The 57,671-nt window shown below is 41.9% G+C and carries 49 protein-coding genes and 2 tRNA genes (1 of these 51 running past the window's edge); 26 read left to right on the forward strand and 25 right to left on the reverse strand.

The window, feature by feature from the left end:
• Nucleotides 1-1,273 carry the 3' portion of a tetratricopeptide repeat protein gene (locus tag KJK34_RS08975; RefSeq protein ID WP_223053521.1) on the forward strand. 302 nt of this gene lie to the left of the window's left edge, so 1,273 of the gene's 1,575 nt are visible here — the last part of the coding sequence; the start codon falls outside the window, past its left edge; the stop codon is at nt 1,271-1,273.
• 41 nt (nt 1,274-1,314) lie between these two features.
• On the opposite strand, the gene KJK34_RS08980 is transcribed toward KJK34_RS08975, so the two are convergent.
• The 3 genes from KJK34_RS08980 to mutS form a co-directional block, all read right to left on the reverse strand.
• A tRNA-Leu gene (locus KJK34_RS08980) sits at nt 1,315-1,400 on the reverse strand.
• Between the two features lie 17 nt (nt 1,401-1,417).
• A tRNA-Gly gene (locus tag KJK34_RS08985) sits at nt 1,418-1,490 on the reverse strand.
• Between the two features lie 161 nt (nt 1,491-1,651).
• Nucleotides 1,652-4,258 (reverse strand): DNA mismatch repair protein MutS, encoded by a 2,607-nt coding sequence (gene mutS / locus KJK34_RS08990; protein ID WP_223053522.1) that lies wholly within the window; start codon nt 4,256-4,258, stop codon nt 1,652-1,654.
• A gap of 129 nt (nt 4,259-4,387) precedes the next feature.
• Between mutS and KJK34_RS08995 the strand changes: the two genes are divergently transcribed.
• Together KJK34_RS08995 and KJK34_RS09000 are read left to right on the forward strand one after the other, a co-directional pair.
• Nucleotides 4,388-4,936, forward strand: a complete 549-nt coding sequence (locus tag KJK34_RS08995) for an RNA methyltransferase (protein ID WP_223053523.1) — start codon at nt 4,388-4,390, stop codon at nt 4,934-4,936.
• Between the two features lie 17 nt (nt 4,937-4,953).
• The gene (locus KJK34_RS09000) at nt 4,954-7,818 is read left to right on the forward strand and encodes an Ig-like domain-containing protein (protein WP_223053524.1); all 2,865 of its coding nucleotides are present in this window, start codon (nt 4,954-4,956) and stop codon (nt 7,816-7,818) included.
• 3 nt (nt 7,819-7,821) lie between these two features.
• Here KJK34_RS09000 and KJK34_RS09005 read toward each other — a convergent pair whose 3' ends face one another.
• Nucleotides 7,822-8,445 (reverse strand): HAD hydrolase-like protein, encoded by a 624-nt coding sequence (locus tag KJK34_RS09005; RefSeq protein ID WP_223053525.1) that lies wholly within the window; start codon nt 8,443-8,445, stop codon nt 7,822-7,824.
• Nucleotides 8,446-8,447: 2 nt separating this feature from the next.
• Nucleotides 8,448-9,581, reverse strand: a complete 1,134-nt coding sequence (gene folK, locus KJK34_RS09010; protein WP_223053526.1) for a 2-amino-4-hydroxy-6-hydroxymethyldihydropteridine diphosphokinase — start codon at nt 9,579-9,581, stop codon at nt 8,448-8,450.
• Nucleotides 9,582-9,736: 155 nt separating this feature from the next.
• Here folK and sppA point away from each other — a divergent pair, with 155 nt between their 5' ends.
• Both sppA and KJK34_RS09020 read left to right on the forward strand, forming a co-directional pair.
• Entirely contained in the window at nt 9,737-11,509 is a 1,773-nt protein-coding gene (gene sppA, locus KJK34_RS09015; protein ID WP_223053527.1) for a signal peptide peptidase SppA, read from the forward strand.
• 56 nt (nt 11,510-11,565) lie between these two features.
• Nucleotides 11,566-14,232: an AsmA-like C-terminal region-containing protein gene (locus KJK34_RS09020; protein ID WP_223053528.1), complete on the forward strand. Its 2,667-nt coding sequence runs from the start codon at nt 11,566-11,568 to the stop codon at nt 14,230-14,232.
• Nucleotides 14,233-14,502: 270 nt separating this feature from the next.
• Here the strand turns inward: KJK34_RS09020 and KJK34_RS09025 are convergent, their stop codons facing one another.
• From KJK34_RS09025 to KJK34_RS09040, 4 genes are all read right to left on the reverse strand, one after another.
• Nucleotides 14,503-15,519, reverse strand: coding sequence for a T9SS type A sorting domain-containing protein (locus KJK34_RS09025; protein ID WP_223053529.1), 1,017 nt, complete (start codon nt 15,517-15,519; stop codon nt 14,503-14,505).
• A 133-nt stretch (nt 15,520-15,652) separates the two neighbouring features.
• On the reverse strand, nt 15,653-15,994 hold the full coding sequence (locus KJK34_RS09030; protein WP_223053530.1) for a T9SS type A sorting domain-containing protein: 342 nt from the start codon (nt 15,992-15,994) through the stop codon (nt 15,653-15,655).
• A gap of 110 nt (nt 15,995-16,104) precedes the next feature.
• Nucleotides 16,105-17,268, reverse strand: coding sequence for a beta-helix domain-containing protein (locus KJK34_RS09035; RefSeq protein ID WP_223053531.1), 1,164 nt, complete (start codon nt 17,266-17,268; stop codon nt 16,105-16,107).
• A gap of 86 nt (nt 17,269-17,354) precedes the next feature.
• The gene (locus KJK34_RS09040) at nt 17,355-20,078 is read right to left on the reverse strand and encodes a TonB-dependent receptor (protein WP_223053532.1); all 2,724 of its coding nucleotides are present in this window, start codon (nt 20,076-20,078) and stop codon (nt 17,355-17,357) included.
• Between the two features lie 184 nt (nt 20,079-20,262).
• On the opposite strand from KJK34_RS09040, the gene KJK34_RS09045 reads away from it, so the two are divergent.
• Together KJK34_RS09045 and KJK34_RS09050 are read left to right on the forward strand one after the other, a co-directional pair.
• Nucleotides 20,263-20,946 carry a response regulator transcription factor gene (locus tag KJK34_RS09045; protein ID WP_223053533.1) on the forward strand — a complete coding sequence of 228 codons (684 nt, stop codon included), beginning with the start codon at nt 20,263-20,265 and terminating at the stop codon, nt 20,944-20,946.
• Nucleotides 20,947-21,990, forward strand: a complete 1,044-nt coding sequence (locus KJK34_RS09050; RefSeq protein WP_223053534.1) for a sensor histidine kinase — start codon at nt 20,947-20,949, stop codon at nt 21,988-21,990.
• On the opposite strand, the gene KJK34_RS09055 is transcribed toward KJK34_RS09050, so the two are convergent.
• A complete protein-coding gene (locus KJK34_RS09055; RefSeq protein WP_223053535.1) occupies nt 21,964-23,031 on the reverse strand; it encodes a glycosyltransferase in 1,068 nt (355 codons plus the stop codon). The two genes, KJK34_RS09050 and KJK34_RS09055, sit on opposite strands and share 27 nt — an antisense overlap.
• 89 nt (nt 23,032-23,120) lie before the next feature.
• On the opposite strand from KJK34_RS09055, the gene trmB reads away from it, so the two are divergent.
• The 7 genes from trmB to KJK34_RS09090 all read left to right on the forward strand — a co-directional run bounded on the left by trmB (nt 23,121) and on the right by KJK34_RS09090 (nt 27,730).
• Nucleotides 23,121-23,795, forward strand: coding sequence for a tRNA (guanosine(46)-N7)-methyltransferase TrmB (gene trmB, locus KJK34_RS09060; protein WP_223053536.1), 675 nt, complete (start codon nt 23,121-23,123; stop codon nt 23,793-23,795).
• Nucleotides 23,796-23,801: 6 nt separating this feature from the next.
• Nucleotides 23,802-24,434 carry a LysE family transporter gene (locus KJK34_RS09065; protein ID WP_223053537.1) on the forward strand — a complete coding sequence of 211 codons (633 nt, stop codon included), beginning with the start codon at nt 23,802-23,804 and terminating at the stop codon, nt 24,432-24,434.
• A gap of 10 nt (nt 24,435-24,444) precedes the next feature.
• Complete coding sequence (locus KJK34_RS09070) at nt 24,445-24,780, forward strand: MGMT family protein (RefSeq protein ID WP_223053538.1); 336 nt, start codon at nt 24,445-24,447, stop codon at nt 24,778-24,780.
• Between the two features lie 105 nt (nt 24,781-24,885).
• On the forward strand, nt 24,886-26,016 hold the full coding sequence (locus KJK34_RS09075; RefSeq protein WP_223053539.1) for an Mrp/NBP35 family ATP-binding protein: 1,131 nt from the start codon (nt 24,886-24,888) through the stop codon (nt 26,014-26,016).
• Between the two features lies 1 nt (nt 26,017).
• Nucleotides 26,018-26,257, forward strand: coding sequence for a NifU family protein (locus KJK34_RS09080; RefSeq protein WP_223053540.1), 240 nt, complete (start codon nt 26,018-26,020; stop codon nt 26,255-26,257).
• Nucleotides 26,258-26,343: 86 nt separating this feature from the next.
• Nucleotides 26,344-27,396 carry an NAD(P)/FAD-dependent oxidoreductase gene (locus tag KJK34_RS09085; protein ID WP_223053541.1) on the forward strand — a complete coding sequence of 351 codons (1,053 nt, stop codon included), beginning with the start codon at nt 26,344-26,346 and terminating at the stop codon, nt 27,394-27,396.
• 1 nt (nt 27,397) lies between these two features.
• A complete protein-coding gene (locus tag KJK34_RS09090) occupies nt 27,398-27,730 on the forward strand; it encodes a 2Fe-2S iron-sulfur cluster-binding family protein (protein WP_223053542.1) in 333 nt (110 codons plus the stop codon).
• A 62-nt stretch (nt 27,731-27,792) separates the two neighbouring features.
• Here KJK34_RS09090 and KJK34_RS09095 read toward each other — a convergent pair whose 3' ends face one another.
• The 4 genes from KJK34_RS09095 to KJK34_RS09110 all read right to left on the reverse strand — a co-directional run bounded on the left by KJK34_RS09095 (nt 27,793) and on the right by KJK34_RS09110 (nt 33,678).
• Nucleotides 27,793-29,169, reverse strand: coding sequence for a T9SS type A sorting domain-containing protein (locus KJK34_RS09095; RefSeq protein WP_223053543.1), 1,377 nt, complete (start codon nt 29,167-29,169; stop codon nt 27,793-27,795).
• A gap of 141 nt (nt 29,170-29,310) precedes the next feature.
• The gene (locus KJK34_RS09100; protein WP_223053544.1) at nt 29,311-31,371 is read right to left on the reverse strand and encodes a M43 family zinc metalloprotease; all 2,061 of its coding nucleotides are present in this window, start codon (nt 31,369-31,371) and stop codon (nt 29,311-29,313) included.
• Nucleotides 31,372-31,501: 130 nt separating this feature from the next.
• Nucleotides 31,502-32,287, reverse strand: coding sequence for a DUF3050 domain-containing protein (locus KJK34_RS09105; protein WP_223053545.1), 786 nt, complete (start codon nt 32,285-32,287; stop codon nt 31,502-31,504).
• Between the two features lie 212 nt (nt 32,288-32,499).
• Nucleotides 32,500-33,678, reverse strand: a complete 1,179-nt coding sequence (locus KJK34_RS09110) for an acyl-CoA dehydrogenase family protein (RefSeq protein WP_223053546.1) — start codon at nt 33,676-33,678, stop codon at nt 32,500-32,502.
• 146 nt (nt 33,679-33,824) lie between these two features.
• On the opposite strand from KJK34_RS09110, the gene KJK34_RS09115 reads away from it, so the two are divergent.
• Nucleotides 33,825-34,748 carry a hypothetical protein gene (locus KJK34_RS09115; RefSeq protein WP_223053547.1) on the forward strand — a complete coding sequence of 308 codons (924 nt, stop codon included), beginning with the start codon at nt 33,825-33,827 and terminating at the stop codon, nt 34,746-34,748.
• A gap of 2 nt (nt 34,749-34,750) precedes the next feature.
• On the opposite strand, the gene KJK34_RS09120 is transcribed toward KJK34_RS09115, so the two are convergent.
• The 3 genes from KJK34_RS09120 to KJK34_RS09130 all read right to left on the reverse strand — a co-directional run bounded on the left by KJK34_RS09120 (nt 34,751) and on the right by KJK34_RS09130 (nt 36,639).
• Nucleotides 34,751-35,467, reverse strand: a complete 717-nt coding sequence (locus KJK34_RS09120; protein ID WP_223053548.1) for a tRNA1(Val) (adenine(37)-N6)-methyltransferase — start codon at nt 35,465-35,467, stop codon at nt 34,751-34,753.
• Between the two features lie 77 nt (nt 35,468-35,544).
• Nucleotides 35,545-36,072, reverse strand: a complete 528-nt coding sequence (gene rimM, locus KJK34_RS09125) for a ribosome maturation factor RimM (RefSeq protein ID WP_223053549.1) — start codon at nt 36,070-36,072, stop codon at nt 35,545-35,547.
• Between the two features lie 18 nt (nt 36,073-36,090).
• Nucleotides 36,091-36,639, reverse strand: coding sequence for a 30S ribosomal protein S16 (locus KJK34_RS09130; RefSeq protein WP_223053550.1), 549 nt, complete (start codon nt 36,637-36,639; stop codon nt 36,091-36,093).
• Nucleotides 36,640-36,871: 232 nt separating this feature from the next.
• Here KJK34_RS09130 and KJK34_RS09135 point away from each other — a divergent pair, with 232 nt between their 5' ends.
• The 6 genes from KJK34_RS09135 (at nt 36,872) to KJK34_RS09160 (ending at nt 45,083) form a co-directional block, all read left to right on the forward strand.
• Nucleotides 36,872-37,348 carry a DUF6252 domain-containing protein gene (locus tag KJK34_RS09135; protein WP_223053551.1) on the forward strand — a complete coding sequence of 159 codons (477 nt, stop codon included), beginning with the start codon at nt 36,872-36,874 and terminating at the stop codon, nt 37,346-37,348.
• 157 nt (nt 37,349-37,505) lie between these two features.
• Nucleotides 37,506-37,877 (forward strand): RNA-binding regulator, encoded by a 372-nt coding sequence (rbp, locus tag KJK34_RS09140; protein ID WP_223053552.1) that lies wholly within the window; start codon nt 37,506-37,508, stop codon nt 37,875-37,877.
• 152 nt (nt 37,878-38,029) lie between these two features.
• Nucleotides 38,030-42,526, forward strand: coding sequence for a DNA polymerase III subunit alpha (dnaE, locus tag KJK34_RS09145; protein WP_223053553.1), 4,497 nt, complete (start codon nt 38,030-38,032; stop codon nt 42,524-42,526).
• Nucleotides 42,527-42,641: 115 nt separating this feature from the next.
• Nucleotides 42,642-42,959: a thioredoxin gene (gene trxA / locus KJK34_RS09150; protein ID WP_223053554.1), complete on the forward strand. Its 318-nt coding sequence runs from the start codon at nt 42,642-42,644 to the stop codon at nt 42,957-42,959.
• Between the two features lie 135 nt (nt 42,960-43,094).
• Complete coding sequence (locus KJK34_RS09155; RefSeq protein ID WP_223053555.1) at nt 43,095-44,033, forward strand: T9SS type A sorting domain-containing protein; 939 nt, start codon at nt 43,095-43,097, stop codon at nt 44,031-44,033.
• A gap of 69 nt (nt 44,034-44,102) precedes the next feature.
• Nucleotides 44,103-45,083, forward strand: a complete 981-nt coding sequence (locus KJK34_RS09160; RefSeq protein WP_223053556.1) for a LuxE/PaaK family acyltransferase — start codon at nt 44,103-44,105, stop codon at nt 45,081-45,083.
• A gap of 43 nt (nt 45,084-45,126) precedes the next feature.
• Here the strand turns inward: KJK34_RS09160 and tyrS are convergent, their stop codons facing one another.
• Entirely contained in the window at nt 45,127-46,431 is a 1,305-nt protein-coding gene (gene tyrS / locus KJK34_RS09165; protein ID WP_223053557.1) for a tyrosine--tRNA ligase, read from the reverse strand.
• A 101-nt stretch (nt 46,432-46,532) separates the two neighbouring features.
• On the opposite strand from tyrS, the gene KJK34_RS09170 reads away from it, so the two are divergent.
• A complete protein-coding gene (locus KJK34_RS09170) occupies nt 46,533-47,549 on the forward strand; it encodes an NAD-dependent epimerase/dehydratase family protein (RefSeq protein WP_223053558.1) in 1,017 nt (338 codons plus the stop codon).
• Nucleotides 47,550-47,558: 9 nt separating this feature from the next.
• Here the strand turns inward: KJK34_RS09170 and KJK34_RS09175 are convergent, their stop codons facing one another.
• From KJK34_RS09175 to KJK34_RS09185, 3 genes are read right to left on the reverse strand one after another with little or no spacing between them, the layout of a single operon-like run.
• A complete protein-coding gene (locus KJK34_RS09175) occupies nt 47,559-47,993 on the reverse strand; it encodes a DUF4296 domain-containing protein (RefSeq protein ID WP_223053559.1) in 435 nt (144 codons plus the stop codon).
• A 4-nt stretch (nt 47,994-47,997) separates the two neighbouring features.
• Nucleotides 47,998-49,338, reverse strand: a complete 1,341-nt coding sequence (locus tag KJK34_RS09180) for a dihydroorotase (protein WP_223053560.1) — start codon at nt 49,336-49,338, stop codon at nt 47,998-48,000.
• Nucleotides 49,339-49,344: 6 nt separating this feature from the next.
• Nucleotides 49,345-50,067 carry a polyprenol monophosphomannose synthase gene (locus KJK34_RS09185; protein WP_223053561.1) on the reverse strand — a complete coding sequence of 241 codons (723 nt, stop codon included), beginning with the start codon at nt 50,065-50,067 and terminating at the stop codon, nt 49,345-49,347.
• Between the two features lie 104 nt (nt 50,068-50,171).
• Between KJK34_RS09185 and KJK34_RS09190 the strand changes: the two genes are divergently transcribed.
• Nucleotides 50,172-50,837 carry a DUF4271 domain-containing protein gene (locus KJK34_RS09190; protein ID WP_223053562.1) on the forward strand — a complete coding sequence of 222 codons (666 nt, stop codon included), beginning with the start codon at nt 50,172-50,174 and terminating at the stop codon, nt 50,835-50,837.
• A gap of 19 nt (nt 50,838-50,856) precedes the next feature.
• Nucleotides 50,857-51,606 carry a uroporphyrinogen-III synthase gene (locus tag KJK34_RS09195; protein ID WP_223053563.1) on the forward strand — a complete coding sequence of 250 codons (750 nt, stop codon included), beginning with the start codon at nt 50,857-50,859 and terminating at the stop codon, nt 51,604-51,606.
• A gap of 160 nt (nt 51,607-51,766) precedes the next feature.
• Here the strand turns inward: KJK34_RS09195 and pckA are convergent, their stop codons facing one another.
• Together pckA and KJK34_RS09205 are read right to left on the reverse strand one after the other, a co-directional pair.
• A complete protein-coding gene (gene pckA / locus KJK34_RS09200; protein ID WP_223053600.1) occupies nt 51,767-53,368 on the reverse strand; it encodes a phosphoenolpyruvate carboxykinase (ATP) in 1,602 nt (533 codons plus the stop codon).
• Nucleotides 53,369-53,447: 79 nt separating this feature from the next.
• Complete coding sequence (locus KJK34_RS09205) at nt 53,448-53,834, reverse strand: DUF423 domain-containing protein (protein WP_223053564.1); 387 nt, start codon at nt 53,832-53,834, stop codon at nt 53,448-53,450.
• Nucleotides 53,835-53,931: 97 nt separating this feature from the next.
• Here KJK34_RS09205 and KJK34_RS09210 point away from each other — a divergent pair, with 97 nt between their 5' ends.
• Together KJK34_RS09210 and KJK34_RS09215 are read left to right on the forward strand one after the other, a co-directional pair.
• Complete coding sequence (locus KJK34_RS09210) at nt 53,932-55,302, forward strand: saccharopine dehydrogenase family protein (protein ID WP_223053565.1); 1,371 nt, start codon at nt 53,932-53,934, stop codon at nt 55,300-55,302.
• Nucleotides 55,303-55,572: 270 nt separating this feature from the next.
• Nucleotides 55,573-56,043: an Lrp/AsnC family transcriptional regulator gene (locus KJK34_RS09215; RefSeq protein WP_223053566.1), complete on the forward strand. Its 471-nt coding sequence runs from the start codon at nt 55,573-55,575 to the stop codon at nt 56,041-56,043.
• 103 nt (nt 56,044-56,146) lie between these two features.
• Here the strand turns inward: KJK34_RS09215 and KJK34_RS09220 are convergent, their stop codons facing one another.
• Nucleotides 56,147-56,845 carry a zinc metallopeptidase gene (locus KJK34_RS09220; RefSeq protein WP_223053567.1) on the reverse strand — a complete coding sequence of 233 codons (699 nt, stop codon included), beginning with the start codon at nt 56,843-56,845 and terminating at the stop codon, nt 56,147-56,149.
• Between the two features lie 94 nt (nt 56,846-56,939).
• Nucleotides 56,940-57,620, reverse strand: coding sequence for a hypothetical protein (locus KJK34_RS09225; protein WP_223053568.1), 681 nt, complete (start codon nt 57,618-57,620; stop codon nt 56,940-56,942).
• Nucleotides 57,621-57,671 lie beyond the last annotated feature (51 nt).

The raw sequence follows: 57,671 nt of genomic DNA on the forward strand, positions 1-57,671 counted from the left end.
TCCTAAATATGAAGACGCTTATTATAATAGAGGAGTTGTTTGGGATGAATTAGGGGAACTGGATAAGACCATAGAAGATTACACCAAAGCTATTGGGATAAATCCTAAACATGCATACGCTTATTATAATAGAGGAAATGCTTGGTATAAAAAAGGGGAACTGGATAAAGCCATAGAAGATTACACCAAAATTATTGAAATTGATTCTAAATATGCGACGGCTTATTATAATAGAGGAATTGCTTTTAGCGATAAAGGAGAACTCAATGAAGCTATTAAAAATTATCAAATATATTTAGACTTAACCCTTGAAGAAAACGATTACTGGACAAAACAGGCAAAAGCAAACATTCAAGAACTGGAGCGAAAAATTAAAAGTCCTGATTATGATGACATAACCAATATTGTTGATAAAATAAAAGAAGCCTTAATTTTTGAAGAAGATTGCATAACTCACTACACTTCCCTATCCACCGCAAAAATATTAATTCTTAAAACAGGCAGTACATTTAGGATTTCGGAAGGCGCATTTTTAAATGATACATCGGAAGGAAGGGCGTTATTTGATTTTTTAACCGACTTCCACATTACTGAAACAACAAACGACAAGACAATAGCAGAACCTTTTACCGAAAAACCTTTTATTGGGAGTTTTGTACCTAAAACCAAACATGATGACCTTACCCTATGGCGTATGTATGGAAAGGAAAGCGGCACAGAAGCAAAGGGTTGCGCACTTACTATAGACAGGGAGAAGTTTGTTGACGCAATAAAAAAATCTATAAAAGCCAATAACACAGCGGAAAACTCATTAACAAATGATGACTTCACTTTTTACAGGGTAGCATATTTGGAGAAGAAAAACAAAAAAACTCATTTTTTGATACCGGGCGTTAGCACTAAAACTGCAAAACAATTAAACGAACTGATGTCAGAATTATCAGAAGAAATAAAAAAGGTTAAGCCCGAAGACAAAATAATCATTACAGAAAAACTTAATGAAATAGCCTATTTATTTAAAAGTGCCGATTATTTGTTTGAACATGAAGTACGCCTGATAATTGATGGTGTTGGCTTTGCAAAAGGCATTGATGATGAAACACCCAAAGTATTTATTGAATTGGTTGACATACGCCCGGCATTACACCAGATAACATTAGGGCCTAAAATAGAAAAAGCCGAAGAATGGGCCTCTACATTTAATTACTACCTTAAGCAAAACTACGAAAACTTGAACACCAAAATAGTCATTTCACATTTGCCTTTTAAGTAAAACAAAAAAACCCTGACATTGCTGTCAGGGACTATAGTTTGTACTCAAGGCGGGACTTGAACCCGCACGGGCATTACTGCCCACTGGATTTTAAGTCCAGCGTGTCTACCAATTCCACCACTCGAGCTTAATTAGGTAGTGTTGAGCGAAAAACGGGATTCGAACCCGCGACCTCCACCTTGGCAAGGTGGCGCTCTACCAACTGAGCTATTTTCGCATTATATCAATTACCGCTGTTTGGTTCAGTATTGCGAGTGCAAATGTAGCACATAATTTTATTTTTGCAAGTGTTTTTCGAAAAAAAATTCATCAAAAAACATAACCAATTGATAACGTTATCCTTAAAAATAAACTTTTTTTTCGCCCGTATAACCCTGCCTACCGCGCCAGCATCCGCTTAATCTCGTTAAGCTTCATTAAAGCCTCTACAGGGGTAAGGGTGTTAATGTCAATATTGATTATTTCTTCTTTAATTTCTTCCAGTAGCGGGTCGTCAAGATTAAAAAAGCTAAGCTGCATTTCTTCTTTAGCCGATGCCTTTATATTGGCAAGCGCTTCGCCGCTGTGGTCTTTTTCCAGCTTTTTAAGCATTTTTTGGGCTTTCTGAACAACGGTTTGCGGCATACCCGCCATCTTGGCCACATGAATACCAAAGCTGTGCGCAGAGCCGCCTTTTACAAGCTTGCGTATAAACAGCACCGTATCTTTTAATTCTTTTACAGAAACATTATAATTCTGTATGCGGGCAAATATATCCTGCATATCGTTGAGCTCGTGGTAATGCGTGGCAAAAAGCGTTTTGGGCTGTGCCGGGTGCTCGTGCAGGAATTCGGCAATGGCCCAGGCTATAGATATACCGTCATAAGTGCTGGTACCGCGCCCAATCTCGTCAAGCAATATCAGGCTGCGGTCGGATATATTGTTAAGGATGCTGGCTGTTTCGTTCATCTCTACCATAAAAGTAGATTCGCCCATAGAAATATTGTCGCTTGCCCCTACCCTGGTAAAGATTTTATCTACCACGCCCATGCGAACGCTACCGGCAGGCACAAAGCTGCCCATCTGCGCCAGCAGTACAATAAGCGCCGTTTGCCTTAATATTGCCGACTTACCCGACATGTTGGGCCCGGTTATCATAATAATTTGCTGCTGCTCTCTGTCAAGGTATACATCGTTGGTAATGTATGGCGTGCCAACGGGCAGTTGCTTTTCTATCACGGGGTGTCGCCCATCTTTAATTTCCAGCTCAAAACTGTCATCAATTTCCGGGCAGATGTATTTATTATCCAGTGCCAGTTGTGCAAAAGATGCCAGGCAGTCTACCTGCGCAATTAGCCCCGCATTAAGCTGAACCGGCTTGATATAGGTGCCTATCCATACCACAAGCTGTTCAAACAGGCGCGTTTCTATCTGCTGTATCTTTTCTTCGGCACCCAGTATTTTTGTTTCATACTCTTTCAGCTCTTCCGTAATGTAACGTTCTGCGTTCACAAGAGTCTGTTTACGAATCCACTCTGCAGGCACTTTATCTTTATGCGTGTTGCGTACTTCTATATAATAACCAAAAACATTATTAAATGCTATTTTAAGCGATGTAATACCTGTGCGCTCTGCTTCCCGTTTTTCTATACCATCAAGAAATTCTTTCCCGCTATAAGCTATACGGCGCAGTTCGTCAAGCTCATCGCTTATACCTTTGGCAATGGCATTACCTTTTGCTATGCTTACGGGCGCATCGGGGTTAAGCGTTTCCTTAATTTTTTCACGAAGCAGGTCGCAGCCGTGCAGGCTGTCGCCGATAGCTTTTAATGCATCGTTCTTACTCTCAAGTGCCAGGTGCTTAACTGGCACAATGGCATCAAGGGAGTCTTTAAGGTAAATTACCTCACGCGGACTAACCTTGCCCGTGGCGATTTTAGAGATAAGCCGCTCAAGGTCGCTTATCTGCTTTACCTGCTGCTGTATTTTTTGCAGCACATTTTTATTTTCTGTCAAATACGATACTACCTGGTGGCGTGAACGTATTTTGTGGGCATCCTTAAGCGGAAGTGCCAGCCAGCGCTTTAAGAGCCTGCCGCCCATAGGCGAAAGCGTACGGTCTATAACATCAAGCAGGGTTACGGCATTAGGGTTATTGCTTTGGTACAGCTCCAGGTTGCGGATGGTAAAACGGTCCATCCAAACATAGGCATCTTCCGCTATGCGCTGAATGGCGGTTATGTGCTGCACTTTGTTGTGCTGGGTTTCGCCAAGATAATAGAGTACGGCTCCCGAAGCTATTACACCTTCCGGCAGTTCATCTACACCAAAGCCTTTGAGCGAATTGGTCCCGAAATGGGTGGTAAGGCTTTCAAAAGCATAATCTTCTTTATATACCCAGTCCTCAAGGTAAAAAACGTGGTAATCGTCGCCAAAGGTGTCACGGAAGTTGTTCTTTTCGGCTTTTGGCACGAGTAATTCGCTTGGGCTGAAGTTTTGCAGGAGTTTATCTATATACTCCTCATTGCCCTGTGCGGTTAAAAACTCGCCGGTAGAAACATCCAGGAAAGAAATCCCTAAAGTTTTACGCCCGAAATATACCGATGCTAAAAAATTATTTGATTTGGATTGCAGCACCTCATCATTAAGCGATACACCGGGCGTTACCAGTTCGGTTACCCCGCGCTTAACAATGGTCTTGGTCATTTTAGGGTCTTCAAGCTGGTCGCAGATAGCAACACGTAGCCCCGCCTTTACCAGCTTTGGCAAATAGGTATTAAGCGAGTGGTGCGGAAACCCCGCAAGCGCTGTTTCGGTTTCGCTGCCGTTGCCGCGTTTGGTAAGCACTATGCCCAGTATGCCCGCCGCCCTTATAGCATCTTCACCAAAAGTTTCATAAAAATCGCCCACGCGAAACAGCAGGCAGGCATCAGGATATTTAGCCTTAATGCTGTTGTACTGCTTCATTAAAGGAGTTTCTTTTGCGCTTTTATCTTTAGTTGCCAAGGGTATCTGCTTTTTAATTAACCAAAAGGCGAATTTAATCAAAATACCAAAAACTAAACAGCTATGTTGGTAAGTGGTGGATAAGTAAACAGCAATAATGCTTACATTTGCTTTTTATGCAATTTATAAATGAGAAAACTGGAAAACAGCGAACTGGGAAGAAAAAGCATTGAAGATTTTAAGCAGGCCGAAAAAACACCGCTCATCATTATACTGGATGACATACGCAGCCTGCATAACATCGGCTCTGTGTTCCGTACCGCCGATGCCTTTCTGGTAGAAAAGGTTTACCTGTGCGGCATAAGCGCCACACCGCCAAACAAAGAAATAAACAAAACAGCGCTTGGCGCTACCGAAACTGTTGCCTGGGAATACCGCAACGATGTGGTGGAACTGATAAAAGAACTCCGCGATAACGGCACCGAGGTATGGGCTATAGAGCAGGTGGATACCGCGGTTTACCTTAATGGATTTGTACCGAAAAGCAACAGGAAATATGCTGTTATATTCGGCAACGAAGTTAAAGGAGTACGGCAGGAAGCTATACAGCTTTGCAACGGAGCGATAGAAATACCCCAGCTTGGAACTAAACATTCCCTCAACATTTCAGTTAGTGCAGGCATAGTTGTATGGGATATCTTTCAAAAAAACTATACACAGGCTGATATGCAGCCTTAACTTGCTATTTTTATAAAATGAACTTTATTTACCCTGATAATACCACTTTTTGTTTTAAGCTGCTTTTTGCCGGATTACTTGTTGCCCTGCTTTTACCATTTACGGCAATGGCACAAAACAACCAGCCTCCTGTGCTTACAGCTACAGGCAACCAGGTGTACTGCCCCGGAAGCACTAATTTTATAACCACCGCATTTAATATTACCGATCCTGACGATACAGGGCTTGAGGCTATTTATATCCAGATCTCTTCGGGCTACCAGAATACTGAAGACGTGCTTTCACTAAACGGGACACTGCCCGGGCTTACCGCATCATGGAGCGCAGCTGAAGGTAAGCTCACCATATCGGCAACCAACGGGCAGGATGTTTTGTATGCCAATCTTATAAACGCGGTTCAGAATGTTATTTACACCAATACCGCGACTAACCCCACCACAGGAACGCGAACTTTTTCGATAACTGTGGGCCAGGCTAATTACCTTGAATCTACCGGGCATTATTACTTATATGTACCCAGCCAGGGCATTAACTGGAATGCCGCAAGGGATGCAGCCGAAGCAAGCACGTATTATGGCTGGCAGGGCTATCTTGCAACAATACTTTCGGCAGACGAAGCACAGCTTATTGGCGAACAGGCTCTTGGCACAGGCTGGATAGGCGGCACCGATTCTCAAACGGAGGGAGTATGGCGTTGGGTTACAGGCCCAGAAGCGGGAACTGTATTCTGGAATGGGGGCATTAACGGCAGTACGCCTAATTATGCCTTTTGGAATACAGGCGAACCCAACAATGCAGGCGATGAAGATTATGCGCACATAACAGCACCCGGCGTAGGCATACCCGGCTCTTGGAACGACCTGCCGGTAAACGGCAGTGGCGGGCCTTATGTGCCACAGGGCTATATCGTAGAGTATGGCGGCATGCCCGGCGACCAGCCGCTGCAAATTTCGGCAACAACAACCATGCAGGTAGTAGCCATTACAGGCACAACACCGGGGCAGGCCTGCGGCAGCGGCCCTGTTACATTACAGGCAACCGTTTCGGGCGGGATTGTGCGCTGGTACACGAGTGCTACAGGCGGAACCCCTGTTTCTACAGGCTCAAGCTTTACAACACCTGCCATAACAAGCAGCACTACTTACTACGCCTCTGCTTATGGTGCCGACTGCGCTACAGGGCCTCGCACCCCTGTGATAGCTACCATAAACCCATTACCGACACTAACAGCAAACAACCCACAGACTATCTGCGGAAGCGGTACTGCACAATTGCAGGCTACACCATCTGCAGGTACTGTAAGCTGGTATAATACCGCTACAGGCGGCACTGCTATTGGCACGGGCAACAGTATTACAAGCCCAACTATAAGCGCTACAACAACATTTTATGCCGAAGCCGTTACAACAAACGGCTGCGTCTCGGCACAGCGCACTCCTGTAACGGTAACTGTAAGCCCGTTGCCATCGGTAACATCAAACAACAGTCCCGTATTGTGCGGGCCGGGCACGGCAAGCCTTACTGCTACCGCCAGCAGCGGAGCAATAAGATGGTTTACCGCAGACTCGGGAGGTACGCTTATTGGTGAAGGCACAACCATCATAAGTCCGCATGTTAACCAGACAACCACTTTTTATGCAGAAGCTGTAACTCCGGAGGGTTGTGTATCACCTACACGCACACCTGTTACCATAACCATTAACCCCGATGTTGTTATCAATGCTACACAACCCGTATTTTATATATGTGAAGAAGGCAGCGCCACACTTGAAGTTACTACTGATAACCCTAATGCTACCGTTAACTGGTATGATTCCGAAACAGGCGGAAGCCCGCTTGCTACAGGAAACAGCTATACTACACTTTTTTTAAATACTGACACTGTTTTTTATGCAGAAGCAGTATCTCCCGAAGGATGTGTGAGCGATACCCGCACACCAGTTTCGGTTGTGGTGGCACAAAGGCCGACGGTATCAGCAGACAGTGATGCTACTGCCTGCATTGGCAGCAGCGCACAGTTAGAAGCTACACCATCTGCGGGTACAATTAACTGGTACACCGAAGCAACAGGCGGAACACCTGTAGGCACAGGTGAATTTTTTACCACACCGCCGCTAACGGAAGATACTGTTTATTATGCTGAAGCAGAAAGCAACGACTGTACTTCATTAACGCGACAGGCAGTAAGTGTAACTGTTGTGCCGCTACCCGAAGCACTACCTGATGAAAATGTTACGTTTTGCGAAAAAAGCAGCTATGAACTTAATGCCGAAATTACAGAACCTGTAACCTACTTATGGTCAACCGGGGAAACTACTTCAAGTATTGATATAACCGAAGCAGGCGTTTATACGGTTACACTAACAAATGCCAATGGATGTACCGACACTCAAACATTTACGGCAACCACATTGACCGCACCGCAAATTACAACCGTACAGGTAAATAATATAGATGATGCCACCATTATAATGCAGGACAACAGCCAGGCTTATGAATATTCTTTAGACGGGATTGACTACCAGGCTTCTCCGGTTTTCAGGGGACTAAGACAGGGCACATACATAGCATTTGCGCGTTCGTTGAATGGTTGTGGTGTTGACACACGCAACTTTACCGTGTTGCTGGTACAGCCGTTCTTTACACCAAATAACGATTCGGTAAATGATGTTTTCAGCATAGCAGGTATGGAAAATTATCCTGATGCCACCGTTACGGTTTTTGATCGCTACGGCAAGCTGATAACAAGGCTGAACCGCAGTAACCGATTTTGGGATGGTACCTTTAACGGAAACAAATTACCCGCAACAGATTACTGGTATGTAATACAACTCGACAGGTTCTCGCCTGAAATAAGGGGGCATGTAAGCCTTTTAAGATAGTTTTCAGATGATTTGCAGTAAATCCTGCGGTGTATTCAGAACATAATCAGGCGGAGTTGCTGTTAATACTTCCGGCGCATCATAGCCCCATGCTGCCCATGCTATAGGTATGCCGCATTTACGGCAGGCTATAATATCGCGTAGTTCATCGCCTACATACAGTACCTCATCGGGCCGGAGCTTTTTTTGCTTCAGGAATTTTTTCATCAGCCGGTGCTTGCCAAAAACCTTACTGCTGGTGTATATTTCAGGACAGGGTACATTTTGTAATTGAAAAAATCCGCTGATGTTTCGCGCTGCGTTAGTTGAGAGTATCGCATAGGGCATTTCTTCTTTAGCCAGATTCCCTAATAAATCTTCAATACCGGGATTAAAGGTAAGGTGGTGAAGCGACTTGCCATACTGCTGTATAACATAGGCAGCAATAAAAGGTATTTTATAAACAGGCACATTTAACTCGCGGCAACGGCTTCTTATGCTGAGGCTTCGCAGCTTTTCTATATTATGCGCTTCTATTTTGGTGTAACTCCTGCGTGCCGCAAGTTCATTATAAACAGAAAACACTACCGATTTACTGTCGGCAACAGTACCGTCAAAATCGAAGAGGATGTATTTAAAGCGTACCATTGCTAACCGAGTTGTTCCTGTATCTTATCGAGTATCCAGATATAATCTCCCTGATCATTTACAAAATCACGATTGGAAACATCTATCAATAAAACATTTAGCCCCGGTTGCGATTTTATATAATCAAGGTAGCCGCGATTTATTTTCTCCAGATACTCCGGCTGGATGTCCTGTTCATAAGCACGTCCTCTTTTTTTAATATGCTGCAACAGCCTTTCGGTATTCTGGTACAGGTAAACATACAGGTCGGGCTTAGGCATTTCTTTATAAATAATATCAAACAGCTTGCGGTACAAGCGGTATTCATCTTCGTTAAGAGTGACTTTAGAAAAAATGAGCGATTTAAAAATATGGTAATCGGCTACAATAAAATCCCTGAAAAGGTCAAACTGCGCCAAATCATCCGATAACTGATGGTAGCGGTCGGCCAGAAAAGCCATTTCCAGTGAAAAGGCATAACGCTGCTGGTCTTTATAAAATTTGGGAAGGAAAGGGTTATCTGCAAAACGTTCTAATACAAGTTTTGCATTAAAGTCTTCTGCTATTTTACCCGAAAGGGTTGTTTTGCCGGCACCTATATTGCCCTCTATAGCCAGGTAGTTCATGGCAGAAAGGCTGTATTTCTTCAGCGGAAGCGCTAAAGAGCCCACTTTATTTATAGGGCTTTCGTCAGTCGATGCGCCTATGAGCTGCGTTATTGTTAAACCCGATACAGGGTGCTCCCACAGCGGCGCAACATCTTTTAGCGGGTAAAGCACAAAACTACGCCCCTGCATACGCGGATGTGGCACCTGCAAGGTATCAGTTTGAAAAACCTCATCATTAAAAGCAATTATATCAATATCAATTGTCCGTGAGGAGTAGCCACTCCCCTCCTGTCGCACACGGCCCGCATTATTTTCTGCTTCAAGTAATGCTGCTAGTAAATCCTCAGCCGTTTTTTGGGTATGGACGACAATGCAGCAGTTGTAAAAGTCGTCTCCGTTAAAGCCCCAGGCAGGAGTTTCATAAACAGCAGAGACACTTACCACAGTAGCGATATGGTGATGTATATACGCTATACAGGCTTCGAGGTTACCCTGCCTGTTGCCTATATTGCTGCCTAATGATAATATTACACGGTTTTGAAATTGCATAAGAATGCAAAATAACTAAAAACAATTGGTAAACCTGCACCGGCAAACCGTAGTGTTGATAAATTTTAAAATCCTGTAATATAGTTATAGTTTAATTGCAATGTAACATAATACTTACTTTTGCTACATATAGTAAAATTATAATTTAAAACAAGATGCAGTTTTTAAAGAATGTACTTTCCACCATAGTGGGGCTATTTATGTTTTGCGTAATAATGTTTTTTGTACTCATTATTATAGGCATTGCAGCCGGTGGCGGCGATAAGGATGTTGTCCAGGTAAAAGAAAATTCGGTAATAGAGCTGGATATAAGCAAAGTAAGCCAGGACTATGCGGGTATCTTTTACAGCGATGAGTTTGCTTTTCTTAACGAGGAGCGAACAGACGGTTTTACCGATGTGCTTAAAGCCATAGACGCCGCTAAAAAAGACGATAAAATAAAGGGCATTACCATAACCAACAGCTACAGCATGCTGGGCATGGCTCAAAACAAGGCACTACGGGACAGGCTGGTTGAGTTTAAGAAGTCAGGGAAATTTATAGTGGCCTATTCTGATACGTACACACAAGCTGACTACTACCTTAGCTCTGTTGCGGATACGATTTATATGAACCCTGTTGCGGAGCTCGAGTTTAAAGGGCTATCCAGTGAGGTGATGTTCTTTAAAGACCTGCAGGAAAAGACGGGCATAAAGATGGAAGTAATCCGTCACGGTAAATTTAAGGCTGCGGTAGAACCGTATTTAAGTAATGAAATGAGTCCGGAAAACCGCGAGCAGCTTACCACATTGCTTAACTCTATGTGGAACAGCGTGGTAACAGATATAGCTGAAAGCCGTAAAATACCGGCTGACAGCCTTAACAGTATAGCCAATAACCTTTCTGCGCGCACGCCTGAAATGGCAAAAGAGCGTGGCCTGGTAGATAAAATTGGTTATATAGACCAATTTCATGACGGGATTCGCAAGGCTTTGAAAATCAAAAAGGACGAAGAAATTAATACTGTTGACATCCTTGATTATGCCGAAGCAAACAAATTCAGCGATTTACTTAGCGGTGCAGATGATGTAATTGCGGTTGTATATGCACAGGGTGAAATTACAGGCGGCGAAGGCGGGATAAACAACATTGGCGAAATAGCCATGCGCGAGGCGCTAAAGACTGCTGCTGACGATGAAAATGTAAAAGCTATCGTACTCCGTGTAGATTCTCCGGGGGGCAGCGCACTGGCCTCTGAACTGATATGGAGGGATATTGAGCTTGCCAAGAAAAAGAAGCCTGTTGTGGTTTCTATGGGTAATCTTGCAGCATCGGGCGGTTATTATATTTCGTGCAATGCCAACAGGATTTTTACTGAACCAACCACCATTACAGGCTCTATTGGTGTGTTTGGGGTTCTGCCAAACTTTACTCAGCTAAGCAAAAACATAGGCATCCATACTGAGCAGGTAAACACGCATAAACATTCATCGGGCTACAGCCTTTTTACCCCGCTTGAAGAAGATACCCGCGAGGTAATACAGCAAAGCGTGGAAAGCGTTTATGATACTTTTATTACCCGCGTTGCCAACGGCAGGAAAATGACAAAAGAGCAGGTAGATGCCATGGGCCAGGGCCGCGTATGGTCGGGTACTGATGCGGTTAAGATTGGCCTTGCAGATGAGCTTGGCGGACTTGACGATGCTATAGCCTATGCAGCAAAGCTGGGCAAAACCACCAGCTACACCACCAAAAATTACCCTGAATATGAAAGAAACCTTGAAGACCTGTTTGCCGGGCTTACCGGCATGCCGTTTGCCAAAACAAGAGAAGAGTTTATTGCTGAAGAAATTGGCGAAGAAAATTACAGGGTTATAGAGCGCATAAGGCGTGTAAGTAAATTAAGAGGTACACAGGTTATACTGCCTTATGAAATAACCATCAGGTAACACACGTTATATACTTTGCAGCTTTCTTTGTATATTTATAGCAAACGATAAGAACCATGGTTAAGAAAATATTAAAGTGGACCGGCATAATACTGCTGGTCCTTATCATTCTGTTGGCCGCAGCGCCGTTCATTTTTAAGGATAAAATAAAATCGATGGTAACCAAGGCTATTAACGAGCAGGTAGATGCTACTGTAGCTTTTGAAGATGTGAGCCTGAGCCTGTTCCGCGATTTCCCTATGGCAAGCGTGCAGATAGAAAAGCTTAGCGTTATCAACAAGGCCCCTTTTGAAGGTGACACACTTGTTTATATGGGCGAGGTAAACCTGAGCATGTCTTTAAAAGAACTTTTTAAAAGCGAAGGTGAAGCCATGAGCCTTGAATACCTTGCCACTAAAGACGGTGTTGTGAACATTCTTTTTAATGAAGACGGTTTGGGTAATTTTGATATTGCCCTGAAAAACCAGGAAGAAAAGCCTGCCGATGAATCTTCTGAAAGCAAGCCGTTTGCTTTGGACATGAAAGACTATAAAGTAGAGAACCTCCGCTTCCGGTATTTTGATGCCCGCTCTAAAATCAATATGGTGATAGACAGCCTGTACCATGAGGGGCACGGCAACTTTGAGCAAAGTAAACTGGACCTTGATACAGAAACCACAGCCAACCTTACGCTGGATATGGATAAAACCAACTACATGCGTAATGTGAAACTGAAACTGGATGCGGTACTGGGGCTTGACCTTGAAAACAGCATTTATACATTTAAAGAAAATAAGGCATTTATAAACAAAATGCCGCTTGAGTTTGACGGCAGCCTTGCGCTAAGGGAAGAAGGGCAGCTTTTTGACCTTACTTTTAAAACGCCTACATCATCCTTCAGTAACTTTTTAGCGCTTATACCACAGGCTTATGCCGGAAGTATAGAATCGGTTAAAACCGAAGGTGACTTTACCATAAATGGAAAGGTTAACGGCATGTACAGTGATACTACCGTACCTAAATTCAACATTGCCATAGCTTCTAACAATGCCTCGTTCAAATATCCTGACCTGCCAAAATCAGTTCAGGATATTGTTATCGATACTAAAATTATAAACGAAACAGGTATATTAAACGATACATATATCAATCTTGATAAGCTGTCATTCCGCATAGACCGGGATGTATTTGATGCCAGGGCTACCATTAAAAATGTCGTTGAAAACGCTTTGGTAGCAGCCGACCTTAAAGGCACTATAAACCTGGGCAGTTTAGGGCAGGCTTATCCTGTAGATGTAGATGTACCGCTTACGGGAATACTTAGAGCAGATGTATCTACCAAATTTGATATGCAGGCTGTAGAGAAAAGTGAATATGAAAAGATAGACAACAGGGGTAGCATCAGTATTTCTGGTGTCACTTATTCTGGTGATGCATTGCCAAAGCCTGTTAAAATTGCAAAGGCCGACCTTCAGTTTAACCCAAGCCGCGTAAACCTTAGCCAGTTTACAGCTACAACAGGCGCTTCGGACATGGCGCTAAGCGGAACATTGGATAACTTTTATGGTTTCATGTTTAAAGACCAGGTGCTTAAAGGTAATTTCAGCATGAAGTCGGACAAGTTAGTTGTTTCCGATTTTATGGCACCTGAACCTGCAACAAAACCTGCTGAAACTAAAAAGGCAGCCGATACTAAACCTGCTGCCACAACCGGCGAAAGTGTAAAAATTCCTGCTTTTTTAGATTGTACTATAGCAGCACAGGCCAATACTGTAGTGTATGATAACCTGAACATGAAAAATGTTTCGGGTAAAATGATTATTAAAGATGAAGCTGTAAACATACAGAACCTTAAAACAAATATGTTTGAGGGGCTTATTACTGCTAATGGTACTGTTTCTACCAAGGGAAAAGTGCCTGTGTTCAATATGGATTTAGGCCTTAATAAAGTAGATATACCGCAGGCTTTTACCCAGATAACCATGCTAAAATCTATAGCGCCGATAGCGGAGGTTATTACCGGAAGGCTTAATACGGATATTAGCGTTTCGGGTAACTTAGACCCTAAAGAAATGACACCCGACCTTAAAACCCTTACCGGAAGCCTTGCCGGGCAACTGCTTAATACAGGTGTTAAAGCCGATAACTCGAAGTTATTGAGCACGCTTGACAGCAACGTGAAATTCATAGATTTTGACAAGCTAAAGCTGGACAACCTAAAAGCTAATATGACATTTAATGACGGAAAGGTAAACATTAAGCCAATAGACTTTAAGTACCAAGACATTCCGATACAGGTAAGCGGGCAGCACGGTTTTGACCAGAGCATGAGCTATAATGTTACTTTTGATGTTCCTGCAAAGTATCTGGGTAATGATGTCAATAAGCTATTGAATTCTTTAGGCAGCGCAGAAGCGAATAAGATATCGGTGCCTGTAACGGCTGTACTTACCGGTAGCTTTAATAACCCTAAAGTAAGTACCGACCTTTCTAAGACCGTTACCACACTTACACAGCAACTGCTACAGCAGCAAAAAGAAAAGCTGATAAACAAAGGAAAAGAGCAACTTGGTAATAAGCTTCAGGACCTTATCGGCGGCAATAAGAACAGCTCTGACACTACAAAAGCGACAATACCTACTACTAAAGAGGAAGTTAAAGAAGAGGTTAAAAAACAAGCCGAAGATAAAGTTAAAGGGGCCGTAAGAGACCTATTTAATCGCAACAAAAAAGATAAAAATTAGCCTGTCTAAAAGATTGATCAATATGATAAATCCCCTGTTAAATCAAAGCAGGGGATTTTTATTATCATCTGCTTATACTATCCTAACGAAGTAAATCTATATTTTGAAGCATAAATCCTATTGGATAAAATCACTACAGGCTGAATATAGTTTATTATAGGTATAAAGCTAATTACTTATAACTGTAATGAATAAAAGGCTCTATAATAGCAAATAAAAAAAGGCTGCCATGAAAATGACAGCCTCTTGTTATAAGTATAGATATCTAAATTATTTTACTACAAGTTTTTTAGTAGCTGTTTTGCCTTCTTCAGTAACTTTAACAATGTAAACACCAGAAGTTAGCGCAGACACGTTAACAGTACCATTAATAACCTGAGCAGTTAAAACCTGCTTACCTAATACATCATAAACAGCAACTGTTTTATCAGCGTTGTTATCAGATGTAATGTTAAGCACATTACCTGTTAATGGGTTAGGATATACTTTTAAGCCTGCAATGTTGTTTTGATTGAGGCTGTTAGTAGCGGCAGGAGTTACATCTTCCCATGCAGTGCTAACCCTTATTTCGTCAATTTCTATATTACCAGTACCTGTGGTAGTAGTTCCACCCTGCCTGATAGCAAATCCCATAATTGTTTCAGCAGCACTTTGTGTACCTGTATTATTAGTAACATCAGCAGCAAATTCTGCCTGACCTAATGCAGGGTTAACCCACATGCTTGCTGTATTGTTTTCTAAAGTATGCTTAACAACAATCAGGTAAGTAGTGTTAACTAAATACTCAACATTTATGTATGTGGGAGTAGCACTACCACCACCACTGTTAAGAATACCAAAGTTAACCGTGTTATCGCCAGCTCCTTTCTTGATATATACCCTTCCATATAAGCCACTAACACCGCTTGAGCCTACTGTTTCAGTAACACTTAAAAAATAATCTCCGCTTACAGCAGCATTATCATGTAAACCTTCAGTATTTTGTACTTTAACTAAAGCTGAGTAATACACCACACTTGTAGCAGCTTCTGCAAGAGGTTTATTAACGTCTTCATTCTGCCCTGAAGCTATCGCAATCCTGTTACCTGAAGATGCAGGGAAACCTGTATATGATAAGCTATTGCCATTGTCAGAAGTTGTTTCAAGAATAACAAGCTGGTCAGCAGTTCCACTGTGGGTTGTCCAGCCGTTGGTACTTAATGTACCTGTTCCTGTAAAAGAGTCGAATGTTTGTCCGAAAGACAAACCTGCTACCAATAATAAAGATAAAGAGTAAAATTTTTTCATACTGTTTCGATTTTAAATTGTTCTTACTTTCAGTAAACAAATATAAAAACAAAAAAGTAAAGCAGGAAAAAACTTAAACTAAAATTAAGATTGTATTAAGAGTGATTTATAATCTCAGGCAAAAACATTACAACTACTTAACTATCAGCTTTCGTGTTGCTGAAGCATCACCTTCTTTAACTTTGATAATATACACACCAGGAGTAAGCGATGCAATATTAAGTTCTTTGCCTGTAATACTGGCCTGTAATATCTTTTTACCAAGCACATCATAAACTTCTACATCTTTAGACTGCATGTTTTTAGATGTAATATATATCCTGTCAGCACTCACCGGGTTAGGATAAATGTTTAACCCTTCGATGGTTTGAGAACCACCGCCATTAGCTGTTGATCCTTTATTTTCCTGGGCTGAAGCACCAAGTGTAAAAAGGAAAAACAGTAGTAAGGTGATATAAAAGTATTTTTTCTTCATGCTGATGATTGATTTGGTAAATATATAAAATAATTTCAAATATTATACCAAAAAAACATCTGCCTTTTGAGCAGATGTTTTTTAATATATCTTTATGACAATCAGACTGATTAGAAAGAATAACCTGTCCAACCAAATACTGTAGCGTCAGCACCTGTGTTAGTAGTACCTTCAGTAATTGTAGCACCACCAACTGTAGTGTTTTTAACAGCTCCGCCTGCAAGGCTTGAATCTACAGTATAGTTGATTGTAGTAGCATCGTTAGCATCACCAGCTGAATCTCTAAGATCGATAAGGTCGCTTACAACAACACCAGCACCAAACTTAGCATAGAAGTTATTGATAGTAGCAGTTGCACCCCTTCTAACTTTGATAACGTCAACCATTGTAGCATCTGAAGCAGCTGCATTGTTGATTATAGTCATACCATTTACAGTAAAGTTAGACTGGTTGATATCAGTTGGAGACAAACCGTCAAGGTTACCGTCAGCTTCAATACCCCTTGGATCAGAAGTTACAGCAAGGTAACCTGCTTCACGAACACCATAAGCATTTGTTATAGTACCGGTGTAACCCTGAGAAAAGTCGAACATATCATCTGTACAGTTTACAACAAGTATGTTAGAAGCATTTACAGTACCACCAAAAAATTCGATAGCATCGTCATCACCAGCTTTAATCATGATGTTGCTTAGGGTTGTACCACTACCAACACCGTTTAGTGTAAGGCCATTGTGCTCAGCACCATCGTCAATCCTTGCACCAGTATATTCTATAACAACATAGTCAAGTATACCAGAGTTGTCAGTTGCATTGTTACCACCAAAAAGGATAGCAGTGTTTATCTCTGTTGGAGCTTCGCTAACTGCACCATCCTGACGGCTGATTGGAGCACTACCGTTAATAATTACACCACCCCAGTCACCAGCAGCAGGAGTAGCTGCATCAGAAGTGAAGGTAATAGGAGCATCAGCAGTACCGTCAGCAATAATTTTACCACCACGCTCTACTAATACATATACGCCTGTACCACCTGCAATAGCTTTGATTGTAGTTCCGGCAGGTATTGTAAGGGTTGCACCATTTCTAACAATAAGCGCACCTGTTAAAGTATACTCTACATCAGCATCAAGAGTCATGTCTTGTGTAACGTTACCTGCAAGGTTTTGCTCAGTGTCAGGATTTGTGTTGTTGTTGTTTGAATCGTCATCACTAGAGCAGCTTGCAAATACAAGAGCTGCAGCAGCTAACATAGATAAGAATTTTGCTTTCATTTTTAAATAATTAAATTGTGTTATTTATCGATTGCAAAGCAACAGTTGTTATTTAAACAAACCGTGTGCTTAATATTAACTAATGGTTAAAATTTATATGATAATCCTAAGCTAAGGTTAACGCCTCTTTTATAAGTTGCAAGTATAGTTTCAGGAGCTATTGAACCAGCTTCACGTATTAACTGGAAGTCAGGATTAAGAAGGTTTTGTGCCTTAAGGCTAAGCCCGAAGTGTTCTCCTAAAGATGACTTTGCAATAAAATCAAGTGTAGGTATACCCTTTTCAATGATATTCTCATAACCCCTTGTACCTATAGAATATATCCTGTCACTAAAGTAATTAAATACAACAGATGTAGTTAGGTCATAATTCTCACCCTCTTTAAAAAATGTAAGGTCTGCATTTGCAAGTACAGGAGAAGCTCCCTGTAGCTCATCTTCATCTTTTGTAAATTGCGGCAATGTAGCCTCAAGCTTTTGATTAGTGTGCAGGTATGAAATGTTTAATCCTCCCGAGAATAGTGTTTCTTTTCCGGTTTCAGTACTTTCTACCTTATATATATTAACCTTAGTTTCAAGTTCTATACCGGCTACTGTAGCTGTGCTTCCTGTGTTGAAGAAAGTAAGTGTGTTGCCCCCTACAGGAATTTCAGAACGGTTAACAGGGTTATCTATATTTTTGTAAAAAGCGGTTACTGCAATAAGTTCGTCGCTTGAAGGATAAAATTCATATTTCAGGTCAACGTTATAGGTTTCTGCAGGCACCAACTGGTTGTTACCTTGTACTGAGAAACTTACATCCTGATATTTAAACGGAGCAACCTCTATAAACTGTGGCAATGTATAACTCATACTTCCTGCAAGGCGTAGTATGTTCTTATCATTAAGTGAATACTTAAGGTTTAAGCTCGGTAATATGTAATCCTCGTCAATAATTGCGTCACCAAATGTTGCATTAGTAGCAATGTTAGTATTATAATCTACCCTTTGGTAAACATTTTCATACCTCACACCGGCAGATAATATTAAGTCGGGTGTAAATGAATGGTTAAAAATAGCATAACCCGCATATATATTCCTTAAACCATCATACCAGAAAGGATCAAACGCGAAAGGGTTATTTTGTGTAGAAGCACGTTCGGTTTGAAGGCTAAATAAGTTATTATCCAGAGACTCCTGGTTAAATAGCCCGTCAAAATTATTAATGTCGATTGATTGCGATGAGTTAAAGAATCTGTGGGTAAATATTGTAGCATCAAATTCCCTGATTGAGTGTCTTGCATTTAAACCAAAATTGATTTTTGATTCCTGCTCATTCATAAAGCTGTATGAGAAAACAGCCCTTCCTGCTAACTCATTTTCTTTCATCTCGTCAAAATAACGCTGGTGGTTACCGGCACTGTCAGAATTTGGCCTGTAGGTACCATCGCGGAAAAGCAATTCGTTAGACCTCCTGTCAGGCTCGCTTGAGCGGATGATGTTGTAAGTAACCCCCATATCAAGGTTCATCTTTTCGCTAAGCTGCATTTCAGAAATTAACTGGTTAACAAATATATTGTTGTTGTTAACCTGCTGCCTCCTCAGGTAAGCAAGGTCGGTAGCCTGTCCGTCAGCTCCGTTAAAACCGAAATAGTTACCTAAATCCTGTACATTGTCATGCACATAAAGCGTGTTAAAAGAAAGTGTGTTAAAAGTATTATACCTGTATTTAAAGCTTCCCATAGCTATCTGGGAAACATTATAGGTATAACGCTCAAAATCCATATCCTGTATAAGAGCCCCCTCATTACCTGTCTGCCTCACAACTCCTTCCCTGTACAGGTAGCCGTTGCTAAAAGACCCTGTAAGGAACATACTAAGGTTATTGTCTCCTATCTGGAACCTTTTACCTCCCGAAATACCTAACGAGCTATTAAGCTGTGTAGACTGCATGTTAGGGTCTAAAGAGTTTTCAAAAGTATATTCATTAAGGTTATCTACAGGTATGTTATTGTCAGTAAAACCTGTAAAAGTACCTCCGTCAATAGTAAAGAAATCTTTACTTACGGTTTGCGTGTTAATGCCGCTTCCTACTCCTATCTCTATATAGTCATCACCGGTAAATTCTTTAGATATAATATCAATGTTCGCACCGCTCACATCACCATACAACTCGGCGCCGAAAGTTTTGTTTACACCAATGTTTTTTATAACATCAGAAGAAAAGAAGTCAAGCGATATATTTTTGGTACTTGGCTTTTCAGATGGTAATGGCAGCCCGTTTAATGTAGTAGAGTTGTAACGGTCGCCCAATCCGCGAACAAATACGTTTGTTTCGCCCTGTTGTTTAGATATACCGCTTACTTTGGTAAGTGCCGATTCCGCATCACTCACACCCTTACGTGACATCTCCTGCGCACCTATGCTTTGTTTGATAGTCACCGCGTTCTTCTGCTCCAGTAAAAGTGCCGACTCTTTTTCGCGGTTAACGGTTTTTTCTATAACAACATCTTCAAGTTGAACGCTTGTAGAACCCATTGCCTGATTTATCGTTTTGGTTTCGCCTGCAACAATGGTAACAGGCATTTCTATAGTTTCATAACCTAAAAAGCCAAATACAAGTGTGTGGCTGCCTGCAGGCACTTTAAGGCTGTACTGGCCGTTTTCATCAGTATTGGCACCAATGTTTGTACCTTTAATAGCAACGCTCGCAAATGGCAACGTTTCGTTATTAAGGTCTTTGTCGGTAACAGTTCCTGTTATCGTACCCGTGTTTTGAGCAAAACTTAAGGTGAAGATAAACAGGGAGATAAATAGAAATTTAAGTTTCATCGTGTGTTGTTTAAATTTTGGTGCAAAGAAACCCCACTCATCCAAATGCTATGTTACCAAAAAGTTACCTTTGGATTTAGTATTTATTACCAAATTGTTAACAGATTAAATTATAGTTAAGCCGTTTCTTACTTTTGTATTATCTTTACCTTTACAACCGCTAAACAATACGCAAAGTGTCATTATGAAAAAAAAAGACATTAAGATTTTACTGGTTGATGATGAGCAGGATATCCTTGAAATTGTGGGCTATAACTTAACACAGGAAGGGTATCAGGTGGTAACCGCCGGCAACGGTAAAGAGGCTATCGCCAAGGCAAGGAAAGAGCTTCCGCACCTTATTATTATGGATGTAATGATGCCCGAAATGGATGGCATGGAAGCATGCGAAAACATAAGGAAGATACCGGAGCTTAATAACGTTATCATAACATTCCTTACCGCACGCAGCGAAGACTACTCTCAGGTAGCAGGATTTGATGCCGGAGCTGATGATTATATAGCCAAGCCAATAAAGCCGAAACTGCTTATAAGTAAGGTTAAAGCATTATTGAGAAGGCTTAAGGAAGATGAAAACCAAGGCGATATACTTAGGGTTGGTAATATTGAAATTAACCGCGAAGAGTATAAAATTATAATGGATGACCGCGAAATTGTACTGCCACGCAAAGAATTTGAACTTTTTTACCTTTTGGCAAGTAAGCCCGGCAAAGTATTTAAAAGGGAAGAAATTCTTGATAAAGTTTGGGGTAACGAAGTGGTTGTTGGCGGCAGGACAATAGATGTACATATAAGGAAACTGCGCGAAAAAATTGGTGACGAACTTTTTAAAACAATTAAGGGTGTGGGCTATAAGCTCGAAATGTAAGTGGCAATAAATTTTAAGAAATCATACCGTTTTGCTGTTAAATCAGCACTATACATTACATTTTTTTCTACTGTGCTTTTAATGGTGCTGCTTCATTTCTTTGCCGAAATAAACAGCATCTTTCTTATTGCTTTTGCCATTTCATTGTTCCTTTTCTCATTCTTTGTACTACAGTACCGCGTAGAGCACTTTATCTATCGCAGGGTTAAAAAAATATATGATGATGTTTCGCTGCTCGACTCCAGCACATTAAGAAATAAGCCCATCACTACCGATATGGCAACCCTTACCCGCGAAGTTGAAAAATTTGCAAGGGATAAGAAAATTGAAATAGAAACCCTAAAAGTCCGCGAAGAGTACCGCCGTGAGTTTATGGGTAATGTTTCGCATGAGCTTAAAACCCCGCTTTTTACCGTTCAGGGCTATATACTTACCCTTCTGGACGGTGCCATGAACGATAAAAGCCTGCGCAAAAAGTACCTGCAGCGTGCCGAAAAAGGTGTAGAGCGCCTGGTTTATATTGTGCAGGACCTGGATATGATTTCTAAGCTTGAGCTTGGAGACCTCAACCTTACTTACACTAAGTTCAATATTGTAGAAGTTGTACAAAGCGTTTTCGACCTGCTGGAAATGAAAGCCGACAGGAAAGGCATCATGCTGATGTTCGACATGAAATACCTGAAGCCCATAATGGTTTTTGCCGACAGGGAGAAAGTGCAGCAGGTGCTTACCAATCTTATAGATAACTCTATTAAATATGGCCGTGAAGACGGTACTACCGAAGTAAGCATAGAAGACCTCGTGAACAATAAGGTTATTGTTCGCGTTAAGGATAATGGCGAAGGTATAGACCAAAAGCACATACCGCGCCTTTTTGAGCGTTTTTATCGTGTAGATAAAAGCGGGGCCCGTTCTGAAGGCGGCTCAGGGCTTGGCCTTGCTATAGTTAAGCATATTATAGAAGGCCACGACGAAAAAATTTATGTTGAAAGTAAATTCGGTGAAGGCTCAGAGTTCTCATTTACACTCGAAAAGACCAAATAAATCCTTCCAGCGCATATCGCTGCCCAAATTCTTCAATCCTTTATACATATCTATCTTTTCAAGATCTTCAACCTTAAAGGCGCTTTGGCGTGCATAAGGCACAAGCCCGGTTTTCTTTAGTTTGTAAGCAAGATATTCCTGCTCATACTGCCCCGGTGTGGGTATAAAAAATGCTTTTTTGCCAAGTTGCGCCAAATCCATGATAGTAGTATAACCCGAACGGCACAGCACCTTATCGCTTTCGTTAAAGGCCTGCTCCAGTGCCGCAGTGTTCATAAAGTTATAGTAGGTAATATTATCCCTCACAGTAACTTTTTCTTCCTGCTCTACAACACCCTTCACAAAAATAACCCTGCCTTTATAACGGGTAAGCTCAGTACTTAACTTTTCTTCCAGCATGGTGCGTTGCGGCTCAGGGCCCGATAGTATAGCCATAAGGTCATATTTCTTTTCCAACGGCTTTTTATGCAGGCGGCTAAGCGGGCCAATATATTTTACCTTCAACCCTTCATTTTCAGTATGCCCAAGCTTACCCGAAAGGTTTGGGGTTGTCTGCACATCCGGCACCCAGCACTCTTTATATTTTTTTATAAACTGCTGGTGTATTTTACTTGTAAACCAGGTAGTATTGCCAGTGAGCACATTAAGCTGGTGCGTAATAAATACAGAGGGTACTTTTTTACAAAACACACCAAGTCGATTGTCCGATATTATACCGCTTATATTATACTCCTTCACTATTTGCTGCACAAGGGTATTTTCGTGCCTTACAGCCTTTATCATTTTGGGTATCTGCCCTATCAGCTTCAGCTTAAAGAAAGCGCCATTCTTGGCATATTCAATCTGGTAGCCCGGAAGCTCTACGGCTTTAAGGTGCGGAAATTCTTTTTTAAGCAGCGCCAGTGCAATTCCGTCTGATGCTATTACAGGCTCAAAACCATGATTTTCCAAAGCTTCGATAACGGGTATGCAGCGTGTGGCATGCCCCAGCCCCCAGTTAAGCGGGGCAACTAAAATTCTTTTACGTTCCTGCAAAATCATGTTTTTTTAAAAACTATTTTGCCCTGCAATGTAAAACTATTTCAGTTCTAATATATTTCCCTAATTTTACCAAAATTTTAAATTTAACTGTGGGAAGCAAAAATAAACTGAAGCGTTTTAAGGAAAACGAAACATTTAATAACGTAATACAACCCGAAAGAGAAGATGCCCTTGCAGGCAATTTTCCGCTTAAAGGCAACTGGCGAAGCAGCTTTTTTAAAAATGACAATCCTGTGGTGCTGGAGCTTGGCTGCGGTAAGGGCGAATACAGCGTTGGGCTGGCACAGCATTATCCTGATAAAAACTTTATTGGCGTGGATATTAAGGGTGCACGCTTTTGGCGCGGCGCCAAAACAGCGGTAGAGCAAGGACTTACCAACGTAGCATTTTTGCGTACACAGATTGAAATTATTTATGCTTTTTTTGCCGAAGGCGAGGTAGATGAAATATGGATAACCTTTCCCGACCCGCAAATTAAATATAAGCGTACCAAGCACAGGATGACCAACAGCGAGTTCCTGCAACGCTATAAAAAGATACTGAAGCCTGACGGTGTAGTTAACCTTAAAACCGATAGTGAGTTTATGCACGGCTATACACTGGGGCTTCTGCATGGTGAAGGCCATGAAGTGCTGTATGCCAACCATAACGTGTACCGCAACGAGGGTGCTCCGCAGGAGGTTACAGGTATAAAAACATTTTATGAGCAGTATTACCTGGAGCAGGGCAAACCGATAACCTACATAAAATTTAAAATCAGATAAAAAGCTATGGATTTTATCCTGCCGGTAGTGTTAGGGTTTTTTATTGCTGCGGCAGGCATATTGCTTCCGGGGCTGCTTAACATAACCGCAGCTAAAATAGGGTTGCGCGAAGGCAGGCAAAGAGCACTAATCTTTGCACTGGGCGCTACCAGCATAATTTTCATACAAACCTATATTGCGGTATCATTTGCCAAATTTATAAACAGCAGGCCCGATATCATTCACCTTTTGGAAGAAATGGGTCTTGGCGTATTTACGGTTCTTACCATTTATTTTTTATTCTTCGCTAAAAAGCCGAAGCCAAAACTGGATGATGAAGTAGTGGTGCTGCGCAGCCGCACAGGAGAGTTTTTTTTGGGAGTGCTGCTTTCCGCGCTTAACTTCTTCCCTGTCCCCTACTACGTTTTTATGAGCGTTACTCTTTCGCGACATGGCTATTTTTCTTTTGATTCCCTGTTTGTGTTCCTTTTCGTTATGGGCGCAATAACAGGTTCATTTTTTGCATTTTACCTTTACATCATATTCTTCAGGAGGTTTGAGCACAAAGCCGATTTCTTCCTCAAAAACATAAACTTTTTCCTGGGGGGCATTACAGGGCTTGTCAGCATAATAACCCTTATAAAGATACTGCGTACCTAAAAACTGCATTATGGATGAGAACATAAGCTTTTTTGAAAGGGTTTATCAGGTAGTAAGGCAAGTACCTTATGGCAGGGTAACATCCTATGGTGCCATAGCCAACTATCTTGGGGCGGCACGCTCTGCACGCATGGTAGGCTGGGCCATGAATGCCAGCCACGGGCATGATGATGTGCCGGCACACAGGGTGGTAAACCGACAGGGGCTTTTAACAGGCAAACACCATTTTGGCGGCACCAACCTTATGCAGCAATTATTGGAAAATGAGGGGATAAAAGTAAAAGAAAACAAGGTTGTTGATTTTAAGAAACACTTTTGGAACCCTGCTGACGAGCTTGAGCGTTAACCATCTTTTAAGCTTTGTAAAACTTTTAGATATCAGCTTTTCATACTATCTTTGTAATCTGTAACCAGTCTTAATTAAAAGGCTGTAACTGAAAGCAATAATATCATGAAACTCGATAGGAAAGAAATACTTAAAGCGCTGGAAACCATTACGCTTGCCGGAGAAGGGCAAAACATGGTAGAAAGCGGTGCGGTGCGCAATGTGCTTACCTTTGGCGATGAAGCCGTGGTAGAGCTTGTGCTGCACAACCCGGCTATGCACATCCGCAAACGTGCAGAGGCCGATATCATTAAAACCATACAGGAAAAAGTAAGCCCTGATGCTAAGATTAAGGTAAACGTAAAAGTAGAAGCGCCCGATAAGCCTGAAATTAAAGGCAAAGGTATACCCGGCATAAGCAATGTAATTGCAGTGTCGTCAGGTAAAGGCGGTGTTGGTAAATCTACTATCACGGCAAACCTTGCCGTAGCGCTTGCTAAAATGGGCTTTAGGGTAGGTATTCTTGATGCCGATATATACGGCCCGTCAATGCCGATAATGTTTGATGTGGAGCGCGAAAGGCCCATATCTGTAACCGTTGACGGAAAATCGAAAATGAAGCCGATTACCAGCTATGGCGTAGAAATACTTTCTATAGGCTTTTTTACTACGCCGGAGCAGGCTATAATATGGCGTGGGCCAATGGCATCCAAAGCGCTTAACCAGATGATTTTTGATGCTGACTGGGGCGAGCTGGACTTTATGCTGATAGACCTGCCACCGGGAACTGGTGACATCCACCTGAGCATCATGCAATCGTTACCTGTTACGGGGGCTGTAGTGGTAAGTACGCCGCAGGCGGTTGCCCTTGCCGATGCCAAAAAAGGTGTGGCAATGTTCCGCCAGGAAAGTATAAATGTACCTGTACTGGGTATTATAGAAAATATGGCCTACTTTACCCCGGAAGAACTGCCGGATAACAAATATTACATTTTCGGTAAAGAAGGCGCTAAAAACCTTGCAGAAGATTTAGATGTGCCTTTCCTGGGTGAAATACCAATTGTGCAAAGCATACGCGAGGCAGGAGATTACGGACGCCCTGCTGCCATGCAGACCGCAACGCCTATAGAAACTGCTTTTGAAGAACTGGCACGCTCTGTAGTACAGGAAACCGTAAACAGGAACGACAACCTACCGCCTACAGAGGCAATAAAAATAACTACAATGGCGGGCTGCTCTGCAGTTAAAAAGAAATAATATGACAACAGAAGAAATAAAGCTGAGTGTGGAAAGGGCCCTTGATGAGATACGCCCGTTCCTTGAGTCTGACGGGGGTAATATTTCGTTGGTGGACATAGAGGACGACAGGCACGTGAAAGTGCGCCTGGAAGGAGCCTGTGTGGGTTGCAGCGTTAACCAGATGACACTAAAGGCAGGTGTGGAAACCACCATTAAAAAATATGCCCCGCAAATAGAAACAGTTGTAAATGTGGCGTAAAGCCGCATAGCTGATATTTATCATAAAAATTAAAAACAGTTTTAAGGACATTTGTTCCCTGAAACTGTTTTTTAACGTAATAAAAAATGATTACAACAGATATATTAATTATTGGTGCGGGCCCAACAGGGCTTTTCGCCGTATTTGAAGCAGGACTTTTAAAACTTAAATGCCATATTATAGATGCTTTGCCGCAGCCGGGAGGCCAGCTTGCAGAGCTGTATCCTAAAAAACCGATTTTTGATATACCGGGTTACCCGTCGGTAATGGCAGGAGAACTTGTGGATAACCTGATGGAACAGATAAAACAGTTCCAGCCCGGGTTTACCCTTAATGAAAGAGCTGAAACAATTGATAAGTTGGAAGACGGTACATTTATAGTAACTACCAACAAAGGCACAAAGCACCACGCTAAGGCTGTAGCCATTGCAGGCGGGCTTGGCAGCTTTGAGCCACGCAAGCCGCTTATTGATAATATTGCTGATTATGAAGAAAAGGGTGTTGAGTACTTTGTAAAGAACCCTGAGCTGTTCCGCGATAAGCGCATTGTTATAGCAGGCGGTGGCGACTCGGCGCTTGACTGGAGTATATTCCTTAGCGATGTGGCAAGCGAGGTTACGCTGGTGCACAGGAGAAATGAATTTCGTGGTGCGCTTGACTCTGTTGAGAAAGTACAGGAACTTAAAAAGCTGGGCAGGATTAACCTGATTACCCCGGCAGAGGTTACTGCTATAAACGGTAATGGCAAAGTAGAATCGCTAACCATTGATGTTGAGGGCGAAAGCCAAACGATAGAGACTGAATATTTTATACCGCTTTTCGGGCTCACTCCAAAACTTGGGCCTATAGCCGACTGGGGCCTTGAAATTGAGAAAAATGCTATTAAAGTAAATAACGCACTCGACTATCAAACCAATATAGAGGGTGTTTATGCTATTGGCGATGTTAACACCTACCCCGGCAAATTAAAGCTGATACTATGTGGTTTTCACGAGGCTACCTTGATGTGCCAGAGTGTTTACAACAGGCTTAACCCCGGTAAAAAATATGTTCTTAAATATACCACAGTTAGTGGTGTGGATGGTTTTGACGGCACGCGAAAAGAAGCAGAGAAGCAGGTAGTTAAAGCGATAGAATAGTATGGCAAAAGATGTAACCATTAAGGTGACCGACAGGGATGGTGTGGTGCACGAGGTACTTGCCCCCACCGATATGGCAATGAATATTATGGAACTGTGCCGTTCTTATGAGCTTGCGCCCGAAGGGACTATTGGCGTTTGCGGTGGCATGTGTATGTGCGCATCATGCCAGTGCTATGTGCTTAATGATGTAGCTTTACCACCTATGGAAGCTGATGAGGAAGCCATGCTTTCTGAAGCATTTTATGTTAAGCCAAACAGCAGGCTGGGTTGCCAGATTGCAATAACGGAAGATTTAAACGGGCTCGAAATTGAGCTGGCACCTGAAAGCTAAGAGAATATAACAAAAAAAGCGGGATATTGAATCCCGCTTTTTTTATGATGTATTTTGAAATATTACTTTTTGATAAACTTAAGTACTTTGCTTTCGTTACCTTTATCAATCCTTATAAAATAGATTCCGTTGCTGTATGATGAAGTATCCACAGTAAGGCTTGATGCAGAAGTTACGGTAACGCTCACCATAGCTTGCCCAAGGCTGTTATAAACCATATAACTGTCAGGTAAATCATTATCGGCAACCGCTATGTTAAGCACACTTGTTGCAGGGTTCGGATACAGGTTTATACCATTTAAAAGTTTAAAGTCTTCGCTGCCTGCAAGCGCAGAGCATACAGTAGAAGTTTTTAAAGAAGCCCTTCGTGGTGAATTATCAAGCACTGCCAGTATCCTCTCTTTTTGGTCCTGTGTAAATATGTTCATACATGAATCATAGGTATAATCCATATAGTTTTCAATCATGTCATAGCTTGTGCAGCTATAATGCTGAGAGCAACCGCTATTAGGGCCGTTAGAGGCCGGTGTGTCATCACAGTAATCGCTAAAGCTACATGAGTTATTAGACCATGAATTGCCCCATATGTGCAGAAGCCCTAAAGCATGGCCTATTTCGTGGGTGGTAGTCCTGCCCCTGTTATATGGCGCCTGGTAATCGCCCTGCGGATAAATTGACTGCGAGCCAAAATATTTATAGCCTATTATAACGCCATCCGTACTTGCGCTGCCCTCATAATTATTTAGCCCGTTAAGTCCTGACTGTGAAGGGAACTGTGCATACCCTAAAACATCTGAAAGGTCTGACCCAAAGTTACACACCCATATATTGAAATACCGGGTTGGATCCCAAATCGTACTTGGCTTTAGCACATCCTCAACCTGAGATTCACTCCAGCTTGCCAGGTTCATATTTACCCGGTCTATACCTGTTGTTGGCTGTCCGTCAGGGTCAACCTGGGCAAGGCAAAATTCAATTTGTACATCTGCACCCACAGGGTTAGAGTTATACCCTGGCGTGCCAAGCATCCTCCTGTAGTCCTGATTTAAAACTGTTATTTGAGAAAGCACCTGCGCGTCAGCTATATTTTCATTAGTGCCTAAAAAATCTCCGTTATGTACTACGTGCACCACTATCGGTATAGTTATCACCTCGGTAGTACTTTGACCTGTAGCCGCGCTTTTCGTTTTACGTGCCGTAATTTTTTGTGCAATCCACTGCTCAAACTCATCGTTTGTAGCTCTTTCCGGTGAATTTTCCTGAAGATATTCCTCATATTCAGTAGTCACACAACGTATTTTTCCCGTTTCACTGTTAATACTTTCGGCATGAATAGTCTTTCCAAATACTTTAGGCAGTTCCTGTGCCTGCATCACCATAGGTGTAATACCAAAGAAGGCTGCTAAAAATATACTCCTGATATTGCTGTTATTTTTCATTTATTAAAGAAATGTTAAAAAAGTTATGCAAGATACTTATAATGAGTGTTACAATAAATATATTTTTGTTAATTCTCATGCAGCGGATAAACAAAAAGCCCTGCACGTTGTGCAGGGCTTTAGAACAAAATATATGTGTTATTACTGCTTTACAAACTGAAGTGTTTGTGTAGCATCTGCTTTGTTTATTTTTATGAAATACATTCCATTTGCATAACCCGAAATATCTACACCCACAGTTGACGAGGTTATTTTACTTTCGCCAACAAGCTGTCCAAGATTATTGTATATGGCATAACCTTCTGGTAAGCTGCTGCTGGCAGGTATACTTATATTAAGTATACTGTTGGCAGGGTTAGGATATAGCTTAATTGCATTAAGGCCTTTCGCAGGATTGTTTGTACCCATAGTGGTATTTACACCAAACGGAGTCATTTCCATATCTGTAAATTGTCCGCCTTCGGCAATAACCTGGCCATCTGCAGTTGTTACAGTATAGTAGCCTTCACCAAATTCGCAGCAAATACCATCTCCCTCAAGGTCAAGTATTGCAAAAATATAGCACTGGTTATTTTCTACCTCAATAGTTTGGGTGTATAGCTGGTTATCACCATAAAACTCAGAACCAAACGGGTCATCAAGATCAATGTTACTTACTATAGGTTCTTCATTACTATCCAGTAAAGCCCAAATAGTTTCATCCCCATAATCATCAGTCATAACAGTAACAATAATCTGAGTAGTATCAAAGCTTTGAGCAACCACAAAATTGTCTTCAGCAGTATTATTTTCAACAACTTCATCAGCAGTACCGTTTACAGTTAGCAATGTGGCTGTAAAATCATAAGTGCCCGACTCTAAACTTACAGTTGGTAATGTTACAGTTGCCTGTGCATTTGTAGCAATGCTTCCTTCCCACGTATAGGTGCTTCCGGCACCACCATCTGCACTATAGCTGATAACGGCTGTGGTAATTGTAGTACTTCCGTTATTTTTAAGGATAAGCTGCGGCTCAAATGAAGAAGAACAGGTACTGTTAAGGCTCTGAACCTGTAAAGCTCCGTCAAGTTCAGGTACAATACCTGCGGTACAGACCGGAGATGTTATAAGCGAAACCCTTCTTGGCGAGTTTGCTAATACAGCAACCATCCTGTCTTTCTGGTCCTGAGTAAATATATTCTGGCAGGTATCATTTGTATAGTCCATGTAGTTTTCTATCATGTCCATTCCCGGAGATTCAGGACAACTGTCTATTCCATCCGGGCACTCTGAATTAGCATTAGCGGCTACAGGAGTATCAGCACAAAAATCGTCTGCACTGCAATCACCATCACCCCAAATGTGCCTCAGCCCAAAAAAGTGCCCTACTTCATGAGTTGTTGTGCGGCCTTTATCCCTGCCCACTATTTCATCATAAGTTCCGTCAGGATAAATGTCGCTCGATCCAAAGTATACATGTCCTATTACTACACCATCAGTTTCAGCTTCTGAAGGGAGTCCCGGTACATCAAGCCCGTCAAGCCCTGATGCTGTCGGAAATTGCGCGTAACCTGCAAGTTCTCCAAAAAACTCATATATATGGTCTACAACCCAAATGTTAAGGTATTTTTCAGGATCCCATTGTGTTTGTGGCTTAAGTATAGTTTCTATAGATTCCATATCCCAACCGTCCGCATTACCAAGATTATGGCGTGTAATACCTGTTGTGGCTATACCGTTAGGATCCTGCTGCGCAAGACAAAACTCAATTTCCATATCGGCTCCTACAGGGTTGGTGTTATATCCGGGCGTGTTAAGCATACGCCTGAAATCCTGATTTAATACCGTTATCTGAGACAGCACCTGAGCATCAGCGATATTTTCATTAGTTCCGAGTGCGTCTCCGTTATGTACAACGTGTACAACAACCGGTATTGTAACCACATTATTGGTAGATTTTTGCATAAAGCCCGCAAGCCTTTGTGCCCTTACTGCTTCTACCTTTGGTGCCAGCCATTGCTCAAACTCCTGGGTTGTGGCACGTTTATCATTCTTTTTTTGTAAAAGGGCTTCATATTCTGTAGCACCACATTTTTGCAGTTCACCCGAAAGTGTTTTGCCGAAAACATGGGCCTTTTTGGCAGTCTTTTCCTGTGCACTTGCACCTACTGAAAATGTAAGGGCGGCTACAAGAAAAGCGGCACTAAAAGTAATTTTTTTCATATCTGTGTTTTTTGATTGTTTTAATTGCGCCGAAATTAAGAAAATATTTTATTGTTGCTATGCCTGTAAATCTAAAAAAACCGGCTAATGCCGGTTTTTTAACATATTAATTTTAAGTACATTGCTATTGTTATATTGAGGCCATATCATGGCTCATTACTTTTTCTTCAATTGCATTCCACAAGCCAAGCCTTTTTTGCAGAGCAAGCCTTGATGTTTCTTCTACCTCTCTCCATTTTACTGCATCATCACCACACAACTCGGTTATCATTTGCATAGCCATAGGGCCGTGCTCATCTCCATCAAGCTCTATATGCCTGTCAAAATAATAAATCAGCTTACTCAGGTCAGTTTCGGGAAAGTTTGCCTGAAAATTTCTTAAAATCTCCGTAAACATATCCGGTATCACTTCTTCGCGCCCAAAGGTAAATGCCGCAGCAATTTCGTGTGGCTTGCCTTGTTCTATTATAGTAAATGTAAAATCAAGGAAATCTTTTATACCTTCACTAAGCCCGCTTTGCTTTATCGACACAAATATGTTTTGTGTAACAATTACATTTTCCAGAAACTCCTTAATTTCAGATGTGTCCGCACCGCATGCTTCCATGGCATCAAGATACATTTCAAAATGGCTCTGCCTAAGCCCTTCGGCATTTATATCTGTTTCCTCCGCAAGTACAATTTCATTGATAAGGTAACGCGTTTGCGGATTGCCCACCGGCATCCACGGTGTTGTGGTGCAGGTTAATTTTGACTGCAACGCTTTTAACAGCGACATAAAATCCCACACGGCAAAAACATGCCCTGTTAAAAAATGCCTTAAATCTTCTACAGATTTCACTTTAGCATACAAGGGGTGCTGTAACAGCTGCTCCCTTTGGTTAAGGATGCTGCTGTTGATAGTCTCAATATTCATAGCATTCTATTTTTATACAAATTTAAAAAAAGCAGGGGTGTATTGTAAAAGCTTTTTATTGATTTTATCAATACAATAATAGTGCCTGTTTTATCTACATCTTTATAATTTTATAAACGCAGAAAAGCACTGTTTGGTTTGCCTAAAACAATTTTTTGCATAAAAAAAGGCCCTGCAAATGCAGAGCCTGTATATGAATAGCTGAATTACTATTATTTAAAAGCAGCATGGCCTGTTATATCCATACCTGTAATAAGCAGGTGGATGTCATGTGTACCTTCATAAGTAATTACACTCTCAAGGTTCATCATGTGGCGCATGATAGAGTATTCTCCTGTAATACCCATACCTCCTAAAATCTGGCGTGCTTCGCGTGCTATATTAAGTGCCATATCAACATTATTGCGTTTTGCCATAGATATTTGTGCAGATGTTGCCTTGCCCTCGTTACGCAACACACCAAGCCTCCAGGCAAGTAGCTGTGCTTTTGTAATTTCGGTTATCATTTCTGCAAGCTTTTTCTGTTGCAACTGGGTAGCAGCAATAGGCTTATCAAACTGCATACGCTCTTTTGCATAACGAAGTGCTGTGTCATAGCAATCCATAGCGGCACCAATAGCACCCCATGCAATACCGAAACGAGCAGAATCTAAACAGCCTAGCGGTGCACCAAGCCCCGATTTGTTAGGCAGCAGGTTTTCTTTAGGTACTTTTACATTATCAAAAATAAGCTCTCCTGTTGCAGATGCACGAAGCGACCATTTATTATGTGTTTCAGGTGTGGTAAAGCCTTCCATACCGCGCTCTACGATAAGCCCGTATATCCTGCCTTCTTCATTTTTAGCCCAAACTACAGCTATATCGGCAAAAGGTGCATTGCTTATCCACATTTTGGCACCGTTAAGCAGGTAATGGTCACCTTTATCTTTAAAGTTGGTTATCATGCCGCCCGGGTTAGAGCCATAGTCAGGTTCTGTTAAACCGAAGCAACCCATAAATTCGCCGCTGGCAAGTTTTGGCAGGTATTTTTTGCGCTGCTCTTCGTTACCATACTTATATATAGGGTACATCACTAAAGATGACTGCACTGATGCAGTAGAACGCACGCCACTGTCTCCCCTTTCAATTTCCTGCATGATAAGGCCGTAAGAAATCTGGTCGAGGCCGGCGCCGCCATACTCTTCCGGTATATAAGGTCCAAATGCCCCAATATCAGCAAGGCCTTTAATTATCTGGTTAGGGAATTCCGCCTTTTGGGCATAGTCTTCTATAATCGGTGATACCTCACGCTTTACCCACTCACGGGCTGCATCGCGCACCATTTTTTGCTCATCTGTCAGCAATTCGTCTAACAAGTAGTAATCAGGTGCCTGAAAAAGATCGGGTTTCATTTGCTGTTTGTTTTTATATGCACAAAAGTAAATAAGAAACCTAACAAATCAATAATATTTTGTTGTGATTTTTGAATTTAATTAAAAAGTACTGCAACCACATGCAAAATGTCTGCTGATTTTATTTCTTTGTTAAAAAAGTACCAATGAGGCTATACCAACTATTTATGCTGCTTGCATTTTGGGCCGCAGAAGCACAAACGACAGCAATACTTGATGCTGAAAGCAAACAGGCCATTCCTTACGCTACTGTTGTATTCAAAAAAAACGGAAAGCCCGTAGATGGCTTTTACACGAGCGAAAATGGCGTACTTGAGCTTCCTTCATCTGAATATGACACGGCAGAAATAAGCAGTTTAGGTTATGAAAATAAATCAGTAGCCAGGCATGACATTAAAGCACAACTCTATTTAAAACCCAAAGCTATTGAGTTGGCAGAACTGCGGGTATCTTCAGCAAAGGACACCCTTATAGGCGAATATAATTTTAAGAGGGCGAAAAGCCAGCCCATAGGTACAGGCCACCAGCTTGCGGTTTTTATAGACAACCCTGCAGGGCGTGATGTTCCGCTTAAAGCAGTATGGCTTAAACTGGCTAAGATTAAATACACAACAGTAGTAAGGATTTACCTGTGCGAAAGGAAAGATTATGTACAGGAGTATATTGAGGCAGGAGGCGAAACAGGATCTTATGAAAGCTATATACCTGCTGAAGCAATTACTGCACAAAATATAATAACCGAGCTTAAACCTGAAAACGGAAATGATGCTAAGATAGACCTTGAAAAATATGAGTTGGTACTGCCTAAAGATGGTGCTTTTATAGTTATGGAAATAATAGGGCATTACAATGCACTAAACCAAAATGTAGTTAAACCTGCCGTAAAAGATATAACCGCAATAGAAGTGCACAAAGCCGTTAATGATAACTACTGCCAAAGGCTGGGTATCACTAACTTATTTTGGGTTAACACCAACCGCTGGCTAAAAAATGATTATGAATATATGGGTTCTAAGCCACCCCGCAATACTTTTGTAACCCCCACAATGGGTGTGGTAATTGGTATATAGCACTACATTTTCAGGTAAAAATCCTGAGTGAGCGCTGTATATTCAGGTGTATATTGGTGGCGGGCTGTTTCTATAATAAGTTCACCAGTTTCAACCACATCCTGCGGTGTCTTTTTAAAGGCGATAAGGCTTCGCTTTATTTCAGATTGCGGCGTACCTTTTACTCTTGTAACCCTATAAGGGAATAATGAATATTCTTCTGCCATTCTGATAAAGCCCTCCTCTTCCTTATATGGAAGTATCAGCGCAAATATACCCTCACCCGAAAGTAAGAGCGATGCTGCTTCGGCTAATTCATTAAAGGGCATTGATGCAGCCTGCCTCGCCATATCACGTTCTGTATTGCCGCTGCTGTAGTCTTCACTGTAAAAAGGCGGATTAGATACTATTAGGTCATACTCCTCATCCTCCATTTCGTCAACAAATTCGTCCAGCCCGGCATGGTAACAAAAAAGGCGGTCGCCCCAGGGGCTTTCTTCAAAGTTTTCTACAGCCTGTTCATATGCCTCATCCACAATTTCAAGAGCATCTATTTGTTCGGCTGTGCTTCGTTGTGCCAGCATCAGGGCAATCAGGCCTGTACCTGCACCAATATCCAGTATGCTGTAAGGGTGATGCTCTAAAGGTGCCCACGCACCAAGCAGCACACCATCAGTCCCCACCTTCATGGCACACTTATCCTGGCTAATGCTGAATTGCTTGAACTGGAAAACAGACATAATGTAATTGATTATAATAATGAAGATAAGTAAATGCTATGAACCCATCGCGCATTATACTCATAATTAAACCTTAATTAACTAAGGTAAAGGTCAACAAGCCCTTCGGGAGTATTCAGGATGATCTTTTTGTTGTCGCGGTCAACCTTAACAATAAAATCATCAATCATGGGCACGAGTATCTCGGTGTCCCCTTTTTTAATTTCAAAAAGTGCCTGTGCGGAATTATCATTCACGCCGGTAATAACACCTATATCGCCAAGCCTTTGGTCTTCGGCAGTAAAGCCGATTATTTCATGAAAATAAAAACGGTTTCCTTCCAGCTTTGGCAGGGCCGATAATGGCAGGTAAAGGCCGCAGCCCATAATGCCGTCGGCATCCTCCTCGCTGTTTATATCCTCAAAACGGATGCGCAGGAAATCATTTTTGTGCAGTGAACTGGTTACAATAAAAAAAGGAACCAGATGTTTGTTTATTTCAACAAACACTGATTCCAGATCTTCGTACAACCCGGGCTCATCGGTATCAAGCCATGCAAGTACCTCGCCCTTGTAGCTGAATTTTTTGGCGATTTTGCCTAAATAGAAACAATCTTCTTTACGCATTAAAACGCCAATTTAAAATTAAGCCTGGGTTTCTTCGCTGTTCTCTTCGTTAGCCGGTTCAGCAGCAGCCTCTTCGCCTTCAGCAACAGGTGCTTCGGCAGCAGCAGCGTCCGCTTCTGCCTGCTTAGCGGCAGCAATACGGTCTTCGTTAACTTTTTTCTCAGCTTCAAGTGCTTTAGCTTTTGCATCAGCTTTAGCATCAGAAAGGCCTTTTGACTTGCCTTCAATCTTAGCTGTTTTCTCATCTAACCATTTTGCAAGCTTTTCATCAGCCTGCTCCTGTGTTAGAGCGCCTTTGCGTACACCGCCGTCAAGGTGGTGCTTAAGTAAAGCTCCTTTATAAGAAAGGATAGCCCTTGCAGTATCCGTAGGCTGTGCACCATTGTGCAGCCACTGTACAGCGCTGTCAAGGTTAAGCTCTATTGTTGCAGGGTTAGTGTTTGGGTTGTATGTACCCAGTTTTTCAAGGAATTTACCATCCCTCTTAGAACGGCTGTCAGCCGCTACCACCCAGTAAAAAGGTTTTCCTTTTTTACCGTGTCTTTGTAATCTGATTTTTACAGGCATAATCTTTAGATTAAATTTTGGGGTTCCCGACCCCTGTTAATTAAGGCTGCAAATATAAGAAAGTTTGGTAAACAAACGTTTATGATTATAAGTTTTAAGAATTTTTCTGTTTTAGAGATTTCATATTATTAATTTTTATTGTGATTTCTATTATTTATATTAGGATATATTCTATAAAAAACTATTTTTGTCGTTGTAAAATTTTGGTTTACCTTTTTCTAACTATACAATAATGAAAAGATTTTTATCACTATTAGTGCTGTTGGTGGCTTTAACCTCATGCGAAGAAGATGTGAAATTTAATACGCCTGCAGTGCAGGGGCTTAAAGATAATGAGTTATGGAAGGCTACAGAATACAGCGCTACCCTTGGTGTTGGCGGTGCTTTAACCATTACTGCAACCAACGGGTTTGAAACAGTGGTGCTGCGCACGGTATCATCTACCCCGGGCATGTCTTTTCAGTTAGGGGTAAACGACAGTAACAGGGCCTCTTATGCTTTAGAGGCAGACGGGCTTAGTTTTGATTATACAACAGGTACAGGCTTAGGCGACGGGCTTATAGAAATAAGCGACAGGCCGGGCGAAACCAACTTTGAAAGAGGATACATATCAGGAACTTTCCGCTTTAATGCAGTAGATGAAACAGGAGCGGTTGTAAATTTCCAGAACGGATTTTTCTACAAAGTACCAATAGCAGGAATTGAATAATATTGCTTTAAATACGCATAAATACAGCAGCCCCGCTACAAGTGGGGCTGTTTTTGTTAGGTTTTGTGTATTAAAAAAATATTAATTCGTTGAAAAATACAGTTTTGTGTATAAATTAAAGTACATTTGTAGAGCTGAGGCACTAAATTTTTTTTATATGAATATATTTATTGGAAGCCTTCCGTTCAGTATAGAGGAAGCAGATTTAAGAGAGTCTTTTGAGGCTTATGGCCCGGTTAGTTCTGTAAAGATCATTACAGACAGGGAAACCGGCAGGAGTAAAGGTTTCGGTTTTGTTGAGATGCCGGACGATAATGAAGCCTTAAAGGCTATTGAAGAGCTGAACGGAGCAACTGTTCAGGGAAGGACAATAGTTGTTAACAAGGCAGAACCAAGGCCGCAGCAGGATAACAGAAGAAGTTTTGGTAACAACCGTGGCGGCGGTGGCTTTAACAGGAACAACAACCGTGGCGGCGGTGGTGGCTTTAACCGCGGAGGCGGAGACTACAACCGTGGCGGTAACTATTAATATAATAGATACGTACATTTTAGAAAACCACCTTCGGGTGGTTTTTTTGTTGTTGATAATTTAAGGTTGTGTCCTGCGTTATAATAATGTAATTTTGAAAGGTTGCCCTAAACCCAGGGGTAATAATTTAACTCTCAAAACCACAGCTTGTTATGTACCTGATATTTGACACTGAGACAACCGGATTGCCCAAGCGGTGGGATGCGCCCCTAACCGATACGGATAACTGGCCCCGCTGCATACAGATAGCCTGGCAGCTGCACGACGATATGGGTACGCTTATAGAGCACCAGGATTATTTGATTAAACCCGAAGGCTTTAATATACCCTATGATGCAGAACGCATACACGGCATATGCACCGAGCTTGCCACCGAGCAAGGCATAAGCCTTAAAGAGGTACTTATAAAATTTAATGAGGCAATAGCAAAATCAAAATTTATTGTAGGCCAGAATGTTGGGTTTGACGTAAACATCATGGGTTGTGAGTTTCACCGCCATGGTGTGGAGAGTCCGCTTTCCGGCATGAAGATACTCGACACCTGTACCGAGATAACGGCAGAGCTGCTGCAACTGCCCGGTGGGCGTGGCGGCAAGTTTAAGCTGCCAACCCTTACTGAGCTGCACGAATACCTGTTTGGCGAACCTTTTGCCGAAGCACACAACGCCACTGCCGACGTAGAGGCTACCACCCGCTGTTTCCTTGAGCTTGTAAAACGCGAAGTATTTACGCATGAAGAGCTTGATGTACATCCGTCATACTTTCATGATTTTAAAACCCGCAACCCGCAACCAATACAGCTAATCGGGCTTAAGCACATAAACCTTAAGGCGGCCTCTGATGAAATACGCAAGCGTCTTGAAAAACTTAAGGTTGCCCATACTCCGCAGGAACCAACCGTACAACAAAAGCGCGACCTTAAAGAGGTCGACTTTGTGCACCTGCACAACCACACACAATTTTCGGTGCTGCAATCTACCATATCGGTGCCAGAGCTGGTAAAGGCTGCCGCAAAGTATAAAATGCCTGCCGTTGCCATGACCGACCACGCTAACATGATGGGGGCGTTTCATTTTGTGAGCAACGTGCTCAACCATAATAAAGCGGCAGAGGCCAAAAACAAAGAGGCTGAGGAACGCGGTGAACAGCCTACAGAAGTAATCATGAAGCCTATTGTGGGCTGTGAGTTTTTTGTGTGCGATAACCATACCGACAAAACCCGTAAAGACAATGGTTACCAGGTAGTATTGCTCGCCAAAAACAAACAAGGCTATCATAACCTCGCAAAAATGTCGTCTATCGCCTATACAGACGGTTTCTATTATGTGCCGCGTATCGACAAAAGGGTTATTGAAAGATATAAAGAAGATATAATAGTATTATCAGGCAACCTATATGGCGAAATACCGAATAAGGTGCTTAACATGGGCGAAAACCAGGCAGAGGAAGCCCTGCTATGGTGGAAGCAAACCTTTGCCGACGATTTTTATATAGAGCTGATGCGCCACGGGCAGGAAGATGAAGACAGGGTTAACCAGTCGCTCATAAAGCTGGCACGTAGGCACGATGTAAAACTTGTTGCCACCAACAACACCTATTATATTAATAAGGAAGATGCCCATGCGCACGATATTTTACTGTGTGTAAAAGACGGGGAAAAACTGGCTACTCCAAAGGGGCGTGGGCGTGGTTTCCGTTACGGGCTGCCCAATAACGAATATTATTTTAAGCCGGGCGAGGAAATGAAAAAACTCTTTCAGGACCTGCCCGATGCTATAATCAATATACAGGAAATAGTAGATAAGGTAGAGGTATATTCGCTTTACCGGGATGTACTCCTCCCTAAATTTAATATCCCTGAAGAATTTCAGGTAGCCGAAGACAATGAGGATGGTGGCAAGCGTGGTGAAAACAAGTATTTGCGCCACCTTACCTACAAAGGAGCAGAAAAGCGTTATGGTGAAATAACAGATGCTATACGTGAGCGCCTTGATTTTGAGTTAAAAACGATAGAAAACACAGGCTACCCCGGCTACTTCCTTATAGTTCAGGACTTTATTGCCGAAGCCCGTAACCTGGGGGTTTCGGTTGGGCCGGGGCGTGGTTCGGCTGCCGGTAGTGCTGTTGCCTATTGCTTAGGTATTACCAATATCGACCCGATTGCCTACGATCTGCTTTTTGAGCGCTTCCTTAACCCCGACCGTATATCGATGCCCGATATTGATATCGACTTTGACGATGAAGGCCGCAGCAGGGTTATGGATTATGTTATCAATAAGTATGGTGCCAATCAGGTAGCACAGATTATTACCTATGGTACAATGGCGGCAAAATCGTCTATCCGTGATACGGCCAGAGTACTCGACCTGCCTTTGTTTGAGGCGGACAAAATTGCCAAGCTGATACCCAATATGAAGCTGGCCAAGATATTTAACCTTGATGCGGGCGCACTGCGTGGCTCGCTGCGTTCGGAAGAATTTGAAAGGGTACAGGAACTGATGGCAATGGCTGATGGCGGAGACCTTACAGCCGAAACCATACAGCAGGCAAAGGTGCTCGAGGGTTCATTACGAAATACGGGCATACACGCCTGCGGGGTAATTATTACGCCTGATGATATAACCAACTTTGTACCCGTTTCGGTAGCAAAAGATTCCGACCTGTATGTAACCCAGTTTGACAACTCGGTTGTAGAGAGTGCGGGGCTACTGAAAATGGACTTCCTTGGGCTTAAAACGCTAACGCTGATAAAAGATACGGTTAAGCTCGTCAAGTACCGAACAGGTAAAGAACTTGACCCTGATAACTTCCCGATAGATGACCAGAAGACATACGAGCTTTTCCAGCGTGGTGAAACGGTAGGTATATTCCAGTACGAATCGCCCGGCATGCAAAAATACATGAAGGAGCTTAAGCCTACTGTCTTTGCCGACCTTATCGCTATGAACGCGTTGTACCGCCCCGGGCCCTTGGAATATATCCCGAGTTTTATCCGCAGGAAAAATGGTGAGGAAGAAATAAAATATGACCTTGATGCCTGCGAGGAATACTTAAAGGAAACTTACGGTATTACCGTTTACCAGGAACAGGTGATGCTACTCTCGCAAAAACTGGCAGGTTTTACCAAAGGCGAAGCCGACGTTCTGCGTAAGGCAATGGGTAAAAAGCAGAAGGACGTACTCGACAAAATGAAGCCCAAGTTTGTAGAGCAGGCTGCGGCAAACGGGCACGACCCTGCCACACTCGAAAAGATATGGAAAGACTGGGAAGCCTTTGCAAGTTATGCCTTTAATAAAAGCCACTCTACGTGCTATGCCTGGGTAGCCTACCAGACAGCCTATCTTAAAGCCCACTACCCTGCCGAGTATATGGCAGCAGTGCTTAGTAACAACATGAATGACATTAAGCAGGTAACATTCTTTATGGAAGAATGTAAGCGCATGGGCTTGCAGGTACTCGGGCCTGATGTTAACGAATCGTACTATAAATTTACCGTAAACGACCAGAATGCGGTACGTTTTGGTATGGGAGCCATTAAAGGTGTAGGTGCCGGCGCAGTAGATACTATTGTAGAGTGTCGCAAGAACGGCAGGTATAAATCGATATTCGACCTGGCAAAGCGGGTAGACCTGCGTGCTGCCAACAAAAAAGCGTTCGAAAACCTTGCTCTTGCGGGAGGTTTTGACTGCTTTACAGATACACACAGGGCACAGTACTTCCATCTTGATGAAGGTGATAATATCAGCTTTCTTGAAAAGGCCATGCGCTATGGCGCCAAATTCCAGGAAAATGAAAATTCGGCTCAGGTGAGCCTTTTTGGCGAAGCCAGCGAAGTGCAGATACCCGAGCCTGTAGTACCACCATGCGAGGAGTGGAGTACTATGGAAAAGCTTGCCAAAGAAAAAGAGGTTGTCGGTATTTATATTTCCGGCCACCCGCTGGACGACTATAAATTCGAGATGAAATATTTCTGTAATTCAAAACTCGATGCGCTTAAAAACCTTGAGCAGCACGTAACTAAGAACCTAAGCTTTGGCGGCATCATTACAGGAGTACAGCACAAGGTTGCCAAGAACGGCAAAGGATGGGCTGCCTTTGTACTTGAAGGTTATGACGAAAGCCATGAATTCAGGATATACGGCGAGGAATACCTGAAGTTCAGGCACTTTTTAATCCCGAATAACTTTACATATATTAAAGTACTGGTGCGCGAAGGATGGGTAAATGCCGAGGGGAAGCGTGGCGAACCGCGTCTTCAATTCATCACTATACAATATTTACAGGATGTTTTAACCACTTTTGCTAAAAAACTCGTTATACAGTTTAATGTTGCCGAACTTAAAGAGCATGTTATAACCGGGCTTCAGCAATTATTTAAAAGTAACCGTGGCGACCACTCTGTAATGTTCGAAGTAATGGAGCTTGAAAAGGTTACGCGGCAGGTGGCCATTACAAGCGCAGTGGGCGATGCCGAAGAAATGGTTGATGGCGAAATGCAGGATGAAATTACTGATACCGTTGTAGCGGATGTAGAGGATGTGCAGGTAGTAACAAAATTGACTATGCCTAGCCGTAAACTGAAGATTAACATATCGAATGAACTATTGCAGGAACTTGAACGGATGCAGGTGAATTTTAAATTGAATTAAATTTCTTAATAATTTTTATCTATGTTTGTATAGTTAAATCTAATATATCTTTAACGGTTCAATATTTTTTTAATACCTAAATTTGTAATTATAAACCTTTAGAATTTTATATAATATGGCACAAGCAATAACAGATGCTACGTTTGAAGATGTAGTATTGAAGTCAGATAAACCGGTATTAGTAGATTTTTGGGCAGCATGGTGTGGCCCTTGCCGCATGGTAGGCCCTATAATTGAAGAAATAAGCAAAGAATATGACGGCAAAGCAGTAGTTGGTAAAGTTGATGTAGATGCTAACCAGGAATTTGCCGCTAAATATGGTATCAGGAATATCCCTACCGTACTTGTTTTCCAAAACGGAGAAGTAGTTGGCAGGCAGGTAGGTGTTGCACCTAAGCAAACCTATACTGATGCTATAGATGCATTACTATAATAATATCTTATATAAGTAAAAAAGCTGCCTCATTAGAGGCAGCTTTTTTTATGCACTTCTGTTAAATAACATTAACGCAACATACGGAATATTGCACTTGACTACTTTTACACCAAAATTTAATTAAGACAAGAAATGAAAAAACTTTACACATTATCAATTGCTTTGCTTTCTGCTGTTGCTTTCGGACAAAGCATAACTATAACAAAGGTTGTGGATGGTACCCTGCCTATTGAAGGCTGTACAGGTTCAGGCGCATCTAACCCAAAATTTGTTGAGCTATACATTTCAGGTACGCTTGACCTTTTTGGTTACAGGGTTCAGACAGAATCTAACGGAGCTGCAAATGAAGGAGCTATTGCCTGGAATGATGGATTATTTTTAAGTGCGCTGGGTGAGGTTACCGATGCGTTTGTTTACCTTGTTAACCTGCCACAGGCTCAGGAAGGCCAGACACAGCTTGAAGAAATTGGTGTTTTCCTTGAAATGTATCCGGAAATACCAACAGATAAAATAATATTCTCTACCTATGCTCCAAACATGAATGGTAATGATGCCATCAGGGTTGCACAATATAACGGTGATAACCTGGTAGCTGTAATAGACCAGTTTGGTAACCCGCTTGATGTTTCAGGAGCTCAAGATATATCTGCTGCATGGGCTTACCAAGACAGCTATGTGGCAAGGAATAACGGCAGCACGGCTAACGGTGGTAACTTTGATGTACAATCATTTACTTACGGCGGTAACGATGCTTTGGACGGTGCAACATGTGCAGATTTTGAAACTGCTGTGGCAATTGGCACTTACAGCATTCTTTCTTCAGATAAATTTGATGCTATATCAGGCCTGACTGTATATCCTAACCCGCTTTCAGGAAGCACACTTACAATTGCATCTGATAGTAATATTGAAAAAACTGTTGCTGTATATGATGTACTTGGCAAGCAGGTTCTTAACACTAAAACGGTTAATGGTACTATAAATGCACAAGGACTTACAGCAGGTGTTTACATCCTTAAAATAACTGAGGAAGGTAAAACGGCTACTAAGAAACTCGTAGTAAAACAATAATACTTACATAGAATACCAAGCACCGCCAAAAGCGGTGCTTTTTTATTTTATACCTTTGCAAAAAAAGCCTTGGTTACAGCCGACGATATATTTAATATTTCATCCAAAAAGCAGTTTGATAAAATTGCACTAAAGGTTTTCAGGCAGCAGTTTGACAACAACAGCGTGTACAGGGAGTTTTGCCTACTGCTGAAAAAAGACAAGCAAAACGTAAAGTCGGTGCAGGATATACCCTTTTTACCCATACAATTTTTTAAATCGCACGCGGTATTAAACTCAGAAGAACCTGTACAAACTACATTTACCAGCAGCGGCACAACAGGCATGGTTACCAGTAGCCATCACGTAACAAATCTTAGTTTATATGAGCAAAGCTTCAGGCAGGCTTTTTCGCAATTTTACGGCAACATAGAAGACTACGCCATACTGGCCTTGCTCCCCTCCTATTTAGAACGCGAAGGTTCATCGCTAATCTATATGGTGCGCGACCTAATAGAAAGTTCGTGCAACCCGCACAGTGGCTTTTACCTCAATAATTATAATGAACTTATAAAGAAGCTGACAGAATTAGATGCTTCAGGGCAAAATGTGCTCCTGATTGGCGTTACCTATGCACTGCTCGACCTTATCGAAATGCAGCAGTTCAGCCTTAAGAATACCATAATTATGGAAACCGGCGGCATGAAGGGCAAACGCCGTGAAATAATCCGCGAAGAGCTGCACAAGCTACTTTGCAGCGGATTTGGCGTGAACGAAATACATTCGGAATATGGCATGACCGAACTGTTGAGCCAGGCTTACTCTTTAGGGAATGGCATATTTGAATGCCCGCCCTGGATGGATGTCCTGATACGCGACACCGAAGATGCACTAACCTACATTGACTATGGTAAAACAGGCGGCATAAATGTGATAGACCTTGCCAACCTTAACTCCTGCGCATTTATTGCCACACAGGATTTAGGAAAAAAATATGCCAACCAGTCATTTGAAGTGCTGGGCAGGTTTGACAACTCCGATATCCGGGGATGTAACCTTATGGTGATGTAAATTAAAGCGGCTGTGTGATTCACAGCCGCTTTAATTATGATTATTACTTAACGGTAATAACATAGTTCTTTTTCTTGCCGTGTTGTATAAACAGGTACTTACCAAACAAAAAGTCAGCTTCGCTAAGCTCGTACTTATCGTTTATCTTCTCCCGGTTTACAGATACGGCATTAGCCGTTAACGCCTTGCGCGCCTCTCCCCTTGATGGGAAAATAGCGGCGGTATCAGCAAGTATTTCTATAATACCGGCTGCATTGCCAAGCTGTTCTTTTGTAACCTCAGCATGAAAGAATTCGCCGAAAATATCATTAAAAACCTTTTCTCCTTTTGCTATAAGCTCCTCTTTGGTAAAGTTAGAAAAGGCAAATTCAGATGTTTTTATTGCTTCATCCAGTTCCTCTTTACTATGCACAAAAGCAGTAACCTCTTCCGCAAGCCTCTTTTGCAGTTTCCTAAGGTGTGGTTCCTGCCTGTGCTCCTCAATAAGCGCTTCAATCGTTTCCTTGTCAAGAAATGTAAATATCTTTATATACTTTTCGGCATCCTCATCAGATGTATTCAGCCAAAACTGGTAAAACTTATATACCGAGGTCTTATCAGAGTCAAGCCACACATTACCACCTTCAGATTTACCGAATTTAGAACCGTCTGCTTTGGTAATAAGCGGGCAGGTCATCGCAAAAGCTTCTTTATCGCCTTCTTCGGTGTTCATCCTCCTTATAAGCTCGGTACCGGTAGTAATGTTGCCCCATTGGTCACTTCCGCCAAGCTGCAGCTTAGCGCCAAAATTTTTATGCAGGTGGTAAAAGTCATAACCCTGTATCAGCTGGTAGGTAAACTCGGTAAAGCTCATACCGCTTCCTGCTTCGCCTGTAAGGCGTTTTTTTACCGAATCCTTAGCCATCATATAGTTTACGGTTATACGCTTGCCCACATCGCGCGCAAAGCCTATAAACGAAAACTCTTTCATCCAGTCGTAGTTATTAACCAGTACCGGGGCATTTTTTTCATCAGAATTAAAATCAAGAAAACGGCTAAGCACGCGTTTAATACCGGCAACATTTTTCTCTAATGCCGCTTCATCTAAAAGGTTTCTTTCATCCGACTTTCCTGATGGGTCACCAATCATTCCGGTAGCGCCCCCCACAAGCGCTATGGGCTTGTGCCCGCACTTGTACAGATGAACCAGTATAATGATAGGCACAAGGCTGCCAATGTGCAGGGAGTCAGAAGTTGGGTCGAACCCTATATAAGCAGTAGTCATTTCCTTATTGAGTTGTTCTTCTGTTCCCGGCATAATATCGTGCACCATGCCCCTCCATCTTAATTCTTCTGTAAAATTTTTCATCCTTATTGTTATTGAACCACAAAAATACAAACTTGAGTTTATATGCATTAAAAAAAGTGAACAACCCGCTATATTAATGCTGTAACCGCTATTTTTGTACTATGATATTAGTAACCGGCGGAACAGGCTTAGTAGGTGCCCACCTGCTGCTTCAGCTTACTGAAAGCAGTACGATGCCTGTACGTGCTTTGTACCGCACAGATGCCGGTAAAGCAAAAACCCGCAACCTGTTTATCAATTATGATAAGGAAGCTTTATTTGAAAAAATAAACTGGGTACAGGGAGATATTACTGATATACCATCGCTTGAGGAAGCATTTGCGGGTGTAACCTATGTGTACCATTGTGCCGCACTGATATCGTATGACCCTGCCGATGAGGAACTTCTGCGTAAAGTTAATATTGAGGGGACTGCCAATATTGTAAACTTAGCGCTTGCTTATGGCTGCCTGAAACTTTGCCACGTCAGTACTATTGCTGCACTGGGCGACCTTAAGGAGGGAGAAACCATAATTACAGAAGAAACGGAATGGAACCCCGAAGTAAAGCACAGCGACTATGGTATAAGTAAGCATGGTGCGGAGATGGAAGTATGGCGTGGCCTGCAGGAAGGCTTGCAAACGGTTATGGTAAATCCGGCGCTTATTTTTGGTTATGGGTTCTGGAACCAGGGCAGCGGTACAATTTTTAAAGCTATACATGAAGGCCATTACTTTTATACAAAAGGTAACTGTGGCGTTATAGCGGCAGAGGATGTTGCAACTGTTATGATACAGCTGATGCAGAGCGGGATTAGCGGCGAGAAATATACCCTCTTAGCAGATCACATGCCTATTAAAGAACTTTTTGGCACCATTGCCGACGGCATGGGCAAAAGGAGGCCGCCTGTAAAAGCATCAAGGCTTATGACATCTGTTGCGTGGCGGATTGATTGGCTTATTTCTAAATTATTAAGACGTAAAAGGGTTATAACACGTTTTGTTGCACGCGTATCGCACAATAAAACATACTACAGCACAGAGAAAATTAACAGCACACTACAACTTAATTTTAAAGAGCCTAAGGCTTATATAAAGGAGTTAGCGGCACAGTATGCAAAGGCAAAAAACAAAGTATAGTAATACTAATTATTGCGCTTCTCCTTCAGCTTTTTCCTGATTTTCCAAACCCATTTTTTTCATTGCATTAGGGCCAAGCTGCTTGTTAAGCTCTGTTTTTAAAGTATCTTTTTTATCTTCAAAAGCTGCTTTTTCTTTATTAACCCTGTCTGTTACCTTTTTATGGATACGGTCATACTTGTCAAGGTCAGATGCATAATAGGTATTATTTTGCGCAAAGGTGGCGCTGTCAATTTTATACTTTTGATAAATATAATCGGTAGTGCTCACATTATTATCCAACAGGTACTTAGGCTGGTGGGCGCGCATAGCCTGCAAAACGGTAATATCATATAATATATTAGCCATTTCGTCTTCGCTTAGCAGGCGTTCAGGCTTTTCCGCGCCGTCGCCGCAGGAAGCCATGCAAAACAAACCAAGTAATAATACTGCTGCCTTTTTCATATAACTACCTGTCAAAAAGCAAACGTTCCCCGCAGCGCAGGTCTTTTACTTTAAAGTTATTATAAACCAGTTGCCCGTTTACAAATGTGTGGGTTATCCTCGATTTAAAGTTAGTGCCTTCAAACGGAGACCAGCCGCATTTATACAGGATATTTTCTTTCTTAACATTCCACGGCAGCCCCGGGTTCACTATAGCAAGGTCGGCATAGTAACCCTCGCGGATAAAGCCCCTCTTTTCTATTTTGAAAAGCTTCGCCGGGTTGTGCGCCATTTTTTCTACGATTTTCTCTATTGATATCTTACCCTGGTGATAGGCTTCAAACATTGCCACTACAGCATGCTGTACCAAAGGCCCGCCTGATGGTGAGCTTGTATAAGGATTGTTCTTTTCTTCAAGTGTGTGTGGTGCATGGTCGGTGGCTATAACATCTATACGGTCATCAAGCAGCGCCTTCCATAATGCATCGCGGTCAGCTTCTGTTTTCACTGCCGGGTTCCACTTTATAAGGGAGCCTTTCTTTTCATAATCGGCATCGGTAAACCAAAGGTGGTGGATACATACCTCGGCTGTAATTTTCTTTTCCTCTAACGGAATTTTATTGGTAAAAAGCTCTAATTCTTTAGCGGTAGAAACATGAAAAACGTGCAGCCTTGCTCCTGTTTTCTTGGCAAGTGCTACCGCACGGGATGATGAAAGATAGCAGGCCTCTGTACTCCTTATCAGCGGATGGTACTTTACGGGTATATTATCTCCGTATTCCGCTTTATATTTTTCAAGGTTTTCCCTTACTGTTGCCTCATCTTCGCAGTGGGCAGCTATAAGCATATCTGTATTGGAAAAAATCTTTTCAAGTACCTTTTCATCATCCACCAGCATATTACCTGTAGATGAACCTAAAAACAGCTTAATACCAGCAACATTTTTAGGATTGGTTTTAAGCAACTCGTCAAGGTTGTCGTTAGTGCCCCCCATCATGAATGAATAGTTGGCATAAGATACCTCTGCCGCCCTTTGGTATTTTTCTTCTAAAAGTTCCTGTGTTACGGCATTGGGCACCGTGTTGGGCTGTTCTATAAATGATGTAATACCGCCGGCTACCGCAGCTCGCGATTCGGTTTCTATAGTGCCTTTATGGGTTAGCCCCGGTTCACGGAAATGAACCTGGTCATCTATAGCACCGGGAATAAGGTAATTACCCTCGGCATCTATAATTTTACTGTCAGACGATTTGGGGCTTATGCTTTCGCCAATCTCCTTGATTATTTTATCTTCAATTAAAACATCGCCCTCAACAATGGTTCCTTCATTTACAATCCTGGCATTCTTGATTAAAATCCTGTTCATGTTGTTTTAAAGCCGGTTAAGCATTTTTTTTATTCTAAGCGCCACTACGCCGGTTATGGCTTCTTTTATAATGGCATTACTCATTTTAGATTCACCTTTGGTGCGGTCTGTAAAAATTATAGGTACTTCTACAATTACAAAACCGTTAGCATAGGCACGGTACTTCATTTCTATCTGAAAAGCATACCCTACAAATTTAATCTTATTTAGGTTTATAGTTTCTAAAACTTTACGTTTATAACAAATAAATCCTGCTGTGGCATCGTGTATTTTCATTCCCGTTACCAGCTTAACATATACAGAGGCATAATACGAAAGCAACACCCTGCTAAGCGGCCAGTTCACCACATTTACACCCCTGCTGTAGCGTGACCCTATTGCCATATCGGCGCCGTTTCTGCATGCTGCATAAAGTTTTTCAAGATCTGCCGGGTTGTGCGAAAAATCGGCATCCATTTCAAAGATGTACTCATACCTTCCTGCAATGGCCCATTTAAAACCATGCACATAAGCAGTACCAAGCCCTGATTTGCCCGGCCTGACTTCGAGGTGCAGCCTCTCGCCAAACTCCTGTTGCAGCTCTTTTACACGGCCGGCGGTACCATCGGGCGAGTTATCATCTACTATTAAAACATCAAATGGGGTGCTAAGCGAAAAAACTGCCCTGATAATGGCATCTATATTTTCAATTTCGTTATACGTTGGGATTATAACAATGCCATCGCTCATTAGTAACCGTGAATTTTGGTGCAAAAATAATGCATTTCTAACGTGAGTTTCATAATTAAATTATAATAAAATTTTTCATGCTGAAATTTAAGTAATTTTGCGCCATGGGAGATATGGTATTATATGAGCGTTTAACCGCAGGCAAAGACTGGGCAACAGTTTTGTTTGTTGTATGCTTTATACTTATTGCCATTAATAAAACCGTTTTTGAGGGCCGCTTTGCCGAGTTTATCAAACTGGCATATTCTGACAAATATATAAAGATATATAAAGACAGCGGCAATATGCTAAGTGGCTTTACCATTTCTTTCTTTATTGTGCAGCTCATATCGTTCACTTTTTTGGCGCAGTTCCTGCTGAGCTACTATGGGCTTGCTGAAAAAACAAGCTGGATATCGTTTATACAGATATTAACTTTTATAGCTGTATTTATCCTGTCTAAGTACCTGATAGAAAAAATTATAGCCACCTCTTTTAATATAGAGGAGTTTAACGAAATGTTTAACCTGCACAAAGTGAATTACCGGGCTTATATTGGTTTTTTGCTGCTGCCGGTAAATATTATATTATTTTACAATAAAGAGCCGCTTCCGGTTGTACTGTACAGTATATTAGGACTTATTCTTGCTGGGACTATTGTTACCTACCTCTTTTCATTAAGGTTGTATCAAAATTTGATACTCGGCAAATTGTTCTATTTTATTTTGTATCTTTGCACTCTCGAAATAGCACCCTATTATTTCATGTATTATTGGTTTACCAAACAGTAAGTAAAACAACATATCAACTATGAAAGTGAAAACAATTTTGGTTTCACAACCGGAACCTAAAGTAGAAAATTCACCGTACTTTGAAATACAACACAAACTAAAAGTAAAGGTAGATTTCAGGCCATTTATCCATGTAGAGGGTGTAAGCGCAAAAGAGGTAAGAGCCCAAAAGATTGACCTAAACAATTTTACAGCCATAATACTTACCAGCAAGAACTCTATAGACCATTTTTTCCGTGTAGCTGAAGAAATGCGCTATAAAGTACCTGAAACCATGAAATATTTTTGCCAGAGCGAAGCTGTTGCTTTTTACCTGCAAAAGTATGTAGTGTACCGTAAAAGGAAAATTTATGTGGGGCAGAAGGAATTTGCCGATCTTTCCCCGCTTATAAAAAAGTATAAGGATGAAAAGTTCCTGCTTCCGGCATCTGACCAGCTTAATGACGATGTTCCGCAAACGCTTAATGCGCTAAAGGTAAACTGGACACCCGGTATTTTTTATCGCACGGTTATGAGCGACCTGAGCGATCTTAAGGATGTATATTATGATGTACTGGCGTTTTTTAGCCCTACCGGGATAAAATCGTTATTTAAAAACTTCCCTGAGTTTAAGCAGAATGATACCCGTATAGCCGTTTTTGGCAGTACAACCCAAAAAGAAGCGTTAGACCACGGACTGCGTATTGATATCATGGCGCCAACGCCCGATACCCCAAGCATGACAATGGCGCTTGAAAAGTATATACAGGAGGTTAACAAAGCCAAATAAAGACTTCATCACTACATTACTGAAAAAATAGTAAGCTGCCCCCTAAGGGCAGCTTTTTTTTATTGCTGTAACGGAATTTTATATCATCTTGAAAGATATATAAAATGAAAAACCGCCCTTGGCAAAAGGACGGTTTTCCGCATCTATTCTAAAATCACATTTATGCCAGTGGGGCACCTGCAAGAATTTCTTCATTCGCAAATTCCTCAAACTTGGCAAAATTTTTCCTGAATGCCGCAGCAAGTTCGTGCGCTTTGGCATCATAGGCTTCTTTATCTTCCCACGTATTACGCGGATTAAGTACTTCTGACGGAACGTTAGGGCAGCTTTGTGGCTTGGCAAGGCCAAAAACCTCATGCGTAGTATAATCTACATTATCAAGCTCGCCATTAAGGGCTGCTGTAATCATGGCCCTTGTATATTTAAGCTTCATCCTGCTTCCGGTGCCATAAGGGCCACCAGTCCAGCCGGTATTTACAAGCCATACATTAACGCCTGCATCCTTCATTTTTTTGCTAAGCATCTCTGCATACTTTGTTGGGTGCAGCGGCATGAAAGGCGCACCAAAACAAGCAGAGAAGTTAGGCTGAGGCTCGTTTACACCTGCTTCTGTACCGGCAACTTTTGCAGTATAGCCTGATATGAAGTGGTAAGCTGCCTGGCCCGGGGTAAGTTTGCTTATCGGAGGCAGTACACCAAATGCATCAGCCGTTAAGAAGAAAATGTTTTTAGGGTTTTTACCTATAGAACCCGGCTGAATGTTATCTATGTGGTAAATAGGATAACTTACCCTTGTATTTTGTGTAATTGAAATATCTTCATAATCTACCACATTGCTGCCTTCTTCAAAAATTACGTTTTCAAGTATGGCACCTCTTTTAATTGCGTGGTAAATATCCGGTTCGTTCTCCTCGGTAAGGTTTATAACTTTTGCATAGCAACCGCCTTCAAAGTTAAACACAGTATTTTCATTCGTCCACCCGTGCTCATCGTCACCAATGAGTTTACGGTCAGGATCGGCAGAAAGCGTTGTCTTACCTGTACCTGAAAGTCCGAAGAAAATTGCCGTATCGCCATCTTCGCCCACATTGGCGCTGCAGTGCATCGGCAAAGTGTTTTCATATACAGGCAATATAAAGTTAAGTGCAGAAAAAATACCTTTTTTCATTTCACCTGTATAACCTGTACCGCCTATTAGTGCAATTTTCCTTGTAAAATCAAGTATTGCGAAATTGCTTTGACGCGTACCATCTACAGCCGGGTCTGCTTTAAAGCCCGGTGCGCACACTACATGCCAGTCGGCAGAAAAATCTTCAAGTTCAGAATCTTCCGGACGAAGGAACATATTGTAGCAGAATAGGTTGCTCCATGGGTACTCTGTTACCACTCTTACATTTAGCCTGTAATTAGGGTCGGCACACACATAGCTGTCACGAACATAAAGTTCTTTTCCTGACAGGTAGTCAGTAACTTTATTATATAGTGCTTCAAATTTATCGCTGTCAAAAGGGAGGTTTATATTGCCCCACCATACTTTGTCTTCAGTAATGCTGTCTTTTACAATAAAACGGTCCTGGGGCGACCTTCCTGTAAACTCTCCGGTATTAACCGCAAGCGCCCCTGTAGAACTCTCAACCCCCATACCCTTCTCTATAGTTATATCATGAAGCTCATCAGGAGACAGTTGATATTTTACAGTAGCGTTCTTAATTCCCATGTTTTCCAACGAAATCGTTTTCGTGAAAAGGCCGTAATTCTCCATAACTTTAAGATTAAGTTGCATTGTTTTAAAGGGCAAATGTAAAAAATAAATTTTTAAATTATAGTGAATTGCAAATTATTTATCCTTTTCGTTTCATTAAGTTCAATAACAACAGCGCCCACGCCGCAATTAATAAAAATCCTCCAATGGGAGTGATGAAACCAATGGTTCTGAAATCGAAAGAAAAAAGTGTATTGCAAGCTAAAAAATAGATAGATCCCGAAAAGAACAGCACTCCGGTAACAACAAGTATAAAAATATATTTTTTAACCTTTTTGGTCGCAAAATTAGTAGTACCTACAAACAGCAGGAACAGCGCATGGTACATCTGATATTTAACACCTGTTTCAAAAGTCGCAACAGCTTCCGGCTCAATAAGTTTTTTAAGCCCGTGGGCGCCAAATGCACCCAGTACAATTGCCACCAATCCTAAAACAGCAGCGGTTATTAAAATTTTTCTTTCCATTTTATTCAAAAATATACTGTAAAATTAAAAACTTTACAGAACTTTACAGCACAAATATTTAACAAATCATTACATTCGTGTTATAAAATAAAACATTATGAGGCATGTTTTAATTATTGGCGCAGGCCGCTCGGCTTCGTCTTTAATAGAATACCTGTTACAAAAAGCAGAACCTGAAAACCTGCATATAACCATTGGCGACCTTTCTGTAGAACTTGCTTCACGCAAAACAAAAGGGCACCCAAGGGCAACACCGGTAGCTTTTGATATTTTTAATGAAGAGCAGCGCAACAATTATATAAGCAATGCCGATATTGTAATCTCTATGCTGCCGGCTCACCTGCACTATGAAGTGGCGAAGGACTGCATTAAGCACAAAAAGAACATGGTTACCGCCTCATACATTAGCCCGGCCATGATGGATCTTGATGAGCAGGTAAAAGAAAACGGGCTTATTTTTATGAACGAAATTGGCCTTGACCCTGGTATTGACCACATGAGCGCTATGAAGGTACTTGATGAAATAAGGGATAAAGGCGGCAAAGTGTTGTTGTTTGAATCTTTTTGCGGTGGGCTTGTAGCTCCCGAAAGCGATAATAACCTCTGGAATTATAAATTTACGTGGAATCCCCGCAATGTGGTACTCGCCGGGCAGGGTGGCGCAGCCAAATTTATACAGGAAGGCAACTATAAGTATATACCTTACAACAAACTATTCCGCCGCACAGAATTTATGGAGGTGGAGGGCTTCGGCAGGTTTGAAGGCTACGCCAACCGCGACTCATTAAAATACCGCAGCGTGTACGGGCTTGATGATGCCCTAACGCTGTACAGGGGCACATTAAGAAGAGTGGGCTACTCTAAAGCGTGGAATATGTTTGTGCAGCTTGGCATGACAGATGACACATATATTATGGAAAACTCAGAAAATATGAGTTACCGTGACTTTACCAATGCTTTCCTGCCGTACCACCCTACTGATTCTGTTGAACTAAAGCTGAGGCATATACTTAAAATAGACCAGGACGACATACAGTGGGATAAGCTTATGGAGCTAGATATTTTTAACGCTTCTAAAAAAGTAGGATTAAGAAATGCTACACCTGCACAAATACTGGAGAAGATATTATCTGACAAATGGACGCTTAGCCCTGACGACAAGGACATGATTGTAATGTACCATAAATTCGGTTATGAGCTTAACGGCAAAAAACAACAGATAGATTCTACTATGGTGTGTATAGGTGAAGACCAGACTTATACCGCAATGGCTAAAACCGTAGGTTTACCGGTTGCCATGGCCGCCTTACAGATACTAAACGGCAACATTACACTTAAAGGCGTACAGTTACCTATTTATAAAGAAATATATGAGCCAATATTAAAAGAGCTTGAAGAATTCGGGGTTGTGTTTAACGAAAAGCATGTGCCATATATGGGGTATAACCCTAATAATGTTGCAAGCTAAGCCCCGCATAACTAACTCAACTAACTATGTAACCTCCCGCACGTTGCGGGAGGTTTTTTATCACAGGTAGTTATACCTGCTTATCAAAATCAGGTAATTATACGCTTATGAGTACAAATGTAACGAACTACTTTAGCAATGTAAATCAACTACACCTTTTTTACATACACCTTTACATCTATGCCGCCCGCACGGGCGGCTTCTTCTATATAGCTGCTCAAATTACAATATCACATATAAATACATTATTTTTGTATAAAGCTGTAACCTATGAAACTAAATTCCTTTCAGATTGAAATAGACGGCATCGATAAAGAGATACTCCGCAACCTGATGGAGGATGCCCGCAAGCCTATTTTGCAGATAGCTTCTAAAATTGGTATTTCAGGTGCAGCCATACACCAAAGGCTGCGCAAGCTGGAGCAGGCAGGTGTAATCTCCGGCTCAAAATTCATTGTAAATAATAAGGTATTAGGCTACAGTACTATGGCGTTTGTGGGCATTTACCTTGACAAAGCGTCGAGCAATGCAGAAACGGTAAAAGAGCTGCGAAAAATACCCGAAGTACTGGAATGCCACTACACCACCGGGAACTGGTCTATACTCATAAAGATTATTTGCCGTGACAACGAACACCTGATGCAGCTACTTAACACGCGCATACAGCCTATTGACGGAGTTTCGCGTACTGAAACGTTTATATCACTCGATCAGCAGATCGAACGGCAGATACAATTGTAAATTCAGAAATCAGAACTTTAGATAAAACTGCTAAGAATCTATATCTTTAACCTCGCATCAGTATTATATTCTAACTTCTGAATTTTACTTTCTAATTTCAGAATTAATCCCTCCTGCCAAATACAAGGAATGCAAAATAAAGCAGGTTGGCAAGCGCACCAAGTGCCGCTACAACATAAGTACGGGCAGCCCATTTAAGCGAATCTTCCGCGCCGCTGTATTCCTGGCTTGTAAGCATATTATTCCGTTTTAACCACTTCAGTGCCCTGTTGCTGGCGTCATACTCCACCGGAAGCGTAATAAAACTGAAGAGCGTTGCAATAGCCATCATGGCAAGGCCCAGTATAGCAATGTAATACCCGAAACCAATATTGGATGCCGCACCTAATACAAGCCCGCCAATAATAAGCATACCCGATAGCCTTGAAGATATACTCACTACAGGAACCATCTTGCTGCGAAACTGCAACATACTGTATGCCGTAGCATGCTGAACGGCATGCCCTACCTCGTGGGCGGCAACGGCTGCTGCTGCGGCATTGCGCTGATTATAAACGGCTTCACTAAGGTTAACGGTTTTATCAACGGGGTTGTAATGGTCAGTAAGCCTGCCCGGTGTAGAAATAACCTTAACATCATAAATACCATTATCATTCAGCATTTGCTGTGCTATCTCTGCGCCACTCATGCCGTTGCGCAAATGCACCTTGCTGTAATGATTAAATTTAGATTGCAGCCTGCTGCTTACAATGAAACTTACCAGTGCAATTGCACCTAGTAATATAAAATATCCTATTCCCATTTTAATATTTGTTTTTAAAGGATATACATCAAAATTAAAGCCAATCTTTGCAGACTGGCTTTAGGTGTATATTTTGTCATGAATGCTTTAGTGGTTACAGCACAAAAATAAGTTTAGCGTAAAAACGGCCCTGCCCATTTTCTTTAACGGTATTTGCCACATCGGCTACTTCGCTGTCCCAGCTGCCGCTTAATACTGCCCACTGATAACCCATATTTAATCTTAACGGGAATGATGATTTTTGAAAAGCCGCAACCGATATTGACGGACCTACAAATAACTGCTCGTTGCCCAGGCTGATATGGCCTGTATGGAAAGCAGGGTTAAGATTATTAAGGTCTATTTCGGTGCCGCGCCTGTAAAGGTCGAAAGTATTGGTAGTATAAGAAATGTCAGCACCGGTACCTATATAAAAACCGTTACCCCTTAAAGGTATGTACTGCGGCCTTAATGTTAAACCTGCCACAGCACCCCTCACCCTGTCGGTACTTGTTTTCTTATCATAATAATTGGTATTGAACTCAAAATCAAACATGATTTTTTCCCATGTCACGTTGTAACCGAAACCGGCCTCGAACATAGCATCCGGCAACTGCGGCATGCCCGAAGCTTCAAGTTTGTCATTAATTTCGTAGTCATTCATAGTCCCAACACCAAACGCTACATAAAAGCGTTTGCTGATTGGTTCTCCCGATTCTGTTGCAGCTGAATCTGTTTCTTGTGCAAATGCCGAAAATGATGCAAGGCATACTGCTGTAAGTAAGATTTTTTTCATGTTGATTTTGTTTTAATTGTTATTTTTTGATTAATGATTTGATTTCAGATA

The organism is Flavobacterium coralii, from assembly GCF_019891545.1.
Classification (GTDB): Bacteria; Bacteroidota; Bacteroidia; order Flavobacteriales; family Flavobacteriaceae; genus Flavobacterium; species Flavobacterium coralii.

Excerpts from the sequence above, each read along its gene's own strand:
- KJK34_RS09100 (WP_223053544.1), bottom strand. The coding sequence starts at position 31,371 with ATGAAAAAAATTACTTTTAGTGCCGCTTTTCTTGTAGCCGCCCTTACA.
- KJK34_RS09005 (WP_223053525.1), bottom strand. The coding sequence starts at position 8,445 with ATGGTACGCTTTAAATACATCCTCTTCGATTTTGACGGTACTGTTGCC.
- KJK34_RS09215 (WP_223053566.1), top strand. The coding sequence starts at position 55,573 with ATGAAACTAAATTCCTTTCAGATTGAAATAGACGGCATCGATAAAGAG.
- rimM (WP_223053549.1), bottom strand. The coding sequence starts at position 36,072 with ATGCGTAAAGAAGATTGTTTCTATTTAGGCAAAATCGCCAAAAAATTC.
- KJK34_RS09115 (WP_223053547.1), top strand. The coding sequence starts at position 33,825 with ATGAGGCTATACCAACTATTTATGCTGCTTGCATTTTGGGCCGCAGAA.
- KJK34_RS09190 (WP_223053562.1), top strand. The coding sequence starts at position 50,172 with ATGGGAGATATGGTATTATATGAGCGTTTAACCGCAGGCAAAGACTGG.
- KJK34_RS09070 (WP_223053538.1), top strand. The coding sequence starts at position 24,445 with ATGGATGAGAACATAAGCTTTTTTGAAAGGGTTTATCAGGTAGTAAGG.
- KJK34_RS09195 (WP_223053563.1), top strand. The coding sequence starts at position 50,857 with ATGAAAGTGAAAACAATTTTGGTTTCACAACCGGAACCTAAAGTAGAA.
- KJK34_RS09020 (WP_223053528.1), top strand. The coding sequence starts at position 11,566 with ATGGTTAAGAAAATATTAAAGTGGACCGGCATAATACTGCTGGTCCTT.
- KJK34_RS09065 (WP_223053537.1), top strand. The coding sequence starts at position 23,802 with ATGGATTTTATCCTGCCGGTAGTGTTAGGGTTTTTTATTGCTGCGGCA.
- KJK34_RS09110 (WP_223053546.1), bottom strand. The coding sequence starts at position 33,678 with ATGAAACCCGATCTTTTTCAGGCACCTGATTACTACTTGTTAGACGAA.
- KJK34_RS09095 (WP_223053543.1), bottom strand. The coding sequence starts at position 29,169 with ATGAAAAATAACAGCAATATCAGGAGTATATTTTTAGCAGCCTTCTTT.
- KJK34_RS09045 (WP_223053533.1), top strand. The coding sequence starts at position 20,263 with ATGAAAAAAAAAGACATTAAGATTTTACTGGTTGATGATGAGCAGGAT.
- KJK34_RS09220 (WP_223053567.1), bottom strand. The coding sequence starts at position 56,845 with ATGGGAATAGGATATTTTATATTACTAGGTGCAATTGCACTGGTAAGT.
- KJK34_RS09175 (WP_223053559.1), bottom strand. The coding sequence starts at position 47,993 with ATGAAAAAGGCAGCAGTATTATTACTTGGTTTGTTTTGCATGGCTTCC.
- KJK34_RS09035 (WP_223053531.1), bottom strand. The coding sequence starts at position 17,268 with ATGAAAGCAAAATTCTTATCTATGTTAGCTGCTGCAGCTCTTGTATTT.
- KJK34_RS09225 (WP_223053568.1), bottom strand. The coding sequence starts at position 57,620 with ATGAAAAAAATCTTACTTACAGCAGTATGCCTTGCATCATTTTCGGCA.
- KJK34_RS09075 (WP_223053539.1), top strand. The coding sequence starts at position 24,886 with ATGAAACTCGATAGGAAAGAAATACTTAAAGCGCTGGAAACCATTACG.
- KJK34_RS09130 (WP_223053550.1), bottom strand. The coding sequence starts at position 36,639 with ATGCCTGTAAAAATCAGATTACAAAGACACGGTAAAAAAGGAAAACCT.
- folK (WP_223053526.1), bottom strand. The coding sequence starts at position 9,581 with ATGCAATTTCAAAACCGTGTAATATTATCATTAGGCAGCAATATAGGC.
- KJK34_RS09135 (WP_223053551.1), top strand. The coding sequence starts at position 36,872 with ATGAAAAGATTTTTATCACTATTAGTGCTGTTGGTGGCTTTAACCTCA.
- dnaE (WP_223053553.1), top strand. The coding sequence starts at position 38,030 with ATGTACCTGATATTTGACACTGAGACAACCGGATTGCCCAAGCGGTGG.
- KJK34_RS09180 (WP_223053560.1), bottom strand. The coding sequence starts at position 49,338 with ATGAACAGGATTTTAATCAAGAATGCCAGGATTGTAAATGAAGGAACC.
- KJK34_RS09170 (WP_223053558.1), top strand. The coding sequence starts at position 46,533 with ATGATATTAGTAACCGGCGGAACAGGCTTAGTAGGTGCCCACCTGCTG.
- KJK34_RS09055 (WP_223053535.1), bottom strand. The coding sequence starts at position 23,031 with ATGATTTTGCAGGAACGTAAAAGAATTTTAGTTGCCCCGCTTAACTGG.
- KJK34_RS09040 (WP_223053532.1), bottom strand. The coding sequence starts at position 20,078 with ATGAAACTTAAATTTCTATTTATCTCCCTGTTTATCTTCACCTTAAGT.
- KJK34_RS09155 (WP_223053555.1), top strand. The coding sequence starts at position 43,095 with ATGAAAAAACTTTACACATTATCAATTGCTTTGCTTTCTGCTGTTGCT.
- KJK34_RS09185 (WP_223053561.1), bottom strand. The coding sequence starts at position 50,067 with ATGAGCGATGGCATTGTTATAATCCCAACGTATAACGAAATTGAAAAT.
- KJK34_RS09080 (WP_223053540.1), top strand. The coding sequence starts at position 26,018 with ATGACAACAGAAGAAATAAAGCTGAGTGTGGAAAGGGCCCTTGATGAG.
- KJK34_RS08995 (WP_223053523.1), top strand. The coding sequence starts at position 4,388 with ATGAGAAAACTGGAAAACAGCGAACTGGGAAGAAAAAGCATTGAAGAT.
- tyrS (WP_223053557.1), bottom strand. The coding sequence starts at position 46,431 with ATGAAAAATTTTACAGAAGAATTAAGATGGAGGGGCATGGTGCACGAT.
- KJK34_RS09030 (WP_223053530.1), bottom strand. The coding sequence starts at position 15,994 with ATGAAGAAAAAATACTTTTATATCACCTTACTACTGTTTTTCCTTTTT.
- KJK34_RS09205 (WP_223053564.1), bottom strand. The coding sequence starts at position 53,834 with ATGGAAAGAAAAATTTTAATAACCGCTGCTGTTTTAGGATTGGTGGCA.
- sppA (WP_223053527.1), top strand. The coding sequence starts at position 9,737 with ATGCAGTTTTTAAAGAATGTACTTTCCACCATAGTGGGGCTATTTATG.
- KJK34_RS09210 (WP_223053565.1), top strand. The coding sequence starts at position 53,932 with ATGAGGCATGTTTTAATTATTGGCGCAGGCCGCTCGGCTTCGTCTTTA.
- KJK34_RS09000 (WP_223053524.1), top strand. The coding sequence starts at position 4,954 with ATGAACTTTATTTACCCTGATAATACCACTTTTTGTTTTAAGCTGCTT.
- pckA (WP_223053600.1), bottom strand. The coding sequence starts at position 53,368 with ATGGAGAATTACGGCCTTTTCACGAAAACGATTTCGTTGGAAAACATG.
- rbp (WP_223053552.1), top strand. The coding sequence starts at position 37,506 with ATGAATATATTTATTGGAAGCCTTCCGTTCAGTATAGAGGAAGCAGAT.
- KJK34_RS09025 (WP_223053529.1), bottom strand. The coding sequence starts at position 15,519 with ATGAAAAAATTTTACTCTTTATCTTTATTATTGGTAGCAGGTTTGTCT.
- trxA (WP_223053554.1), top strand. The coding sequence starts at position 42,642 with ATGGCACAAGCAATAACAGATGCTACGTTTGAAGATGTAGTATTGAAG.
- KJK34_RS09120 (WP_223053548.1), bottom strand. The coding sequence starts at position 35,467 with ATGTCTGTTTTCCAGTTCAAGCAATTCAGCATTAGCCAGGATAAGTGT.
- KJK34_RS09085 (WP_223053541.1), top strand. The coding sequence starts at position 26,344 with ATGATTACAACAGATATATTAATTATTGGTGCGGGCCCAACAGGGCTT.
- KJK34_RS09090 (WP_223053542.1), top strand. The coding sequence starts at position 27,398 with ATGGCAAAAGATGTAACCATTAAGGTGACCGACAGGGATGGTGTGGTG.
- KJK34_RS09105 (WP_223053545.1), bottom strand. The coding sequence starts at position 32,287 with ATGAATATTGAGACTATCAACAGCAGCATCCTTAACCAAAGGGAGCAG.